50 protein-coding genes (1 of these 50 running past the window's edge) are annotated in these 57,671 nt (G+C 67.5%); 28 read left to right on the forward strand and 22 right to left on the reverse strand.

All coding sequences use genetic code 11. The annotated features are described in order from the left end of the window. Positions 1-752: 752 nt before the first annotated feature. Genes dnaQ through F816_RS0110285 form a run of 3 tightly spaced genes read right to left on the reverse strand, consistent with a single transcriptional unit; the run spans position 753 to position 2,693 of the window. A complete protein-coding gene (dnaQ, locus tag F816_RS0110275) occupies positions 753-1,466 on the reverse strand; it encodes a DNA polymerase III subunit epsilon (RefSeq protein ID WP_019594658.1) in 714 nt (237 codons plus the stop codon). A gap of 11 nt (positions 1,467-1,477) precedes the next feature. After that, positions 1,478-1,939 carry a ribonuclease HI gene (gene rnhA, locus F816_RS0110280; RefSeq protein ID WP_018145389.1) on the reverse strand — a complete coding sequence of 154 codons (462 nt, stop codon included), beginning with the start codon at positions 1,937-1,939 and terminating at the stop codon, positions 1,478-1,480. Next, positions 1,932-2,693, reverse strand: coding sequence for a hypothetical protein (locus F816_RS0110285; RefSeq protein WP_026333226.1), 762 nt, complete (start codon positions 2,691-2,693; stop codon positions 1,932-1,934). Before F816_RS0110285 ends, rnhA begins: the two co-directional genes overlap by 8 nt. Between F816_RS0110285 and F816_RS0110290 the strand changes: the two genes are divergently transcribed. Beyond that, complete coding sequence (locus F816_RS0110290) at positions 2,692-4,272, forward strand: LysM peptidoglycan-binding domain-containing protein (protein WP_019594660.1); 1,581 nt, start codon at positions 2,692-2,694, stop codon at positions 4,270-4,272. The genes F816_RS0110285 and F816_RS0110290 overlap by 2 nt on opposite strands. 82 nt (positions 4,273-4,354) lie before the next feature. Here F816_RS0110290 and hflX read toward each other — a convergent pair whose 3' ends face one another. From hflX to F816_RS0110325, 7 genes are all read right to left on the reverse strand, one after another. Continuing rightward, positions 4,355-5,695, reverse strand: coding sequence for a ribosome rescue GTPase HflX (gene hflX / locus F816_RS0110295; RefSeq protein ID WP_019594661.1), 1,341 nt, complete (start codon positions 5,693-5,695; stop codon positions 4,355-4,357). 24 nt (positions 5,696-5,719) lie between these two features. Continuing rightward, a complete protein-coding gene (gene hfq / locus F816_RS0110300; RefSeq protein ID WP_018141991.1) occupies positions 5,720-5,974 on the reverse strand; it encodes an RNA chaperone Hfq in 255 nt (84 codons plus the stop codon). Positions 5,975-6,102: 128 nt separating this feature from the next. Further along, a complete protein-coding gene (gene miaA, locus F816_RS0110305) occupies positions 6,103-7,071 on the reverse strand; it encodes a tRNA (adenosine(37)-N6)-dimethylallyltransferase MiaA (protein WP_019594662.1) in 969 nt (322 codons plus the stop codon). Then, complete coding sequence (gene mutL / locus F816_RS0110310) at positions 7,071-8,948, reverse strand: DNA mismatch repair endonuclease MutL (RefSeq protein ID WP_019594663.1); 1,878 nt, start codon at positions 8,946-8,948, stop codon at positions 7,071-7,073. Before mutL ends, miaA begins: the two co-directional genes overlap by 1 nt. A 120-nt stretch (positions 8,949-9,068) precedes the next feature. Continuing rightward, on the reverse strand, positions 9,069-10,373 hold the full coding sequence (locus F816_RS0110315) for an N-acetylmuramoyl-L-alanine amidase (protein WP_051080099.1): 1,305 nt from the start codon (positions 10,371-10,373) through the stop codon (positions 9,069-9,071). A gap of 191 nt (positions 10,374-10,564) precedes the next feature. Then, positions 10,565-11,050, reverse strand: coding sequence for a tRNA (adenosine(37)-N6)-threonylcarbamoyltransferase complex ATPase subunit type 1 TsaE (tsaE, locus tag F816_RS0110320; RefSeq protein WP_019594665.1), 486 nt, complete (start codon positions 11,048-11,050; stop codon positions 10,565-10,567). Then, positions 11,047-12,531, reverse strand: a complete 1,485-nt coding sequence (locus F816_RS0110325; protein WP_019594666.1) for a bifunctional ADP-dependent NAD(P)H-hydrate dehydratase/NAD(P)H-hydrate epimerase — start codon at positions 12,529-12,531, stop codon at positions 11,047-11,049. The genes tsaE and F816_RS0110325 overlap by 4 nt, the downstream gene beginning before the upstream one ends. Positions 12,532-12,549: 18 nt before the next feature. Between F816_RS0110325 and queG the strand changes: the two genes are divergently transcribed. The 3 genes from queG to F816_RS0110340 all read left to right on the forward strand — a co-directional run bounded on the left by queG (position 12,550) and on the right by F816_RS0110340 (position 17,219). Next, positions 12,550-13,719, forward strand: coding sequence for a tRNA epoxyqueuosine(34) reductase QueG (gene queG / locus F816_RS0110330; RefSeq protein WP_019594667.1), 1,170 nt, complete (start codon positions 12,550-12,552; stop codon positions 13,717-13,719). A 153-nt stretch (positions 13,720-13,872) separates the two neighbouring features. Next, the gene (locus F816_RS0110335) at positions 13,873-16,317 is read left to right on the forward strand and encodes an EAL domain-containing protein (RefSeq protein ID WP_019594668.1); all 2,445 of its coding nucleotides are present in this window, start codon (positions 13,873-13,875) and stop codon (positions 16,315-16,317) included. A 110-nt stretch (positions 16,318-16,427) separates the two neighbouring features. Further along, positions 16,428-17,219: a ferredoxin--NADP reductase gene (locus F816_RS0110340; protein WP_019594669.1), complete on the forward strand. Its 792-nt coding sequence runs from the start codon at positions 16,428-16,430 to the stop codon at positions 17,217-17,219. A gap of 3 nt (positions 17,220-17,222) precedes the next feature. Here F816_RS0110340 and F816_RS0110345 read toward each other — a convergent pair whose 3' ends face one another. Next, positions 17,223-17,828 carry a DNA-J related domain-containing protein gene (locus F816_RS0110345; protein WP_026333227.1) on the reverse strand — a complete coding sequence of 202 codons (606 nt, stop codon included), beginning with the start codon at positions 17,826-17,828 and terminating at the stop codon, positions 17,223-17,225. After that, positions 17,825-18,232: a YchJ family protein gene (locus F816_RS0110350; RefSeq protein ID WP_019594671.1), complete on the reverse strand. Its 408-nt coding sequence runs from the start codon at positions 18,230-18,232 to the stop codon at positions 17,825-17,827. Before F816_RS0110350 ends, F816_RS0110345 begins: the two co-directional genes overlap by 4 nt. Positions 18,233-18,362: 130 nt before the next feature. On the opposite strand from F816_RS0110350, the gene F816_RS0110355 reads away from it, so the two are divergent. The 4 genes from F816_RS0110355 to F816_RS0110375 all read left to right on the forward strand — a co-directional run bounded on the left by F816_RS0110355 (position 18,363) and on the right by F816_RS0110375 (position 25,792). Then, the gene (locus F816_RS0110355) at positions 18,363-19,208 is read left to right on the forward strand and encodes an SDR family oxidoreductase (protein WP_019594672.1); all 846 of its coding nucleotides are present in this window, start codon (positions 18,363-18,365) and stop codon (positions 19,206-19,208) included. A 141-nt stretch (positions 19,209-19,349) separates the two neighbouring features. Then, on the forward strand, positions 19,350-20,750 hold the full coding sequence (gene ppnN / locus F816_RS0110360) for a nucleotide 5'-monophosphate nucleosidase PpnN (protein WP_019594673.1): 1,401 nt from the start codon (positions 19,350-19,352) through the stop codon (positions 20,748-20,750). Positions 20,751-21,294: 544 nt separating this feature from the next. Further along, positions 21,295-22,677, forward strand: coding sequence for a hypothetical protein (locus F816_RS14900; RefSeq protein ID WP_155998558.1), 1,383 nt, complete (start codon positions 21,295-21,297; stop codon positions 22,675-22,677). 337 nt (positions 22,678-23,014) lie between these two features. Continuing rightward, positions 23,015-25,792 carry a valine--tRNA ligase gene (locus F816_RS0110375; protein WP_019594676.1) on the forward strand — a complete coding sequence of 926 codons (2,778 nt, stop codon included), beginning with the start codon at positions 23,015-23,017 and terminating at the stop codon, positions 25,790-25,792. A 307-nt stretch (positions 25,793-26,099) separates the two neighbouring features. On the opposite strand, the gene F816_RS0110385 is transcribed toward F816_RS0110375, so the two are convergent. Further along, positions 26,100-26,774, reverse strand: a complete 675-nt coding sequence (locus F816_RS0110385; protein ID WP_019594678.1) for a YdcF family protein — start codon at positions 26,772-26,774, stop codon at positions 26,100-26,102. Positions 26,775-26,784: 10 nt separating this feature from the next. Continuing rightward, positions 26,785-28,098: an NAD(P)/FAD-dependent oxidoreductase gene (locus F816_RS0110390; RefSeq protein ID WP_026333228.1), complete on the reverse strand. Its 1,314-nt coding sequence runs from the start codon at positions 28,096-28,098 to the stop codon at positions 26,785-26,787. Positions 28,099-28,318: 220 nt separating this feature from the next. On the opposite strand from F816_RS0110390, the gene F816_RS0110395 reads away from it, so the two are divergent. The 13 genes from F816_RS0110395 (at position 28,319) to F816_RS0110455 (ending at position 39,229) form a co-directional block, all read left to right on the forward strand. Beyond that, complete coding sequence (locus F816_RS0110395) at positions 28,319-28,591, forward strand: phosphopantetheine-binding protein (protein ID WP_026182088.1); 273 nt, start codon at positions 28,319-28,321, stop codon at positions 28,589-28,591. Further along, the gene (locus F816_RS0110400) at positions 28,588-29,202 is read left to right on the forward strand and encodes a hypothetical protein (protein ID WP_018937219.1); all 615 of its coding nucleotides are present in this window, start codon (positions 28,588-28,590) and stop codon (positions 29,200-29,202) included. The genes F816_RS0110395 and F816_RS0110400 overlap by 4 nt, the downstream gene beginning before the upstream one ends. Further along, complete coding sequence (locus F816_RS0110405) at positions 29,199-30,548, forward strand: AMP-binding protein (RefSeq protein ID WP_019594680.1); 1,350 nt, start codon at positions 29,199-29,201, stop codon at positions 30,546-30,548. Before F816_RS0110400 ends, F816_RS0110405 begins: the two co-directional genes overlap by 4 nt. A gap of 12 nt (positions 30,549-30,560) precedes the next feature. Further along, positions 30,561-30,893: a hypothetical protein gene (locus tag F816_RS0110410; protein WP_019594681.1), complete on the forward strand. Its 333-nt coding sequence runs from the start codon at positions 30,561-30,563 to the stop codon at positions 30,891-30,893. Continuing rightward, positions 30,890-31,789 (forward strand): lipid A biosynthesis acyltransferase, encoded by a 900-nt coding sequence (locus F816_RS0110415; protein ID WP_019594682.1) that lies wholly within the window; start codon positions 30,890-30,892, stop codon positions 31,787-31,789. Before F816_RS0110410 ends, F816_RS0110415 begins: the two co-directional genes overlap by 4 nt. 58 nt (positions 31,790-31,847) lie before the next feature. After that, positions 31,848-32,393: a LolA-related protein gene (locus F816_RS0110420; RefSeq protein ID WP_026333229.1), complete on the forward strand. Its 546-nt coding sequence runs from the start codon at positions 31,848-31,850 to the stop codon at positions 32,391-32,393. A gap of 3 nt (positions 32,394-32,396) precedes the next feature. Continuing rightward, positions 32,397-34,802 carry an MMPL family transporter gene (locus F816_RS0110425; protein ID WP_019594684.1) on the forward strand — a complete coding sequence of 802 codons (2,406 nt, stop codon included), beginning with the start codon at positions 32,397-32,399 and terminating at the stop codon, positions 34,800-34,802. 67 nt (positions 34,803-34,869) lie between these two features. Then, positions 34,870-36,021, forward strand: coding sequence for a beta-ketoacyl-ACP synthase (locus F816_RS0110430; protein ID WP_019594685.1), 1,152 nt, complete (start codon positions 34,870-34,872; stop codon positions 36,019-36,021). Continuing rightward, positions 36,018-36,797 carry a beta-ketoacyl synthase chain length factor gene (locus tag F816_RS0110435; protein WP_019594686.1) on the forward strand — a complete coding sequence of 260 codons (780 nt, stop codon included), beginning with the start codon at positions 36,018-36,020 and terminating at the stop codon, positions 36,795-36,797. The genes F816_RS0110430 and F816_RS0110435 overlap by 4 nt, the downstream gene beginning before the upstream one ends. Positions 36,798-36,827: 30 nt before the next feature. After that, on the forward strand, positions 36,828-37,289 hold the full coding sequence (locus tag F816_RS0110440; protein ID WP_019594687.1) for a hypothetical protein: 462 nt from the start codon (positions 36,828-36,830) through the stop codon (positions 37,287-37,289). After that, on the forward strand, positions 37,286-38,008 hold the full coding sequence (fabG, locus tag F816_RS0110445) for a 3-oxoacyl-ACP reductase FabG (RefSeq protein ID WP_019594688.1): 723 nt from the start codon (positions 37,286-37,288) through the stop codon (positions 38,006-38,008). Before F816_RS0110440 ends, fabG begins: the two co-directional genes overlap by 4 nt. A 7-nt stretch (positions 38,009-38,015) precedes the next feature. Beyond that, on the forward strand, positions 38,016-38,741 hold the full coding sequence (locus tag F816_RS0110450) for a glycosyltransferase family 2 protein (protein WP_019594689.1): 726 nt from the start codon (positions 38,016-38,018) through the stop codon (positions 38,739-38,741). A 92-nt stretch (positions 38,742-38,833) separates the two neighbouring features. Further along, a complete protein-coding gene (locus tag F816_RS0110455; RefSeq protein ID WP_018145355.1) occupies positions 38,834-39,229 on the forward strand; it encodes a hypothetical protein in 396 nt (131 codons plus the stop codon). Between the two features lie 245 nt (positions 39,230-39,474). Here F816_RS0110455 and F816_RS0110460 read toward each other — a convergent pair whose 3' ends face one another. Then, complete coding sequence (locus tag F816_RS0110460) at positions 39,475-39,948, reverse strand: YhcB family protein (protein ID WP_018145354.1); 474 nt, start codon at positions 39,946-39,948, stop codon at positions 39,475-39,477. Positions 39,949-40,107: 159 nt separating this feature from the next. Between F816_RS0110460 and F816_RS0110465 the strand changes: the two genes are divergently transcribed. Beyond that, positions 40,108-40,659, forward strand: a complete 552-nt coding sequence (locus F816_RS0110465; RefSeq protein ID WP_019594690.1) for a hypothetical protein — start codon at positions 40,108-40,110, stop codon at positions 40,657-40,659. 67 nt (positions 40,660-40,726) lie between these two features. Then, positions 40,727-41,296, forward strand: coding sequence for a hypothetical protein (locus F816_RS0110470; RefSeq protein ID WP_019594691.1), 570 nt, complete (start codon positions 40,727-40,729; stop codon positions 41,294-41,296). A gap of 77 nt (positions 41,297-41,373) precedes the next feature. Here the strand turns inward: F816_RS0110470 and dacB are convergent, their stop codons facing one another. The 3 genes from dacB to efp form a co-directional block, all read right to left on the reverse strand. Further along, positions 41,374-42,774, reverse strand: coding sequence for a D-alanyl-D-alanine carboxypeptidase/D-alanyl-D-alanine-endopeptidase (dacB, locus tag F816_RS0110475; RefSeq protein ID WP_019594692.1), 1,401 nt, complete (start codon positions 42,772-42,774; stop codon positions 41,374-41,376). Positions 42,775-42,949: 175 nt separating this feature from the next. After that, positions 42,950-43,909, reverse strand: a complete 960-nt coding sequence (gene epmA / locus F816_RS0110480; RefSeq protein WP_019594693.1) for an EF-P lysine aminoacylase EpmA — start codon at positions 43,907-43,909, stop codon at positions 42,950-42,952. A 25-nt stretch (positions 43,910-43,934) separates the two neighbouring features. Then, on the reverse strand, positions 43,935-44,498 hold the full coding sequence (gene efp, locus F816_RS0110485) for an elongation factor P (RefSeq protein ID WP_026182087.1): 564 nt from the start codon (positions 44,496-44,498) through the stop codon (positions 43,935-43,937). A gap of 77 nt (positions 44,499-44,575) precedes the next feature. Here efp and epmB point away from each other — a divergent pair, with 77 nt between their 5' ends. The 3 genes from epmB to F816_RS0110500 all read left to right on the forward strand — a co-directional run bounded on the left by epmB (position 44,576) and on the right by F816_RS0110500 (position 49,669). Next, a complete protein-coding gene (epmB, locus tag F816_RS0110490; RefSeq protein WP_019594694.1) occupies positions 44,576-45,619 on the forward strand; it encodes an EF-P beta-lysylation protein EpmB in 1,044 nt (347 codons plus the stop codon). A gap of 89 nt (positions 45,620-45,708) precedes the next feature. Continuing rightward, positions 45,709-47,592 (forward strand): hypothetical protein, encoded by a 1,884-nt coding sequence (locus F816_RS0110495; RefSeq protein ID WP_019594695.1) that lies wholly within the window; start codon positions 45,709-45,711, stop codon positions 47,590-47,592. A gap of 4 nt (positions 47,593-47,596) precedes the next feature. After that, positions 47,597-49,669: an EAL domain-containing protein gene (locus F816_RS0110500; protein ID WP_018175852.1), complete on the forward strand. Its 2,073-nt coding sequence runs from the start codon at positions 47,597-47,599 to the stop codon at positions 49,667-49,669. A gap of 293 nt (positions 49,670-49,962) precedes the next feature. Here the strand turns inward: F816_RS0110500 and dnaJ are convergent, their stop codons facing one another. The 4 genes from dnaJ to hrcA form a co-directional block, all read right to left on the reverse strand. After that, positions 49,963-51,111 carry a molecular chaperone DnaJ gene (dnaJ, locus tag F816_RS0110505; RefSeq protein WP_018145345.1) on the reverse strand — a complete coding sequence of 383 codons (1,149 nt, stop codon included), beginning with the start codon at positions 51,109-51,111 and terminating at the stop codon, positions 49,963-49,965. A gap of 408 nt (positions 51,112-51,519) precedes the next feature. Then, complete coding sequence (gene dnaK / locus F816_RS0110510) at positions 51,520-53,451, reverse strand: molecular chaperone DnaK (protein WP_019567672.1); 1,932 nt, start codon at positions 53,449-53,451, stop codon at positions 51,520-51,522. Positions 53,452-53,591: 140 nt separating this feature from the next. After that, complete coding sequence (gene grpE / locus F816_RS0110515) at positions 53,592-54,158, reverse strand: nucleotide exchange factor GrpE (protein WP_019594696.1); 567 nt, start codon at positions 54,156-54,158, stop codon at positions 53,592-53,594. A gap of 118 nt (positions 54,159-54,276) precedes the next feature. Next, on the reverse strand, positions 54,277-55,335 hold the full coding sequence (hrcA, locus tag F816_RS0110520) for a heat-inducible transcriptional repressor HrcA (RefSeq protein ID WP_018145342.1): 1,059 nt from the start codon (positions 55,333-55,335) through the stop codon (positions 54,277-54,279). A 115-nt stretch (positions 55,336-55,450) separates the two neighbouring features. On the opposite strand from hrcA, the gene F816_RS0110525 reads away from it, so the two are divergent. Next, complete coding sequence (locus F816_RS0110525; protein WP_018169154.1) at positions 55,451-56,329, forward strand: NAD(+) kinase; 879 nt, start codon at positions 55,451-55,453, stop codon at positions 56,327-56,329. A gap of 4 nt (positions 56,330-56,333) precedes the next feature. Continuing rightward, positions 56,334-57,671: the 5' portion of a DNA repair protein RecN gene (gene recN / locus F816_RS0110530; RefSeq protein ID WP_019594697.1), read on the forward strand. The gene runs 324 nt beyond the window's last position; 1,338 of the gene's 1,662 nt are visible here — the first part of the coding sequence; its start codon is at positions 56,334-56,336; its stop codon lies off the right edge, out of view.

The raw sequence follows: 57,671 nt of genomic DNA on the forward strand, positions 1-57,671 counted from the left end.
ACCTTGCTCCAGGGCCCTCGGGCCGGCGGCGCTGAACTCGCTGCGCCTGCGGCTACGCTCAGACATCCAGCGCCCCGTATCTATTGTTAACTGGCCGGCCCGAGAACCCTTCCGCAAGGGGCTCCATACGGGAGGGGAAGGTCAAGACAGACGCTATCCCGACATTCCTGCCAGCCCGTGCCCCGTAGGGTGCGGTTGAGCGTAGCGAAACGCACCGTCCCCACGCCGTGCGAGACCCTGATGCGATTCGCTACGCTCATCACATCCTACGCCCCCCGGCGCCCGCATTGCGGGCGCAGCACGCAACGGCCCAACGGCCGAGCGTGCCCAAGATGCCGGAAGACCTAGCCTTCATCCATGAGCAACATGGTCGGGACAGCCGTTGTCTTGACCTTCCCCCGTTGTCGTCGCGCCGAGTGGAGAGACTTTTCGCGGGACGATTCTAAATAGACAGGAGGCGATGGATGCCTGAGCGAAGCGCAGCGTAGCGAGTTCAGCGCCGCCCGCGAAAAGCCTCGGAGCGAGGGAAACCCCGGCCCGCGCAGCGGGCCGGGGTCGCGGCAGGCGGGCGTGTTTCTTGGGTGCTTCTTTGCACGAGCAAAGAAGCCAGTTGTTGATCAAAAACGGGCGCGGTGCGCTGGCGAGTCAGCGCTCGGCAGTATGTGGACCGGAGGCACCGTAAACACCGGATGTCGAACCGTGCCCAGCCAACCGTGGCAGGCGGCCGTACGAGGTCTGCGCGGATGGGGAGGTTAGGCGTTGGTGCGCCAGCGGCAGGGGGCGTCTGCCGCATCATCGAGTATCTGCAGCAGCGTCTCGTGGGCCGCCTGCTCCTCCGGCGTCGGCTCGATGACGGGCAATGGCTTTCCGGAACGCCGCGCCTGGACGGGGCCACCGGCCGCAGCGTCCCCCTCCCCTCCGGAATCCAGGGTCAGCGCCACCTGCCCGCCGGTCATCGCCAAATAGACATCCGCGAGCAGCTCAGCATCGAGCAGCGCCCCGTGCAGGGTGCGCCCGGAGCCGTCCACCTCGTAGCGCTTGCACAGGGCATCCAGGGAATTGCGCGCCCCCGGGTGCATACGCCGCGCCATCACCAGCGAATCCAGCACGGTGCTGACCTCGGCCACCTCGGACGCCGGCGCCACATCGCCCAACAAGCGCAACTCGTTGTTGATGAAACCGACATCGAAGGGCGCGTTGTGAATGATCAGCTCCGCCCCGCGGATGAAATCGACAAAGTCATCGACGACATCGGAAAATCGAGGCTTGTCGGCCAGAAACTCGTTGGTGATCCCATGCACCGCGATCGCGCCGGCGTCGATCTCGCGATCCGGTTGCAGAAACTCGTGCAGCTTGCGCCCGGTGGGGCGGCGGTTGTCCAGCTCCAGGCAGCCGATCTCGATGATGCGGTGGCCGTCGGAGGGGTCCAGGCCCGTGGTCTCGGTATCCAGCACGATCTGACGCATCGTGGTTTCCTTCAGTTCTCGATCGGTTCGCCGGCCAGCAGAGCGTCAATGCCTGCATTGGCCAGTTCGTCGGCGCGCTCGTTCTCCGGGTGACCGCTGTGACCCCGTACCCAGTACCACTCGATGTCGTGGCGCTGGGCCTGTGCGTCCAGCTCCTCCCAGAGGTCGCGGTTCTTCACCGGCGAGCCGCTGGCGGACTTCCAGTTGCGCCGCTTCCAGCCGGGCATCCACTCGGTGACGCCCTGCTTCACGTACTTGGAATCCGTGACCAGCTCCACCTTGCAGGGACGCTTCAGGGTCTCCAGCGCGCGGATCGCGGCGGTCATCTCCATGCGGTTGTTGGTGGTCTCGGCCTCGGCCCCGTAGAGCTCGCGCTCGCGCCCGTCGAAGCGCAGGATCGCACCCCAGCCGCCCGGCCCGGGGTTTCCACGGCAGGCCCCGTCGGTATAGATGTACACGCGTTCGTCAGCCATGCGTTCGGCGGGCTCCAGAATGAGAGGAGCGCGAGGATACCAGCCCCGGACGCATCGCGGGGTTGGGCATGGCGAAGCAGAAACGCGGCTCCGGACGCAGGGGCATGTTCACTCGCTTATGGGCCACGGTCAGGATCATGCTGGCCAGCGGCGGCAGGCCGCGCAGAGTCCAGGCATCCATGGTGGCCAGGCGTTTCTGCCAGGCGGCGGGCAGCCCCGGTGGGAGCAGGCTGAGGCTCCACTGATCCAGCACCTCGAGATCCGCCGCCTCCAGTAACTCGCGATATTGGCGCCGCCGCAGGCCTTCGGGCAGAGGCGAGGCGCGCACCCCGTTGCGCCCACCGCGCTGCAGGCGGTTGCCTTCCAGCAGAAACACCCGTCCCTCGGGCTCCAGCACCCGGGCTGCCTCGGCCACCACCGCCGCCGGTTTCTCGCTCTGGGCGCAGGGATGGGCGAGCACGATGCGCCCGGCACAGGCGGACTCCAGCGGCCAGGCCTCGGGGTCCATGCGCAGCGCCGGGCGCGCCGAGGCGATCCGGATCAGCGGGGCCTGCAGGGCATCGCTGTCCTCCAGGATCGGCACCGGCGCCAGCTCCACCGCCAGCCCCCCGGGGCCCGGATCGCCATAGCGCCGAATGCGTTCCAGAAAGCGCTCGCGCACCCTCCGCCCCTGCGGCTGGGCATACCAGTGCGCCAACCAAGTCAGGAATGGGTCTTGGTGATCCCCCATCTCTGGTTTATCCTCCAGCGCCATGACACCACGCCTCCGCACACGACTGACCACCGCCCTGATTTTCGGCCTGACGGCGATCTTCGCCTCTGCCTGTAGCCTACACGACTCCGAGCGCACGCTGGACACCTCGGCGGCGGATCGGCCGATCGTGGAACCGCGCACGACCGAGGACGTGCAGGCCGCGATGGAACGCCAGCAGCGCGACGCCGCGCAACGTGCCGCCGAGACCGACGACCTGTGGGAGCGCGCGCGCCTGGGCTTCGGCTTCAACGACGCACTGGACCACGAGCGCGTGGGTCGCTATATCAGGCATTACCGTGACCATCCACGAATCATCGAGTACAGCACCCGGCGCGCGGAGCCGTTCGCCTACTTCATCCTGTCCGAGATCGAGGCGCGCGACATGCCCGCCGAGCTCCTGCTGCTGCCGATCGTGGAGAGCGGCTTCGTCGCCCAGGCGACCTCGCGCAGCCGCGCGGCGGGGATCTGGCAGTTCATGCCGGCCACCGGCGACTATTTCGATCTGTCGCGCGATCACTGGTACGACGGCCGCCGCGACGTCTACAAATCCACCCTCGCCGCGCTGGACTACCTCCAGGCGCTGCATCGACGCTTCGACGACTGGTACCTGGCCCTGGCTGCTTACAACTACGGCCAGGGCAACATCCAGCGCGCCATCGACCGCAATGCCGCCCGCGGCGAGCCTACCGACTACTGGAGCCTGGACCTGCCATCCGAGCCGACCGCGTACATCCCGCGACTTCTGGCCCTGCGCCATTTGTTCCTGGACCCCGATGCCCACAACATCGCCATCGCGCCCATCGCCAACGAACCGGCGCTGGAGATGATCGAACCCGGCCGGCAGGCGGACTTCTCGCTAATCGCGGAGCTCGCCGACCTGGATACCGAGACCCTCAAACAGCTCAACCCCGGCTACCACCGCCATGCCACCCACCCCGGCGGCGCCCAGCACCTGTTCGTCCCGCGCGAGGCGCTGCCCACCCTCGAGGCGGCACTGGAGACCCGCAACGATGAACCGCTGCTCCGGTTCCGCGAATACACCGTGCGCTCGGGCGACAATCTCGGCCAGATTGCCCAGCGCGCCGGCACCCGCGTCGCCGTGCTGCGCGACATGAACAACCTCGACGACGACATGATCCGCGCCGGTCAGACCCTGCGCCTGCCGGCCTCCGCCCCGAGCGAAGAGGCTCCGCCGCAGGTGGCCGGCGACAACGGCCAGTTAGCGGAGGACTATCAAGTGCAGGCTGGCGACAGCCTGTGGCACATCAGCCAGCGCACCGGCATGTCCATCGGCGCGCTGCGCGCCGCCAACGACCTGGACCCGGACGCGATCCTCCGCCCGGGCGACACCCTGAAGGTGGTGCGCGCCGATCCCGACCGTGGGCCCGACGGCCAGCGCGTCGAGTACGAGGTCCGCCCCGGCGACTCGCTGTCGACCATCGCTCGCCGCCACCAGGTCAGCATCGGCGACCTGCGGCGCTGGAACGGGCTGAACGGCGACGGCATCCGAGCCGGAGAGACCCTAACCCTGTACCTGGCCCGCGCCGACGGAGAGGCGATCGCCCATAGCGACGCCTGAACCGCGACGACATCGACGCCACGAAAAAGGCCCCGGTTACCCGGGGCCTTTTTCGTGCGCAAGCGAGCCGCCGCGGCCGGCTTCAGTGGTCGGCGGCCGCCGCCCCCGGTGCTTCCGATTGCAGGCGGACGGTTTCGGGGTCCAGCCCGGCCGCGCGGAAGAGCTGCTCGAAACGCCGCTTCGGCACATGCAGGCGCAAATGGATCGACCCGTCCGGCGTGGTCTGCTCGGCCTCCACGGCCTTCTCCTCGTAGAGCTGGGCGCGCAGGCGCCCGGCCGAGGCCGGGAGCTCGACCCATCCCTGGGTCATGGACTCGGTGAAGGTCTCGGCCAGGCGCTGCTCCAGGCGCTCCACACCCTCACCGGTGTGCGCCGACAGCCAGAAGGCATCGTCCGCCATGCCGAAACGGTCGTCCGGGTCCTCCGCCGGGTTCTCCAGCTGGTCGATCTTGTTGTACACCCGCCAACAGGGGACGTCCTCGGCGCCAATCTCCTCGAGCACCTCCTCGACTTGCCGGATGCGCGCCTCGCGCTCCGGGTCGGCGGCGTCGATCACGTGCAGCAGCAGCGCCGCCTCGCGGGTCTCGGTCAGGGTCGCCTTGAACGCGGCGACCAGCTCATGCGGCAGATCGCGCACGAAGCCGACGGTGTCGGCCAGAATCAGCGACTGGTGCGGGGCCAGGTCCAGACGGCGCAGGGTCGGGTCCAGGGTCGCGAACAGCTGATCCGCCTGGTAGACGTCGGAATGCGTGAGGCGATTGAACAGGGTCGACTTGCCGGCGTTGGTGTAGCCTACTAGCGACACCGTGGGGATCTCGTTGCGCAGGCGCGCCTGACGGCCCTGTTCGCGGGTGCGTTCGACCTTCTCCAGACGCCGCTCGATGTGCTTGATACGCCCGGCCAGCAGGCGGCGGTCGGTCTCCAGCTGAGTTTCCCCCGGACCGCGCAGGCCGATCCCGCCCTTTTGCCGCTCGAGGTGGGTCCAGCCACGCACCAGGCGCGTGGACATATGGCGCAACTGGGCCAGCTCCACCTGCAGCTTGCCCTCGTGGGAGCGGGCGCGCTGGGCGAAGATATCGAGGATCAAGCCGGAACGATCCAGCACCCGGGCCTTCAGGTGGGCCTCGAGGTTGCGTTCCTGGCTGGGCGACAGGGCGTGGTTGAAGATCACCACGTCGGCCCCGGAGGCCTCGACCGCATCGCGGATCTCGTCGGCCTTGCCGGCGCCGACGAACAGCTTGGGGTGCGGCCGGTCGCGCGAGCCGCGCACCACCGCCATGATCTCGGCCCCGGCGGAGCGCACGAGTTCGTCGAATTCCTGGACCTGGGCCTCGATATCGGGGTTGTCCCCGACATTCAGCGCGACCAGGACCGCACCATTGCCGACGCGCTCGTCGCCGGCACTCTCCGGACGCTCAAACAAGCTGGATGAGACCTCCACTCATGTTCAGGACTCGGCCTCGGCGGAGGCCGCCGCCTCGCCCTCGAGATTCATGTTCACCTGGCGGGCCGGCACGATCGTGGAGATGGCGTGCTTGTACACCATCTGCGAGACCGTACTGCGCAGCAGCACCACGAACTGGTCGAAGGATTCGATCTGCCCCTGCAGCTTGATCCCGTTCACCAGGTAGATGGAGACCGGGATCCGGTCCCGACGCAGCGCATTCAGGAAGGGTTCCTGCAACATTTGCCCTTTGGCCATCGGTGCGTTCCTTGATCGTTATTATTGGTTCGCGACCCGCGCCGGCGGCTCGAGGTCGGCCCGCCGCACGGTCAGGTTGAAGCGTAGCATACCGGCTTCGCGGCGCCGTTCCAGGCGTACACCGGGCGTTATTCGGACATCGCCGCTGCCGGGGCCGCCATCCGTGCAGCCTGGATAGCCCGCAGAGCCTGCGACAAATCCGCGTCCTCGGCGTTCAACCGGGCATGCAGGGGGAAGCGCCGCAGCCCGGTGAGCTGGCGTTTTGCGAGCTGGCGGGTCGCGGCGATGGCCCGCTCGCGAAAGGTCGCAAAGTCACATTCGCCCGCCAGCCACTGCCAGCCCTGGCGATACCCCACCGCCCGCTGCGACGGGTGCTCCGCGGTCAGGCCGCGGCGACGGGTCAGGGTCATCAGTTCGTCGACGAAGCCGGCCTCCAGCATCGCATCGAAGCGGTCGGCGATGCGCGCACGCAGGCGCTCGCGATCCGCCGGCCACAGGGCCAGCGACACCCAGCCCGCCGGGACCGTCGCGGCCGCGCCACTCTGGAAGCCCGACAATGGCTGGCCACTGGCCGCGTACACCTCCAGGGCGCGCAGGATGCGTTGCGGGTCGTTCGGGTGGATGCGCGCGGCGGCCTCCGGGTCCACAGTGGCCAGCTCGGCATGGAGGGCCACGGCGCCCTCGTGTTCCAGACGGGCACGCACGGACTCGCGGACCGCATCCGGGACCGGCGGGATCGGATCGAAGCCGTCCAGCAGGGCGCGCAGGTAGAGCAGCGTGCCGCCCGCCAGCAGGGCGACCCGGCCGCGGGCATGAATGGCATCGATCGCGGCGCGGGCATCGCGGGCAAAGTCGGAGGCGTTGTAGGTGTCCTCCGGGTCGCGGATATCCAGCAGGTGATGCGGGGCGCGGGCACGCTCGGCGGCGTCCGGCTTGGCGGTGCCGATATCCATGCCGCGATAGACCAGCGCGGAATCCACGCTGACGATCTCCGCGTCCAGGGCCGCGGCCAGCGCCAGCGACAGCGCGGTCTTGCCGCTCGCGGTGGGACCGGCCAGCAGGATGACCGGCGGCCGGTCCCGATCCAGTCCGGCCATCAGCGTCCTCGCAGGAACAGCCGGTCCAGCGCCGAGTGGTCCAGCTCCACCCAGGTCGGGCGCCCGTGGTTGCACTGGCCGGAACGTTCGGTGGCCTCCATGTCGCGCAGCAACTGGTTCATCTCGGGCAGGGTCAGGCGCCGCCCCGAACGCACGGAACCGTGGCAGGCGATCGTTCCCAGTACCGCGTTCATCGCCCCCTCTGCCCGATGGCTGTAGCCATCGGCCGCGAGGTCCGCCAGGACATCGCGCACGAGCTGCGCGGTGTCCTGGCCGCGCAGCAGCGCGGGCGCCGCGCGCAGGGTCAGGGTCTCGGGGCCGGCACGGTCGAGCTCGAAGCCGAGTTCCCCAAGCAGGCCCGCGCGTTCCTCGGCCAGTTCGGCCTCGGCCGGGGTGACGTCCAGGGTCTCCGGCACCAGCAGGGGCTGCGAGGTCACCCGTGCCCCCTCCCATTCACGCTTGAGACGTTCATAGGTGATGCGCTCGTGGGCCGCGTGCATGTCCACCACGATCAGGCCGCGGGGGCTCTCGGCCAGGATGAAGGTCTCGGCTACCTGCCCCAGGGCAAACCCCAGGGGCGGCATGCCGTCCGGGTCCGCTGCGGGCGCACCGGACGTGGCGGATGGCATCGGGGTGTCATACGCAGCGGGCCGCGCCTCGGCCACCGCAGACGTCCCGCGGAACTCGGCCCAGGCCGCACCAAAGCCTGGATCGCGCCCGACCGGCTCAAGTCGCGGTTCGCGAGGGGGCGCGTACCCACCGCCCGCACCCGGCACACCCAGCCCGGACAGCGGGCGATCCGCCTGCGCCGGCATGGGCATGGGGCGACCGGAGGGGGCCGGCACACCCATGTCGGGCACCGCCGCGGCATGCCCGGAATCCCCCGGACGCAACGCGGCAAGCGCCTTGTGCAGGCTGTGGAAGATGAAGTCGTGAACCATGCGCGACTCGCGAAAGCGCACCTCCTGCTTGGTCGGATGCGCGTTCACATCCACCTGGGTCGGATCCAGCTCCAGGTCCAGCACGAACATCGGATGCCGCCCGTGATAGAGCACGTCCTGATAGGCCTTGCGCACCGCTGCGGCCAGCACGCGGTCGCGGATCGCGCGGCCGTTGACGAAGAAGAACTGCTGATCGGGCTGGGCGCGCGACTGGGTCGGCGAACCCAGCCAGCCGGACAGCGCCAGACCGGCGCGCTGTTCGTCCACCGGGGTCGCATGCTCCAGGAAGGCATCGCCCAACAGCGCCCGCACCCGCTCGCCGGGGTCGTCGGCCGCCGGCAGGTCCAGGGTGACGCGGTCATTGTGGCGCAGGCTGAAGGCGACCTCGGGACAGGCGGCCGCCTGAGTGCGGATCACGTTCTCGCAGTGGTTGTATTCGGTGCGCTCGGTACGCACGAACTTGCGCCGCGCCGGGACGTTGAAGAACAGGTCGCGGACCTCGACGGTCGTGCCCACCGGATGCGACGCCGGAGCGGCCTCGCGGAAGATATCGGAGCCATCCCCGGTCAGCCGCCAGCCGTTGCGCTCGTCCGCCACCATGGAGGTCAGCGACAGCCGCGAGACGGAGGCGATCGAGGGCAGGGCCTCGCCACGGAAGCCCAGGGTATGCAGGGCCTCGAGATCGTCCATGCAGGCGATCTTGCTGGTGGCGTGGCGCGACAGGGCCAGCGGCATCTCGTCGCGATAGATCCCGCTGCCGTTGTCGCTGATCTGGATCAGTCGAATGCCACCCTGCTCCAGGCGCACATCCACCCGCGTCGCCCCGGCATCCAGGGCGTTCTCCAGCAGTTCCTTGACCACCGAGGCCGGACGCTCGATCACCTCGCCGGCGGCGATCTGATTGATCAGTTGTTCGGAGAGCTTTGCGATCGCCACGCGCGACACCTGGGAGAGACGAGAACCGGGTGCCTAGCCTAACCGGGGCAGCGCCGGAGTGCCTAGCCGGCGGCCGAACAACGCCTGCAAGACGTGACGGGCTGCCCGGAGGTGCCGGGCTCAGGAGTCGCGGGGGATACGCAGGACCTGTCCGGCGTAAATGCGGTCGTCGCGGACATCGTTGGCCGAACGCAGGTCCGCCAGCGACAGGCGATAGCGATCGGCAATCCCGGAGAGGGTCTCGCCCGGGCGGATAATGTGCTGGTCGGGCTGGCCGTCGGCGATCAGCGTGCCCGGACGGGCATGGGTGGAGAAGTACGACCGCAGCCCGGTCAGCAGGGCATCCGCCAGCGAGTTCTGGAAGCTGGTGCTGCGCAGCTTGCGCTCCTCGGAGGGATTGGAGATGAAGGCCGCCTCGACCAGGACCGACGGCACGTCCGGCGAGCGCAGGACCGCAAAGTTCGCACGCTCCACCTCCGGCTTGCGCACCTTGCCCACCCGGTGGAGCTCCGCGATCATCCGCTCGGCCAGGGTGTTGCTGGCCTCCAGGCTCCCGCTCTGGGCCAGATCCAGCAGCACGTTGGTCAGGGAATCGTCCTTGCCGTTGATCGGCACCCCGCCCAGGCTCAGATCCGCCTGGTTCTCGCGCTGGGCCAGGAACCGCGCCGCCTCGCTGGAGGCCCCGCGCTCGGACAGCATGTACACCGAAGAACCCTGGACATTGCGGTTGGCGATCGCATCGGCGTGGATGGACACGAAGATATCGGCGTCCGCCTTGCGCGCCCGCTCGATGCGCTCGCGCAGGGGCAGGAAATAGTCTCCACTGCGGGTCATCACGGCCTTCATGCCGTGCTCGCTGTTCACACGTTCGGCCAGACGCTTCGAGATCTGCAGGACCACGTCCTTCTCGCGGGTGCCGGCGGGGCCGATGGCACCCGGATCATGCCCACCATGACCGGCATCGATGGCGACCACGACATCGCGCAGGTCCTCCTGCGAACGCCCACGGCGGGAGCCGTTGTTCTCCGCCGAGCGCGGCGCGGCGGGTGCCTCGCCGCTGGTCAGATCCAGGACCAGGCGGTGCGGCGCACCCTGTGCCGGCATCAGCACGAAACTGCTCGGCTCCACCGGCTTGCGCAGGTCGAACACCACACGCAGATCGGAGCCATTGCGTGCGGCATGGCGCACGGCCTTGATCGCCGAGCGCGGATTATCGCTGATGGTCAGGTCTTCCACGGCCCGCGCGTTCTCCAGATCCACCACCAGGCGGTCAGGAGACTGCAGGTGAAACATGGAGTATTCCGCCTCGCCGTCCATGTCGAAGACCAGACGGGTGGTTCCGCCATCCACGGACATGCGCACGCGCCGGACGTCCGTGCGAGCCAGGGCCGGCAAAGGCATCCCGACCAGCCCGAGGGCAGTCATGGCGCGCAGCAGCTGGCGGCGGCGCAGATCCGGCGATGTTGATTGGCCCACGGCGTTTCCCTTTGTAATCAGGGGTTCTGACTACATTGTGGACGCTTTTTCTGGAAAAGCAATAGCAATTTTCTTTCTTTATGAGCGAGATATCGCGCATTGTGCGCGTGGCGGGCCAACTGCGAGCCAGCCCCGGCGTGTCACCCTGTCACGATCTCCTGGTCCCGAAGCACCCGGTGGTAGGCCGCCGCCAGCGGCCCCTCCAGCCACAGCTCCCGGCCTTCGGCTGTGCCCTCGCGATGCGCCAGGCGCACCACCAGATCCGGCGCCGGCAGCCAGCCCGCACCGCGCTCCGGCCACTCCACCAGCCACAGGACATCGCCCCCGAAGGCCTCGCGCACCCCCAGGTACTCGAATTCTTCGGGATCACCCAGGCGGTAAAGGTCGAAGTGCAGGACCTCGCGCCCCGCCAGCGCATACGGCTCCACCAGGGTGTAGGTCGGACTGCGGACCGCGCCTTCATGCCCGAGCCGGCGCAGCAGACCCCGAACCCAGGTGGTCTTGCCGACACCCAAATCACCCTCCAGGAACACGATATGCGGGGCGTCGAGCGCCGCCAGCGCGGCCCCGGCCGCCTCGGTCGACTCCAGGTGCGGGAGGATCAAAGGGGCCGCTGCCACCATCATGCCCCACCCCCAGCCGCGGCCGGCAGGGCTTCGGCCAGATCCCCGGCCAGCATCCCGCGTGCCCCGCCCAGGCGATCACGCGCGATGCAGGCTGCGGCGCAGTGCCAGGCGGCCCCGATCTCCGCGGCACTGCGCGCATCCGCGCCCTGCCCGCGCAGCGCGGCGATGATGCCGGTCAGCACGTCGCCGCTGCCGGCGGTGGCCATGCCGGGGTGGCCGCCGGTGACACAGGCCAGCGGCTCCGCACCCGAACTGGCGACCAGCGTGCCCGCCCCCTTCAGCAACACCACTCCACCCAGGCGCTCGGCCAGCGCCCGCACCTGCCCGGGGCGATCGGCCTCGACGGTGGCCACATCCTGGCCCTGCAGACGGGCGGCCTCGCCTGGGTGCGGGGTCAGCACCCACTCCTCGCCCCGGCGCGGGGCCTCGGCCAGCAGGTTCAGGGCATCGGCATCCACCACCCGGGGCAGGTCGGCATCCGCCACCGCCAGCCACAGGCCGCGACCCCAGGCGTCCTGTCCCAGTCCCGGTCCCACCGCGACGACATCGACGCGACGCATCAGGGCCTGCAACTCGCTGGCGTCCGCCACGCCACGCACCATCAACTCGGGTCGTTCCAGATTCGCCCAGGCCGCGTGTTCGGGGTGCGTGGCCAGGGTCACGCGCCCGGCCCCGGCGCGCAGGGCGGCCGTCGCCGCCAGCCGCGCGGCCCCCGAGTAACCGGGCGCGCCGCCCACGATCAGCACATGCCCGCAGTCGCCCTTGTGCATCCCGGGAAGCCGCTCAGGCAGACGCCGACGCCAGTCCGCTGGCCCAACACGACGGGCGACCGGCGCGATGCCATGGGCCACCGAGGCAGGGAGATCGAGCGGGGCCACCTCCACCTGGCCAACCCAGTCGACTGCGGCCCCGGTATGCAGGCCCAGCTTGTCGGCGATCATGGTCAGGGTGTGATTGGCCCGGACCGCCACCCCCAGGACCCGGCCGCGATCGATATCCACGCCCGAGGGCACATCGGCCGCCAGCACCGGCCGCCCACTCGCGTTCAGCGACTCGATCACCGCGCCGTAGGCATCGGTCAGCGGCCGCTCCAGGCCGATCCCGAACAGGCAATCCACCCACAGGTCCGCGGCTGCCGGGTCGAAACTTTCCAGGGCATGGACCTCGCCGCCGCCCGCCTGCCAGCGCCGATGGGCCTGGCGACCATCGGACTCGGGGCGCGCCCGCGAAGGGCCGCCATGGACCCGGACCTCCAGCCCGGCCTCGGCGGCCCGCCGCGCGAGCACGTAGCCGTCTCCGCCGTTGTTGCCGGGCCCGCAAAGGATCCCGATGCGGCGGGCCTGCGGCCAGTCGCGGCGCACCACCGTCAACAGGGCCTGCCCGGCACGCTCCATCAGCTCGCCCGGAGCCATCCCCGGCAGGGCCAGGCCGGCGGCATCCAGGGCCCGCATGCCCGCGTTATCGAACAGTGCGCTGGTCAATGCTTGTGGGTCGGGTTCATGATTCACGCCATCACCTCCGTCGCGGAAGCCGAAATCGTGCCTCAGCGCCTCGATCCACGCCAATCTGCCGAGCTTGCCGAACGCATCCGCGACTGGGGTCGCGAGCTCGGCTTCCAGGCCGTGCGCATCGCCCCCGCCGAGGTGCCCGAGGCGGATCGCCGGCATTTGGACGACTGGCTGGCCCAGGGCTCGCACGGCGACATGGACTGGATGGCCGACCGCGCGCCCCTGCGCCACACCCCGGATGCCCTGGTGCCCGGCGTGCAGCGCATCATCAGCGTGCGCATGGACTACTTCCCGCCAGCCACCCGGCGCCCGGCGATCCAGCTGGCCGAACGCGATCACGCCTATGTCTCGCGCTATGCCCTGGGCCGCGACTACCACAAGCTGCTGCGCAAGCGCCTGACCACCCTCGCGCGCCGGATCGAGGCGGAGGTCGGGCCGTTCGGTTATCGCGCCTTCACCGATAGCGCGCCCATCCTGGAAAAGGCCCTGGCCGCCCGCGCCGGGCTGGGCTGGATCGGCAAGAACACCAATCTGCTGGCGCGCGAGAGCGGCTCCTGGTTCTTCCTCGGGGAGTTGTTTACCGACCTGCCACTGCCACTGGATGAACCCGTGGACGAGCACTGCGGCCAGTGCACCGCCTGTCTCGATGTCTGCCCGACCCGGGCCTTCCGCGGGCCGTACGACCTGGACGCCCGACGCTGCATCTCGTATCTGACCATCGAACTGAAGGGTGCGATCCCCGAGGACCTGCGCCCGCTGATCGGCAACCGCATCTACGGCTGCGACGACTGCCAGCTGGTCTGCCCCTGGAACCGCTTTGCCGAGGTCACGGCGGAACCCGACTTCATCGCCCGCCACGGTCTGGATAGCGCCAGCCTGGTCGAGCTGTTCGCCTGGGACGAGACAACCTTCCTTGCCCGCACCGAGGGCATGGCCATTCGCCGCATCGGGCATGTCCAGTGGCTGCGCAACCTCGCTGTGGCCCTCGGCAACGGTCCGGCCACACCCGAGGCGGACGCGGCCCTGGCCGCCCGCGCCGAGCACCCTTCCGAGCTGGTGCGCGACCACGTCGCCTGGGCGCGCGAACAACTGCGCAATCCCCCGCGCGCCGCTCCCCCGCCCCCGGAGACCCTGTCCCGGCTCACCCAAGCGCCCGGGTAAGCCGGGCAAGCAGAAACCGCCCCGGAAGAGGCAAATCCGCACCTCCCAAGGTTGCCTGTGCCAGCGCGACCGGCGACACTCAAGCCGACTCACGTTTCACTCACGCCCCGATGTGGGGGCCCCGGCCCGCCACGAAAGGTTCAGCCCGCCGCCATGCCCGATCACCCGGACACCACGCGCTACCAGCGGATCTTCGAACAGGCGCCCGAGGCCCATCTGGTCCTCAACCGCAAGGGCGGCATCGTCGCGGCCAATCACGCCGCCTGCGAACTGCTGGGCTATACCAGCGCCGAACTGACCGGCGGCCTGCACATCACTGACCTGGACCTGCAGGCCACTCAGGACGACGTGGACCAGGCCCACTCCAACCCCGAGAAACGCCTCCCCGCGCACTTCGAGAGCCGCTACCGGCGCCGTGACGGTGGCGAATTCCCGGCCGAGGTGCACATCAACGCGATCCGCACGGACAGCGAGCTCGAGGTCTTCGCGACCGTCCGCGACATCACCCGCGAGCGTCAGTCGGAGCAGGCGCTGAAGAGCCTGGAGACCCAGCTGGGCGCGACCATTCGCCACGCCCCACTGATCCTGTTCGCGCTGGACGCAGACGGCCGATTCACGCTATCCGAGGGGGCCGGGCTGCAGGCCCTGGGCCTGAACCCCGGCGAGGTGGTCGGGCGCAATTTCCGCGACGTCTATGCGGACCAGCCCGGCACACTGGAGGCCGCCGAACGCGCCCTCGCGGGCGATGCCTTCCAGTTCGAGGATACCGTCAACGGTACGCATCTCAGCGTCTCGTGGATCCCCATGAAAGACCCGGAAAAGGGTCCGGACGGGGTACTCGGCGTCGCCTGGGACGTCACCTCGCTGCGGGCCGCGGAGGCCGCCACGGGGGCCGAACGGGACCGCCTGCTAACCACGCTGCAATCGATCAGCGACGCGGTCATCACCGCAGACACCCACGGGCGCCTGACTTACCTGAACCCCGCCGCCCAGGTACTGCTCGGGCTGGATGCCACCAGCGCCCAGGGCCGCCTGGTGGACGAACTGCTGGACCTGGAAGACACCCGGACGGGGACCAGCGTGCTCCGCCCGGTGGAACAATGCCTGAACCTGGGCGGCACCGTGGAATCGCCCGAACGCATACTCCATCGCGCCGACGGCGAAACCCGCGTGGTGCGCATGCTGGCCTCGCCCCTGCAACGCCCGAACCGCGAGGCCCAGGGTGTGGTGGTCGTGCTGCACGACCACACCGAGCTGTGGCAGATGACCCAGCAGCTCAACCATCAGGCGACCCATGACGACCTCACCGGCCTGTGCAACCGCCGCGAATTCGAGCGGCGACTGGACCAGGCCCTGCACATTCAGGAGGAGGGCGAGACGCCGCATGCGGTGTTCTACATGGACCTCGACCAGTTCAAGATCATCAACGACACCTGCGGCCACCAGGCCGGCGACGAGCTCCTGCGGGAACTCTCCGAGCGCCTGCGGCACCTGATCCGCGAGAACGATACCCTGGCCCGGCTGGGTGGCGACGAATTCGGCGTGCTGCTGTGCCACTGCCCGCCCGAACGCGCCGAGGCGATTGCCCGGAAGATGCTGGAGACCGTGCAGTCCCTGCGCTTCGCATGGGAGGGCCGGCGTTTCGATGTCGGCGTCAGCATCGGTCTGGTGCCGGTCAGCGGCCCGGAACAGACCCTGCCCGAGATCCTCAGCCAGGCGGACTCCGCCTGCTACGCCGCCAAGGAAAACGGCCGCAACCAGGTCTACGTCTGGCAGCCCAGCGACCAGGCCCTGCGCCGCCGACGCGGGGAGATGGAATGGGTCGGCCGCATCCGCTCGGCGCTGGAGGAAGGGCGCTTCGCGCTGTTCGGCCAGGCCGTCCACCCGCTGGGTCCGGTCGCCCCGGACCTTGCCCATGTCGAGGTGTTGATGCGCCTGCGCGACGAGGATGGCCGGCTGATCCCGCCGGGCAGCTTCATCCCGGCCGCAGAGCGCTACCACCTGATGCCGGATATCGACCGCCACATCATCGACAACGCCTTCGCCATGCTCGCCCGGCATCGTGCGCCGCGCGAGAACCCATCCCACTGCGACCCCACCCTGGCGATCAACCTGTCGGGCCAGTCGCTGGCGCAAGAGAGCATGCTGGAATTCGTAACCGAGCGCCTGCAGCACTACGCCATCCCGCCGCGCTGCATCATCTTCGAGATCACCGAGACCGCGGCCATCAGCCACCACGAACGCGCCCAGAGCCTGATCCGCACCCTGCGCTACATGGGTTGTCGTTTCTCCCTGGACGACTTCGGCAGCGGTCTGTCGTCATTCGGGTACTTGAAGAACCTGCCGGTGGACTTCATCAAGATCGACGGCAGCTTCGTGCGCGATATTGCCCACAACGCGGTGGACTCGGCCATGGTCACGGCCATTCACCGCGTGGGTCATGTCCTCGGCCTGCGCACCATCGCCGAATGTGTCGAATCAGCCGCGACCATGGACCGCCTGCGCGAGATCGGCCTGGACTTCGTGCAGGGCTTCTACCTGTCGGAACCGGCCCCGCTGGAGCAACACCTCACGCTCATCGACAGCAGCGCCCGCTGACGAGCGACACCCATTTCCGAGTGTTTTCCTTGGTTTTTGCCGGCGCTTTCGCTTCCGGTGCGGGGACTTGCTAGCGTAGGACCGAACAACAATCGGAAAACTACGCACTTATGCCGTATTCGGAACAACGCATCACCTCCACGCGCCGCTGGTCGGACAAGACCTTCAGCTTCACCACCACGCGACCGGAGGGTCTGGAATTCAAGAACGGGCAATTCGTGACCCTGGGGCTGCGTCCCGAGGGCAAGCTGATTCCGCGTGCGTATTCGATCGTCTCCGAACCCGAGGCCGAGGAACTGGAATTCCTGAGCATCCACGTGCCGGATGGCGCCCTGACCAGCCGCCTGGCCGAGGCTGGACCGGGTGATTCGATCTGGATCAACACCAAGGTCACCGGCTCGCTCACCTTCGACTACGTGCAGCCGGGCCGCACCCTGTACATGCTGGCCACCGGCACGGGGCTCGCCCCGTTCATCTCGTTGATCCGCAGCCCGGAGCTGTTCGAGCACTTCGACAACGCAGTGCTGGTGCACAGCGTGCGTACCGTCGAGGAACTGGCCTACCGCCAGGAGATCGAGTCGCGCATCAGCGCCCGCCTGCGCTACGTGCCGACCGTGACCCGCGAGAACCACGACTTCGCCTGCCCGATCGCGCAGCAGCCCTACGACAACAACCAGCGTGGCGCCGACATGTTCCGCTCCGGCGAGCTGAGCCAGATCCTCGATCTGCCGCCTGCGGATCCGGAACACGACCGCGTGATGCTGTGCGGCAACCCGGCCATGAACCGCGAGATGAGCGAGTGGCTGACCGAACACGGCTGGACCCAGACCAACTACAAGGGCGTGGGTACCTTCACCGTGGAACAGGCGTTCGTCACCACCATGTCGGACTCGGACGACTGAACCTCAGCCCCGGACCAGCAGGACCCAGCGGGCCGCGTTGATCCGCTGCAGTTTGGCCGTGTCGCCACCCCGGTCCGGGTGGTGGCGCTGCGCCATCCGGCGGTACTGTCGGCGGATCGTATCCGCATCCACCGGCTCCGCAAGCTCCAGCACCTCCAGCGCCTGCTCGCGTTGCTGGTCACGCCCCAGCCGCGACCAGAACTCACCCAGAAGCGCCTCCACCGCCGCCGCATCCATGGTTTCCAGCTGCGCCAGGTCAAGATAATAGGCGCGCAACGGATCGTGCATCGCCAGAAGCCCATCCACCGCGCCCCCCTCCCGCACCGGCTCGATCCCGATATCCAGGCAGTGGATACGCAAACCTTCGCCGCCCTCCGCAAGGCGGTCGCGCAGCCGGTACAGGCAGTGGAACAGCACAAAGTGCGCCTGAAACAGGCTCAAGGGCTCCTGCAGCCGCGCCCCGGCAAACGGCTCCACGCCCGCGTCGCGCAACTGCGTGATCAGGGCGTGCTCGGTCAGCCCGTCCGACTGCGTGCGCAGGCACTCCAGCACCCGTTCCAGCAATGCCGGATGGACCGGTGACGCGACCGCATCCGAAACGGCTGTCATGCGCCCGGGAACTCCCCGTCGACATACACCCAGCGCCCGTCTTCGCGGCGAAAACGGCTGCGCTCGTGCAGACGTACGCCCTGACCGCGCACCCGTGACCGGGCAATGAACTCGACCCAGCCTGCCTCGTCGTCCGGCCCACCCGCCTCGGTCGCGCGTATCGCGAGCCCCAGCCAGCGCTGTTCCGGGGCCAGCTCCACGGATGCCGGGCGTGTCGCGGCCGCCCAGGTCGCCAGCAGATAGTCCTCACGCCCTTCCACAAACGCGGCATAACGCGAGCGCATCAGCGCCTCCGCCGTGGGCGCCGAGGCCGTACCATCCAGATACGGCCCACAGCAGGCGGCACGGTCCTGCCCGGACCCGCAGGCGCACGTATCGACCTTCTTTCGGCTCGCCTTGCCCAAGCCCCATCTCCCGTTCATCTGCGTTCCAGCCAGCATGCCCAAGCTATCGCCCTCGGTCGAACCCTCACTTTGGTACTGGTCTTTCGCCAGCGAAATCGGTAGCGTGCGAATCACGACTCCGGAGGGAACAATGGCCAACATCCTGATCATGGGCTGCGGCGATCTCGGCTGTGCCGTTGGCCAGCAACTTGCCCACGGCGGACACTCCGTCTGGGGCCTGCGCCGCCGGCCGGAGCACATCCCCAAGCCGATCCAGCCCCTGGCCGGCGACTTCGGCGTCGCGAACGGCCTGCCGGAGCTGCCGCCGGCACTCGACACCGTTTATTTCATCGCCACCCCGGGCGAGTTCACCGAGCCCGCCTATCGTCGCGCCTATGTCGCCGGCCTGCGCAACACCCTGACCGCCCTGGAACGGGCCAGCCAGCAGCCGCGCCGCGTTGTCTTCGTCTCCAGCACCTCGGTCTACGGCGCCGACGACGGGCGCTGGGTCGACGAGACCAGCCCCACCGAACCCACCCGGTTCTCCGGGCGCGCCCTGCGGGAAGCCGAGCAGTTGCTGGCCGACAGTCCCTTTCCCGGCGTGGTCGTGCGCTTTGGCGGCATCTATGGCCCGGGCCGCGAGTACCACCTGCGCAAGGTGCGCGAGGGCGTGCGTGGTCAGCACGAAGCGCCGGTCTGGACCAACCGCATCCACCGCGATGACTGCGTGGGCCTGCTGACCCATTTGTTCAATCTGGATGACCCCGAACCGATTTATCTGGGCGTGGATGACGAGCCCGCCCTGCGCCACGAGCTACTCGCCTGGCTGGCACAGGCGATGGAGATCGACCCGCCCGGCACACCGCCGATGCCCGAGGGCGGAGTCTCCGGCAAGCGCTGCTGCAACAAGCGCCTGCATGCCAGTGGCTATCGCCTCCAGTATCCCGACTACCGCACCGGCTACCGCGCCCTGATCGACCAGATCGCCACAACCTGAGCCTACGGCGCCCCAGTTGCCGGGGACGAATGATCGCTGGACACCGGCATACAGCCCGCATCTGCTAGCTGTTTGTTTTCCAGCACAGAACCTGCGCTCAGAGTCTCGTGCCCCCGCACCGGATCGAAGATAATGCAGCCTATGGACGATCATACAAACGCAGGTACGCCCGTCTGCGGCGCCAAGATTTCGACCCGGGTCTATCCGTCCGGGACGTTGAACATGCTCTCGCGCGAGGAAGTCGCGCGCTTGTCGGATGCCACCGAAGAGGTTGGAGAAGTTCTGCGCCAGTGCGCGTTGGCCGTGCTCAACTCTGGCGCGCAGGGCGATGATGTCGAATCCATGCTGCGCGACTACGAGGACTTCCGCATCCAGGTCCACCAGGTCAATCGCGGCATGCGCATCGACCTGGAAAACGCGCCGGCCTGCGCCTTTGTCGAGGGCAAGATGATTCGTGGGATTCGCGAACTGCTGTCGGCCGTGGTCCGCGACATCGTCTACTTCCACACCGAGATCGGGCCCAACCCCTATTTTGATCTGGCCGAGCCGGAAGGCATCACCAACACCGTTTTCGAGATCCTGCGCAACGCCCGTCTGCTCGACGCCCAGCGCGAACCCAATGTGGTGGTCTGCTGGGGCGGGCACTCGATCAGCGGTGAGGAATACGACTACACCAAGGAAGTCGGCTACCAACTGGGTCTGCGCGGTCGCGACATCTGCACCGGCTGCGGACCCGGAGCGATGAAGGGCCCGATGAAAGGAGCGACCATCGGCCACGCCAAGCAGCGCACCCTGCCGGGCCACTATATCGGCGTCTCCGAGCCGGGGATCATTGCCGCCGAGGCACCCAACCCGATCGTCAACGAGCTGGTCATTCTGCCCGACATCGAAAAGCGCCTCGAGGCCTTTGTCCGCCTGGGCCACGGAATCGTCGTGTTCCCTGGCGGCGTGGGCACGGCCGAAGAGATCCTGTTCATACTCGGCATCTTGCTGAATCCAGCCAACCGCGAAGCACCGTTTCCGCTGATCTTCAGCGGCCCGGAGTCGGCACGCGACTACTTCGAGGAGATCGATCGATTCATCGGCCTGGCCCTGGGCGACCGGGCACGCGAACTCTACCGCATCGTCATCGATGATCCGGTCGCCGTGGCCCGAGAGATGACCCGCGGCATCGATCAGGTACGGGAGTGGCGTGTGCACGTCAACGACGCCTTTTATTTCAACTGGCTGCTCGAGGTCCAGCCGGACTTCCAGCAGCCCTTCGAGCCCAGCCATGCGGCCATGCGGTCCCTGGAAATCTCGCGCGAGCTGGAGCCGCACCATCTCGCCGCCAACCTGCGTCGGGCCTTCTCCGGCATCGTCTCGGGCAACGTCAAGCCCCAGGGCGTGCGCGCCATCCGTGAGCACGGCCCCTTCGAGATTCGCGGCGAACCCGACATCATGGAAGCCCTCGACCAGCTCCTGCGTCGATTCATCGCCCAGAACCGCATGAAACTCCCCGGCGGCGCGGCCTACGAGCCCTGTTATCGGATTATCAGCTAAAGCAATCCAACCGTCTTCGCCGCAATGCCCGCTTGTCCAACAGTACTTTCAAGACCCCGCTACCAGCCCATCAGCAGGGGTCGGCGGCACGAGACCGCCGGACCGTTTCTCTTCGGCCAGTCAATGACGGGCGTCGGGCACCGACGCGCTGTGTCACCGGACAGGAGGGGCCGCAGTCGGCCCGAAGCGGCCGGTGGAGCTTCCAAGCGAGCGTCTGCAATCCACTCCCATCGACCAGCTAGCTGACGCACAATACATGTGGATCCGCCTTACGGATTCTTTTCGCTCCGAGCTTTTCCAATCTGCGCTAGGCACGCACACGGGCGCATCGGCACTGCGCAAGGGGTCACGGGCGTTGCCCCAGAAGACCCGCCCGTCGCCGTTATTTTGGATTCTGCTTAATGGGCATTCCTATTAGAGCACACCGTTGAAATAAGCGACTAGTCTGAACGTTCGCTACACTCCGAATAATGCACGTCGATTTGATCTATTGGCGAACTCGGTCAATTGGGATGGAACACATAGAGGATATTTGAGGGAAAATATGGCTCGTCAAGAGAATCAGGCACGCCAATCAGCATGGATTATCAGCCGAGATGTCGCAACCGTAAAAGGTTTCCTCGAGTTCGCTCAGGAGATCAAGTCAAGTGGCTCAGGTAACACGTCACCGAATGTCACTGTAACATTAACGGGGGCTAAGGATGGAACCAACTTCACGGGCGACCCAGACGCGGTGGCCAACGAAATCTCGATAGACGAAAGCCCCAAATTCGTCAGCGTGAATGCGAAGCTCGTGTTCCCGGGTCATGGGAATGTCTCGGGCACTATCACGATTAATATGGCACGGCGTGAACTCACAATTAACTTACCGAAAGGGCCTGCTTCGCTCGCTCCAGACTTGTTCGACTTGGCGCTTTCCCGCTTTCCACCCGAAGATGGATTAGATGGAGACCAAGAGGAATCGCTTTCTCTACGTTTGTCACGATTAATCCGCGAGGCTGAAAGCGCCGCGGCCGCGGCAAAAGAGTCTAAGGACTCCGCGCACGAAGCTAACTCAGCGAAGGATCGGGCTAGCATCGCGGAGAAAGAGGTCCAGGAAACGCTTAAGGCTACAAATGCTGCAGCGGAACAATGTGCGAAGAATCAAGAGCAAAGTAGCGAGCATTCGGCTGAAATAGGGAACGCAAAGGCCCAGGCGAAAGCGGACCAAGAAGCCATCATGGCCGCAAGGGAACAAACTGGGCCACTAAAGGCGGATATCCGGAAGTTTCATGAAGAGATTGAGGCCAACCGCAAGCGCATCGTCGATGCAGAAAACAAAGCTGATCATGCGATTAAAACAAATCAAGAGGCTACCAACGGCCTGATAGAACAGAATGAAGCTCTTCAATCTGAAATTAAAGAGCACCTTCAAAAGGCAGTAGGCGCATCTCTTTTTGCAGCCTTCCAGAATCGTAAGGACCAGATTTCAGGATCAAAATGGATATGGGCTGCCTTGGTCGGATTGGCAATTGTCCTCCAAACAGCGATTTTGATATGGCTCGCTGGTGATGTCGGAGCATCGGAGTCTGACGCGCCGTTTTACGCACGGCCCGGGTTTGTGCTTCGAGCGCTTGCATCGATACCGATTATATTTTTCATTGGGTATGGAATTCGGCAGTATGCGAGAGAGCGAGATTACGAGGAGTTGTATGCATTCAAGTCTGCGCTGTCGTTCTCGCTGGCGCCATACCTCGACTTGGTGAAGACGCTTTCAGAGAAAGATCAGACACAAGATTATCGAGAGTTTGTAGTGAGTACAATTGGACAGATATTTGAAAACCCCCGCCAAGATGAGGCTGCCAAGGGTAATCCGGAGAAGGATTCCACTGCGGCACGTGAGCTTCTAGACCGAATGATTGATTTAATGGAAAAAGCAAAGAAATGAATTGGCCGAAAGGGTTAATTGTATGCCGACGGACGTCAGTGCGGGCATGCCGCATGGAGTGAGGTCAATCTTTAGGTTAAGCGAGTAAGCTCGAGCCGTGGGAGGTCGAAAGACCCTCGGAGGGCCGTCAGGAGCGGCTGCTTCGGGTCGACAGGTGCCACCGAGAACGGGCCGATAGTGAGGCAACCGGCCTTTCCGTAGCCCTCCGGCACCGGCTACGCAGGTGCCGTAACCGCCAGATGCCAAACTCGGGCCAGACAATCCTGCCAGGCGGCGGACGGGCCGCGCCGTTATAATGCGCGGCTTTCCCCATTCTGACCCGAGCGCTGGCGCGACCATGGACAAGAGCTTCGACCCGAAAAGCATCGAGCAGACCCAGTACGACCGCTGGGAGGCCGCGAACATCTTCGCGCCGCCGGCGACGGGCGAGGCCAACTACTGCATCCTGCTGCCGCCGCCGAATGTCACCGGCACCCTGCACATGGGACATGCCTTCCAGCACACCCTGATGGACACCCTAATCCGCTACCGCCGGATGCACGGCGACCGCACCCTGTGGCAGGGCGGCACCGACCACGCCGGGATCGCGACCCAGATGGTGGTCGAACGCCAGCTGGCAGCCGATGGCAAGGGGCGCCACGACCTCGGGCGCGAAAAATTCCTCGAGGCGGTGTGGGACTGGAAGGGTGAATCCGGCGGCACCATCACGCGCCAGATGCGCCGCCTGGGCGACTCCATGGACTGGTCGCGCGAGCGCTTCACCATGGACGAGGGCCTGTCCGCGGCGGTGCGCGAAGTCTTCGTACGCCTGCATGAGCAGGGGCTGATCTACCGCGGCAAGCGCCTGGTCAACTGGGACCCGGTGCTGCATACCGCGCTGTCCGATCTCGAAGTCCTGTCGGAAGAGGAAGCCGGCCACCTCTGGCACTTCCGCTATCCGCTGGCCGACGGCTCCGGCCACCTGACCGTCGCCACCACCCGCCCGGAGACCATGCTGGGCGACACCGCCGTCGCGGTGCATCCGGAGGACGAGCGCTACCAGCACCTGATCGGCAAGACCATCCGGCTGCCGCTGGTCGGGCGCGAGATCCCGATCATCGCCGACGACTACGTCGAGGCCGAGTTCGGCTCCGGCTGCGTGAAGATCACCCCGGCGCACGACTTCAACGACTACGCCATGGGCCAGCGCCACGACCTGCCGGTGATCAACATACTGACCATCGACGCCAGCCTGAACGACAACGTGCCGCAAGCCTATCGCGGGCTGGACCGCTACCAGGCCCGGCAGAAGGTTGTCGACGACCTGGATACGGAAGGACTGCTCGAAAAGATCGACGACCACAAGCTGATGGTCCCGCGCGGCGACCGCTCCGGCACCGTGGTCGAGCCCTACCTGACCGACCAGTGGTACGTGAAGGCCGGCCCGCTGGCCGAACCGGCAATCAAGGCGGTGGAAGACGGCCGCATCCGCTTCGTGCCGGAAAACTGGTCGAAGACCTACTTCGAGTGGATGCGCAACATCGAGGACTGGTGCATCTCGCGCCAGATCTGGTGGGGCCACCGCATCCCGGCCTGGTACGACACCGACGGCAACGTGTACGTGGGCCGCTCCGAGGACGAGGTGCGCGAGAAGCACGGCCTGGGCGCGGACGTAACACTGGAACAGGACGAGGACGTGCTGGACACTTGGTTCAGCTCGGCGCTGTGGCCGTTCTCCACCCTCGGCTGGCCGGAGAATACGCAGGAGCTCAAGGACTTCTACCCGACCAGCGTGCTGGTCACCGGCTTCGACATCATCTTCTTCTGGGTCGCCCGCATGATCATGATGGGCGAGCATTTCATGGGGGATGTGCCCTTCCGCGAGGTGTACGTCACCGGCCTGATCCGTGACTCGGAAGGCCAGAAGATGTCCAAGTCCAAGGGCAACGTGATCGATCCGATTGATCTCATCGACGGCATCAGCGCCGACGACCTGGTCGCCAAGCGCACCCGCGGTCTGATGCAGCCGCAGATGGCGCAGAAGATCGAGAAGGCCACGCGCAAGGCCTTCCCCGACGGCTTCCCCGCCTTTGGCACCGATGCCCTGCGCTTCACCCTGGCGGCCCTGGCCACCACCGGGCGCGACATCAAGTTCGACCTCGGGCGCATCGAGGGCTACCGCAACTTCTGCAACAAGCTGTGGAACGCCTCGCGCTTTGTGCTGATGAACGTCGAGGGCCACGACTGCTCCGCCGCGGCCGATACCGCGGAACACCGCACGCTGGCCGATCGCTGGATCCTTGACCGCCTGGCCGTGACTGCCGCGACCGCCACGCAGCAGCTCGATGCCTACCGCTTCGACCTCGCCGCGCAGACGCTCTACGAGTTCACCTGGCACGACTACTGCGACTGGTACCTGGAGCTGACCAAGCCGGTGCTGAACGACGACGCCACGCCGGAGGCGGTCAAGCGCGCCACGCGCAATACCCTGGTCACCGTGCTGGAGGCCCTGCTGCGCCTGCTGCACCCGGTCACCCCGTTCATCACCGAGGCGATCTGGACCAATGTGAAGCCGCACGCCGGCATCAGCGACGACATCGAGTTCCTGGTGCAGCGTCCGTGGCCCGGCCAGGACGGCTTCCCGCGCGACGAGACTGCCACCGCCGAACTCGACTGGGTGAAGGACTTCATCACCGGGCTGCGCCGCATCCGGGCGGAGATGGACATCGCCCCCGCCAAACCGCTGCCGGTGCTGGTGAAGAACTGGACCGACGCCGACCAGGAGCGCTACACCCGCCACCGCGGCCTGCTGGAGTTCCTCGCCAAGCCCGAGAGCGTCACCTGGCTGGACACGGCCGACGAGGCCCCGGAATCGGCGATGGCCCTGGTCGACGACATGCAGCTGCTGATTCCGCTGGCCGGGCTGATCGACAAGGACGCCGAGCTCGCGCGCCTGGACAAGGAAATTGGCAAGCTCGACAAGAATCTCGAACAGAGCGAGCAGCGGCTTTCCAACGCGAGCTTCGTCGACCGCGCACCGGCCGACGTGGTGCAGAAGGAGCGCGACCGCGTCGCCGAGATGCACGCCACCCGCCACCAACTCGCCACGCAACGCGAACGTATCCGCACGATGTAAGGGCGCTTTTCACCACGAAGCACACGAAGGCACGAAGAAGGTCAAGGGCGAAAAACCTTTTCACCACAGAGGACACGGAGATCACAGAGTAGGCAAAGGCGCTTTGTAGGATGCGGTTGAGCGTAGCGAAACGCATCAATCCGGGGGCGACCGGGAAGCCCCGGGCCGTGACACGATGCGATTCGCTACGCTCATCACATCCTACCCTCGATTTTCTCCGTGGACTCTGTGCCCTCTGTGGTGAAAACGCCTTTGAATGTGCCCTTCACCTTCTTCGTGTCTTCGTGCGCTTCGCGCTTGAAGAACATCAACTGATCCGTTCGAGCATACCCCGGTGGCGGATCAGGCGCGCCAGGGTGCGGCCGGTGTGGTACCAGTGCAGCATCCAGCATTCGCGCGCCAGTCGCGCCGCCGATACGGTGGAGCCCGGCTCCGCCGGACAGGGGCAGACGCGCAATCCCATGCCACGCGCGATGGCAACCGCCCGGGCGAGATGAAAGCGACTGGTCACCAGCACCAGGGGCGCATCACCGGCCTCCGGCGTCCCCGTCAGCAGATCGCGCGCATTGCGCAGATTCTCCAGCGTATGCCGCGAGGCGTCTTCGGTACGGATGCGCGTCGCCGCAATCCCGTGGTGTTGCAGAAAGGCAGCGCCCGCGGCGGCCTCGCTGGGAGCCCCGACGGAGGTCTGCCCGCCCAGCACCAGGATCCGGGCATCGGGGTTCCGGCGCGCCAGACGCACGGCACGCAGCAGGCGCAGGCGGTAGCCCGGACCGGGCGCGCCCGACTCCAGCTGCTGCCCCAGCACCAGGATGCAGTCCCCGCGCCCGGGGCAGCGCCGCCGCCGCGACCAATGCAGGGTGTAGAGCCACAGCGCCAGCCAGGACAGGCCGCCGGTCGCCAGGATGATCAGATTCGACAGCGCAAAGGTCACCAGGCCATCCGGGCCGATGCGACCCAGTCCGACACGCACCTCGCCCACGGGAGCCGTCTCAGGCCTCATCTTCGGGCGTGGTACCGCCGGTAAAGTGCAGCCGCGCGTTGCGCCGACGACGCGCCCAGAAAGCCAGTGCCCGCGGCAGATTCAGCGCCATCTGCACGTAATACACCGTCTTGAAGGCGCGCAGCGACCACTGCACACGGGTATTGCGGTAGACATCGCCGGCCAGCAGCGAGATCACCGCCTGCTCCATCCCGAAGGTATTGCGCGGCCCCATGAACAGCTTGCGCATCACCGGGCTGTTGAAACGATAGATCAACCAGGAGAAACGGCGGACACCCCGGCGCACGTCGCGCTCAAAAGCACGCAGATAGCGTGCGGAGAGCGCCGGACGCTCCAGGCAGCGATCCACCGCATCGGCGGCGCGGAAGCCCCCCGACATGGCGATATAAACCCCGCTGGAGAACACCGGGTCGACAAAGGTGAACGCATCGCCGACCAGCAGATAACCCGGGCCGTGGGCCTGACTGGAGCGGTAGGAGAAATTGCCGGTGGCGTTGACCGGGCCGGCCAGCTCCGCGCCCTGCATGCGTTCGAAGGCCGGCGGGCAGAGCTTCAGCGTGTCCCACAGGAACGTCTCGGGCTTGGTCTTGCGCGTCTTCAGGTATTCGGGAAAACAGACCGCACCCACGCTCATCGCCCCGTCGCGCAACGGGATCATCCAGATCCAGCCGTGCTGGAACCAGTAGATACTGATGTTGCCGGCATCGCGCCCGGGACGCCGCGGCACGTTGTTGAAGTGCCCGAAGATCGCAGCGCTGTTGTGTTCCGGGTTGCGCGCCTTCAGGTCCAGACGGCGCGCCAGGAAGGTATCGCGACCCGAGGCGTCGACCACGAAATCGGCCTCGAACTCCAGCGTGTTGCCGGATGCATCGCGCGCGGTGACCCGCTGGGTCCCGCCCTTGGCGGGATCGGCCAGGGCGACATCGAATACGGTGACCTCTTCCAGCACCCGCACACCCAGGCGGGCGCTGTTTTCCAGCAACAGGTGGTCGAACTCCGAACGCCGCACCTCGCATGCCGACGCGGGTGTGTCGTCGTTCAGGGCACGCTCGAAGTAATAGGTTCGCGGCGCGTCGGGCGCCTCGGGGATGGTGAACTCAGCCCCGTGCTTGGGGATGCCGATTGCCGCGATGGCCTCGGCCACGCCCAGTTCCTCGAACAACGGCATATTCATCGGCAGCAGGGATTCGCCGATGTGGAAGCGCGGATGCCGGGCCTTTTCCAGCAGCACCACGTCGCGCCCCTTCTGCGCCAGTCGGGAGGCCACCGTGGATCCGGCGGGGCCTCCTCCGATCACCACCACCTGGCAGCGCCCGTCGGTTACGGCTTCCTGTCCCGGTTGTATCAAATCACGTCTCCGCTTGCCCGCCCGCAACCCCAGAAAGGCGACCCGGTCTGGTCGCGAGGGTACCACGACCCCTCGGGTGTGGGTATCATCGGCGCCCACAGCAGGGTGACCCTCGCGCGAACGGCAAGTTCGGAGGCGATCACAAAATGCGCACATCACTGCACCGGGGGAACACGTGCCATCACAAACAGCGTTCGAACAGGAAGTCGCCCAACTGATCGTGGACAGCCTTAACCTGGAGGAGGTCGCGCCGGAGGAAATCGAGCCGGAAGATGCGTTGTTCCGTGAAGGACTGGGGCTGGATTCCATCGATGCCCTGGAGTTGGCCCTGGCCATCTCCCGCGCCTACGGCGTCCAGATCCGGTCGGACGACGAAAACAACCGCGAGATCTTCGCGTCCTTGCGTGCGCTGAGCGCCCATATCGAGGCCAACCGAGCCACGTCGTGAACACCCCACTCGCCGCCTGCGTGGCCCTGAGTTATCCGGTCGCGGTCGTCCTCGGCGTGACCTTCGAGATCCCGCTGGTGCCGCTGGCGGTCCTGGCCAGCCTGATCCTGGTGGCTGCATGGGCCTCGCTGGCCGCCACCGGACGTGGCGTGCTGGCCGCGAGCCTGGCCGTGGGCATAAGCCTGTTGCTCCTCGGCGGGATGGCCACCTGGCTGCTGTACGCATTGCCGGTGCTGATCATGGGGCTCTTGTCGCTTCTGTTCGCGCGTTCGCTGCGCAGCGACTCCACCCCGCTGATCACGCGCTATGCCCTGGCCATGGGGGCCTCCGACACCCCCGCGGTGCACCGCTACACGCGCAACCTCACCATTACCTGGGCCCTACTGTGTGCCGGACTGGCAATCGTGTCCGCCTGGCTGGCACTGTTCGCCACCGCCACCACCTGGGCCCTGTTTGCCAACGGGATCAACTACCTTTTGCTGGCCGGCCTGTTTCTGCTGGAGTATCCGCTGCGCCGCTGGCTCCTGCGCGACGAGCCGCACAACGGCTTCCTGGCCTATCTGATGGAGCTGGCGCGGGTCGATCACCACCGGATGCTGAGGCACCCGTGACAGCTACCCCGCAGGTCACTCGACCACTGATCACCGACACGCCCGCCCCGCTGGCGCGCATCGGCGATCGGGCGATCTCGCGCGCCGCCTTCCTCGCCGACGCGCAGGCGCTGGCCGCACGCCTGCCGCAGGCGCAGGCGGCCTTCAACCTGTGCCAGGACCGCTACCACTTCGCGGTCGCCTTTGCCGCCATTCTGCTGCGCGGCCAGGTTAATCTGCTGCCCCCGAACCGCGGGAGCACTACCCTGGCCGAGATCGCCAGCCAATACCCGGACGCGCCTGCCTTGGTCGACGGCCCGGATGCCGAGATCGCAATCCCGATCCTGCGGGTGTCCGCCCGCGGCGAAGCGGGCGAGGCCACCGGGGCGATCCCCGAGATCCCCGCCGACCAGACCGCCGTTCTGGCCTTCTCCTCCGGCAGCACCGGCACCCCCACGGCCCATGCGCGGAGCTGGGAGGCCCTGCATGCTGTCACCTGGCAGGCGCTGGAATGCTTCGATCTGGTGGATGGCTCCGGACCGACCCTGATCGGCACGGTCCCGCCGCAGCACATGTACGGCCTGGAATCCACGCTCCTGTACGCCTTGCTGGGGCACGCCACCCTGCTCGCCGGACGCCCGTTCTACCCAGAGGACATCCGTGCCGCACTGGCGGACTGCACCCCGGCCGTCCTGGTAACCACACCTTTTCATCTGAGCGCCTGCCTGCGTGCGGGGCTGGAGTGGCCGACCCCGGAACGCATCCTCTGCGCAACCGCGCCCCTGGACCCGGAAACGGCCGGCCAGGCCGAACGGGTGTTCGGCTGCCGGCTCGACGAGATCTACGGTTGCACCGAGGCCGGCGCCATTGCGACCCGCCGCACCACCCGCGAATCCGACTGGACGGCCTACCCCGGGGTGCAACTGCACCGCAATGACGACGGCCTCGCGCGCGTCCAGGGACCTCAGCACCCCGAAGCGGTCCCGCTTCCGGACCACATCGAGGTCCGGGACGTCAGCCACTTCCGCATGGAGGGGCGTCTCGCCGATCAACTGAACATCGCCGGAAAACGCGCCTCCCTGGCCGATCTCAACCGCCGGCTCAACGCAATCCCCGGGGTACTCGACGGGGTGTTCATTCCGCCGGGCACCGATCAGGAAGCGCACGGAGTGACCCGGCTGGCCGCCCTGGTGGTGGCACCGGATCGCAGCGCGGCCGAAATCCAGGCCGCACTGGCCGAGTGCATGGACCCGCTGTTCCTGCCGCGGCCGCTGGTCCGTGTCGACCACCTGCCACGCTCGGCGACCGGCAAGCTGCCGCGCCAGGTCCTGCTGGACCTGCTCGCCCACCATGGTCAGTGCGCCTGAGCTGCCGGCCTCATGCACACCTCCATCCAGTCCGCCATCCGCCGCATCGGGGCCGATCACCCCGCCCTGCCGGGGCACTTCCCCGGTCACCCGGTCGTGCCCGGTGTGGTCATCCTCGACCAGGTGGCCGCAGTGGCGCGTGCGCACGGTCTCGGCCCCGTCGAGGCCCTCCCCCAGGTCAAGTTCCTCGCGCCTCTGGGGCCCGACACCGAGTTCCGGGTCGAGATCGATCCACCCGGGCGCGGCGGCCGCCAGGCGTTCCGCGTGGTCGCGGCCAGCGCCGAACCCCCCGTTACCTTCTGTACCGGCCAACTGATCACGATCCACGACGCCCCGGACCCATGAGTCGCGGCTGGTTCCACCAGGCCGAACGGGGCTCGCCACTGGCCCTGCGCATCATCCTGTGGGTGGCACTGAACCTGGGCCGCCGCGCCAGCCGTGCCCTGCTCTACCCGATCACCGCCTACTTCCTGCTGTTCGCCCCGCAGTCGCGGCGCCACAGCCGCAACTATCTGCGGCGCGCACTGGGGCGCGAGCCGCGTCTGATGGACCTGGCCCGGCATCTGCACTGCTTCGCCGCAGTCATCCTGGATCGGGTCTTCCTGCTCGCCGGCAAGGACGACTGCCTGGACATTCGGGTGCACAACCGCGAGACCTTCCTGGAGCACGTCGACAGCGGCCACGGCGCCATCCTGCTGGGCGCGCACCTGGGCAGCTTCGAGGCCCTGCGCGCACTGGCCGTCGGCAAGTACGACTTTCCCGTGCGCGTCCTGATGTACAACGACCACAACCAGAACATCACCCAGTTCCTGGAGGCCCTGAACCCCGAGGTCGCTGCTTCGGTGATTCCGCTGGGGCGCACCGAGACCCTGATCCAGGCTCGCGAGTGCCTGGATCGCGGCGAGCTGATCGCGACGCTGGGCGACCGCGTGGCCGAGAGCGACAAAATGGTCGCCTGCGAATTCCTCGGCGACACCGCGCTGTTCCCGCAAGGTCCACTGCTGCTGGCCGCGGTGCTCAAGGTCCCGGTGATCCTGTGCTTCGGGCTCTATCGCGGGGGCAACCGCTACGATATCTTCTTCGAACCCTTCGCCGAGACCATCGACGCCCCACGCGGACAACGCGACGAGGCCCTGGCGCAATGGGTGCAACGCTACGCCGACCGCCTCGAGGCGCGGGTGCGCGAGGCCCCCTACAACTGGTTCAATTTCTATGACTTCTGGGACGATGCATCCAAATAGGCGAGGCCACGGCTTTGGCCCGCGTATCCGCCAGTCCGGCATCACGCTGATCCTGGCCTTGGGTCTTCTCGTCCCTGTATCGGCTCTGGCCAACGACACCCTCGGTGCATTGCTCGAAGCCCTGACCACCGAGCGGGCAGCGACCCTCGCGTTCGAGGAACGCCGCGACGACCCGATGCTGGAGTTTCCGGAAACCCGCTCGGGCTCGCTGGCCTTCGAGCCCCCCGACACCCTTACCCGCCAGGTCGACGGCCCGCGTGGCGAGGCCGTACACATCGAGGGTGACACCCTCACCCTGGAACGCCGCGGCTCCAGCCGCGAGATCGACCTCAGTGAACAACCCGCCCTGGCCACCCTGGCCGGGTTATTCCGCGCCCTGCTGACCGGCGACCGCGAGACCCTGGAGGCCGACTTCGAGATCGACGTCACGGGGGACATCGACGCCTGGACCCTCGAGCTGGTCCCGCAGGATCGCGCCCTGCGCCGCATGGTCCCCGAACTGAACCTGAGCGGCGCCGGCGGCGAACTGCGCGAACTGGTCACCATCGAGGCTGGCGGCCACCACAGTCGCATGCGCTTCGAACCCCCGCAGTACACGGACTAGTTCTTGCTGCGCCGGCACCCCTCCCGCGTTGCCCTGACGCTCTGGCTGGCCGCCCTGCTCCTGGCCACGCTGACGCTGACCCTGCGCGGCGAACTGGTCACCGACCTCCAGGGCTTTGCCCCGGACCCGGTCAGCGCGGACGGGATCGCCCTGGACCCCGGGGCCGGCCCCGCCGGACGCATGCTGCTGCTGGCCATCGCCGGTGGCGAGGCCCGCGAGCGGGCGGCAGCCAGCGATGCACTGGTCGCCGCCCTGGAAGATGCCCCCGATGTTGCCGGCATCCACAACGGCCGCCTCGACCCCGACGACCCGGCGCTGGATTTTCTGATCGAGCATCGCTACCTGCTAAGCGCCCGGGTCGATGCCGCACACTTTAGCCAGGACCGCCTGAGCGAACACCTGGAGGCCCGCCGCGACGACCTCGCCAGCGCCGTCCCGGAACTGCCGCGGGAACTGATCCCGCGTGACCCCACCGCAGAGGCCCGGGTCGTCCTGGAGCAGCTCGCCGCCAGCGGTGGCCAGGCGACGACCGGCGCCGAAGGCGTCTGGGTCACCCCCGACCGGGGACGGGCCCTGCTGGTGCTGCGCAGCGCGGCCGACGGTATGGACCTGGATGCCCAGGCTGCCCTGATCGAACGCACGCATGTGGCCTTCGCCGACCTCGACAAACCGGACCTGCGTCTGCAGACCGCCGGCCCGGCGGTGATCGCGGTGGACTCCCGTGCCACCATCCGCGGCGAGGTGACCTGGATCACCGTCGGCGCCAGCGTCGCACTGGCGCTCCTGCTGCTGGCGGTGTTCCGCCATCCGCACCCGGTCTGGCTGGCGGCCGTGCCACTGGCCAGCGGCATCCTGATCGCCGCGGCCGTGGTTACGCTGGTCTTCGGACACCTGCACGGGATCGCTCTGGCCTTCGGCATCACCGTTCTGGGCATTGCCCTCGACTATCCGCTGCACCTGTTCGCCCATGCGCAACGAGGCGATGATGAACCGTCCGGCGACGGACGGGCCGATGGCGGGCGCCTCCCGCAGGTCGCGCGCGAGCTGTGGCCCGCCATTGCCCTGGGGGCCGGCAGCACGGTACTGGTGTATGCCCTGATGGCGATGACCGGGTTCTCCGGCATGGCCCAGCTCGGGCTGTTCGTATTGACCGGTGTGGCCGTGGCCGCCGTGGTCACCCGCTGGGTCCTGCCCACGCTGGTCCCCGCCCGCTTGCAGCGCGAGGGCCTGCCGCCGCTGCGCCTGCCCCTGCCGACGGGTCTCGCCCAGCCTCCCGCCATCGCGCGCTGGGGCCTGGCCCTGCTGGCTCTGGCCGCGGTCATCGTGGTCGCGAGTGCCGATCCCTTCCCCTGGGAGGATCGCCTGTCCGCCCTGCACCCGGTACCGGAGGACCAGGTTGCGCTCGACCAGGACCTGCGCAGCGCCCTGGGGCTGCCGGACGTCCGCCATGCCTTGCTGATCAGCGGCGACACGCCGGAGCAAGCCCTGCGCGGCAGCGAGGCCCTGACGCCGGGCCTGGAAGCCCTGCGCGAGACTGGGGCCCTGGACGGGTTTGGCCATGCCGCGAACGTCCTGCCCAGCCGCGCACTGCAGCGCGAGCGCCAGGCCGCGTTGCCGGAACCCAATACCCTGCGCGAACGCCTGGCGGTGGCGAGCGCAGGGCTGGGGTTTCGCGGCGGGGCCTTCGAGCCCTTCGTGAACGACATCCAGACGGCCCGTCAGCAAAACCTGCTGGAACCCGAGGGCCTCCCCGACGGGCCTTTGCGCAATGCGCTGGAACCCCTGCTCCAGCCCCGCGATGACGGCACTGGCTGGATCGCCTGGGTGCGCCTGCAGGGCGTCCATGACCCCGATGCCCTGACCCGCTGGGCCGAAGACGCGCCTCTGGCCAGCGTGCCGGAACTGGACGGGGTGGATATCCGCCACATCGACTTCTTCCGCGCCTCCGAAGAACTGGTGATCGGCTTTCGCGTCGAGGCCCTGCAACGGCTCGCGCTGGGAATGGTCGCGGTGGCCCTCCTGCTGCTGGTCGTCACCCGGGCGCCGGGACGCAGCCTGCGTATCCTGACCGCGGTGGGCACCGGGTTGCTGCTGACCCTGGCCACACTGATCCTGCTGGGCATCCAGCTGTCACTGTTCCATCTGATCGCGATGCTACTGATCACCGGGCTGTGCCTGGATTACGCCGTGTTCTTCAGCCGCCCGCTGCGGGATGCCGCGGCGCGCCTGCGCAATCTGCGCTCGGTCAGCGTGTGCGCACTGTCCACGCTGGTGGTGTTCGGTCTGTTGGCCCTTTCCAGTCTTCCGGTCTTGCAGGCCATGGGCCTCACGGTGGTGCTGGGCGTGGTATTTTCCTTCCTCGCAGCGGCCCTGCTGGCCCCCGAGGCCAGCCGCCGGCAAACTGCCTGACACAACGCCGAATTGGCCCAATCCACCCGGAACCCCCTCCGGCCACAACCCGCAGATACGCCCGTCCATGGACCCCCTGGCCATCACTGCCCATACCCTGACGAGTGCCGCCGGCACCGGGATCGCCGCCAACGCCGAAGCCCTGCGCAACGGCACCAGCGGACTGCGTGCCTGCGACCTGGAGCGCGTCAACCTGGACACCTACGTCGGCCGCGTGCCGGGTGTGGAAGCCATCGCCCTCGAGGGCGCCCTGGCCCCGTTCCAGTGCCGCAACAACCAGCTCGCCGAACTGGGGCTGCGCCAGGACGGCTTCGTCGATGCGGTGGCGGCTGCAGTGGAGCGCCACGGGGCCGATCGGGTGGCCGTACTGCTGGGCACCAGCACCTCCGGGATCGCCGCCACCGAGGCCGCGTACCACCGGCGTGACCCGCAGACCGGGGCCCTGCCACCGGACTACGACTACCAGCACACCCAGAACATGTTCTCGCTGGCCGACTTTGTTGCCACCCGCCTCGGCCTGTCCGGCCCCGCCCTGGTGGTCTCCACTGCCTGCTCGTCCAGCGCCAAGGTCTTTGCCGATGCCCGGCGCTACATCGCGGCGGGACTGTGCGGCATGACGCTGTACGGCTTCAACGCCCTGCAGCTGGTCGCCGCGCAGCCCTGCACCCCACTGGATCGCGACCGCACCGGGATCTCCATCGGCGAGGCCGCCGGCTTCTTCCTGCTGGAGCGCCCCTCCGCGGATGCCCGCGGCCCCCTCCTGATCGGTTACGGCGAATCCAGCGATGCCCACCACATGTCCGCCCCGCACCCGGAAGGCCTGGGGGCCGCGACGGCACTACAGCAAGCCCTGGACCGTGCGGGGCGGCAAGGCGACGAGATCGACTATGTGCTGATGCATGCCACCGCGACCCCGGCCAACGACCGTTCCGAGGCCCGCGCCCTGATCCACCGCCTGGGCCTCAACCCGCGCGCGGTGGGCAGCAAGGGCCTGACCGGACATACCCTCGGGGCCGCCGGCGCGGTGGGGGTCGCGCAGGTACTGGCCAGCCTGGCCGGCGGCTTCGTGCCGGCGACCGCCGGGCTGCGACACCCGGACCCGGAACTGGGCCTGGATGCACGGGCAGAGACCGAGGACCGCCCGGTTCGGCGGGTCCTGGTCAACGCCTTCGGGTTCGGCGGAAACAACTGCAGCCTGCTGCTGGAGGCACCGCAATGAACGCCATCGGTCTGCATGCGGTCGGACTGCTGGGCCCGGGACTGGACGACTTCGAGACCGCCCGCGCCATCCTCGCCGGCACGGCGCCTCTGGCGGGCGACGCGATCAACATCCCGCCGGTGCGGCTGCTCCCCGCCAACGAGCGTCGACGCACCACAACCACGATCCGCCTGGCCCTGAAGGTGGCGGAAGAGGCCACGACCGACAGCGATCGCAGCCAACTGCGCAGCGTGTTCGCCTCGTCCTCCGGCGACATGGACATCATCGATCGCATCTGCGACGCGCTCACCCAACCGGAGCCGGTGGTCTCACCGGTCCAGTTCCACAATTCGGTGCACAACGCCCCGGCCGGTAACTGGTCGATCGCCACCCGCAATCCGGCCCCGGCGACCGCCGTATCCGGCTACAACGCCACGGTGGCCGCCGGCTTGCTGGAGGCCGCGACGCTGCAACAGTGCGAGGGTGGCGAGGTGCTGCTCACCTGCTACGACGTTCCGTCGATGGACACCTTCATCCGCGTGCGTCCGATCCCCCATGCGTTCGCGGTCGCCCTGCGCCTGGGGCCGGTGGAGGGCGCCACCTGGCGGCTGCAGATGGACCTCAAGGGACCCGCCACCGCCGATCGCTGCGTGGCTGACGAGCTGGAGGCCCTGCGCAAGAGCAACCCGGCGGCACGCGCCCTGCCCCTGCTGGAGCAACTGGCCCGGGGCACGGCCGGCCATGTTACGCTTGACGCCCCGTTGGGCCGGTCGCTGAGCATCCGCATCGAGCCCTGAACAATCGCCCGGATCAGGAAGATCCCGCGCATGCCATCGCGACCCGAAACCCTGGATCACGACGCCATCTGCCGGCTGCTGCCGCACGCCGGGGCGATGTGCCTGCTGGATTCGGTCGAGGCTTGGTCCGACGACGCCATCCACTGCCGTGCCGACAGCCACCGGGATCCGGCCAACCCACTGCGTGGGGAAGGCGGCCTGCACGCCCTGGCGGCACTGGAATTCGGCGCCCAGGGCATGGCCGTGCACGGGGCGCTGCTGGCGGATGCCGGCCCGCCCCGGGCCGGCTACCTGGCGGCCGTGCGCAACCTGCAACTGCGGGTCCAACGTCTCGACGACCTCGACGACCCGCTCGAGATCCACGCCGAACGCATCCTGTCGGATACCCACAGCTCGATCTACGACCTGCGGGTCACCGCCGGTGACCAGCCGGTGCTGAGCGGCCGCGCAACGGTGATCCTGCAACCCACCGACGAGGAAAAGACCCCGTGACTGCACGCGCCCTGATTACCGGAGCCAGCGGTGCCATCGGCGCCGCCATTGCACAAGCCCTGGCCGCGGCTGGCCATGAGGTGATCCTGCACGCCCATCGCAATGCCGCCGCGGCCGAAGCCACAGCCGCGGCCATCCGCGCCGACGGCGGCCAGGCCCAAGTGCGGGTGTTCGACATCACCGACGAGGGGGCCTGCCGCGAGACCCTGGAGCCCCTGGCGGCCGAACAACCGGTGCAGATCCTGGTGCATAATGCGGGCCTCCACGACGATGCACCCCTGGCCGGAATGCGCCGCGAGCAGTGGGACCGACCGATCGACGTCGGACTGAACGGCTTCTACAACGTCACCCAGCCACTGCTGCTGCCGATGATCACCACCCGCTGGGGTCGGGTCGTGGCGATCTCCTCCGTCGCCGGGCAGATCGGCAATCGCGGCCAGACCAACTATGCGGCGGCCAAGGCCGGGCTCCATGGTGCCATTCGCTCGCTGGCCCAGGAGGTCGCCTCGCGCGGGATTACCGCCAACGCGGTCGCCCCCGGGATCATCGAAAGCCCGATGAGCGATTCAAGCTTCGATGCCGACCGTATCCGCACCGTCGTACCCATGCGCCGCGCCGGCCAGCCCGCGGAGGTCGCGAGTGTGGTCGGCTTCCTCGCCAGCGAGGCCGCCAGCTACGTGTCCGGTCAGGTGATCGGCGTCAACGGCGCCCTCGCCTGACCCCGCCATGAGCCACGTCGTTGCCTTGATCCCGGCCCACAACGAGGCCGCCACCATCGAAGACGTCGTCGCCGGCGCCCGCGCCCACGTGGACCGGGTGATCGTGGTGGACGACGGCTCCGAGGATGCGACCGCAAGCCTGATCGGGGACCAGGCGGAGGTCCTTCGGCAGCCCGAGAATGGCGGCAAGGCGGCCGCGTTGTGGGCCGGGATGCAGCATGCCCTGGCCACCGGGGCCGACGCCGTGGTGACCCTGGACGCCGACGGCCAGCACGACACCACGGAGATCCCGGCCCTCATCGCCGCCTGGCGCGAGACCCCCGAGCGGCTAATCCTGGGGGCCCGACTCAAGGGCCGCGAACATACCCCGCCGCTGCGCCTGTTCGGCAACCGCATGGCGGACTTCTGGATTGCGTGGGCCTCGAGCCAACCGCTGCAGGATTCGCAGTCGGGGTTCCGCCTGTATCCCGCGGCGCTGTTGCGGCGCCTCGAGCTGCGTCATCACCGGGCGCGCGGCTTCGTGTTCGAAAGCGAGGCCCTGATCGTCGCCGAGCGGCTGGGATTTCCAGTGCGGGTGGTCCCGGTACGCTGTATCTACCCGGAGAACCACCGCCCCAGCCATTACCGCGCGACCGCGGACACCCTGCGCATCATCGCCATGGTCGCCGGCCACCTGCTGCGCCGGGGGATGCGCCCGCTGGGGCTGTTGCGCTCGCGGGGCCTGTTGCGCTGAAGGCCCCGGCGTGCCGCTCCCGGCCACGCCCTTGGAAACCACCGACACGCGTGTCTACACTCTCGACGCACCCATCCCAGAAGGAAAACGCCATGAATACCAGGACGTTGCTGGTCATCCTGTTTGCCAGCCTGATCGCGCTGGCCGGCTGCCGCGGCACGGTCCCCGTGCACAACGTCAGCGATACCACGGTCACCGATGTTGCAGGTGAACGCCCCAGCGCCGAACAGATGGAACGCGCCATCCGCACCGCCGGAACGGCGCTGGGCTGGCGCATGGAAGAAGTGGAACCGGGGCTGCTCGAAGGGCGACTTGCGCTGCGCGACCACGTCGCCGAAGTGGAGATCCCCTATGCGGCGGGTGAATACAGCATTCGCTACAAGGACAGCACCAACCTGAACTACGCGGACGGCAATATCCACCCGAACTACAACAACTGGATCCAGAATCTGGACAACCAGATCCGGGCGCAGATCTCCGCCCTCTGAGCCCACCCCGCACCGCGTCGGCCCACACCCCGGCGCGGTGCGCACGCCCCAGGGCAAAGGGCCTTTCACCACGCAGCGCACGAAGGCGGGGAGATCGGAAGGAATGCAGTGACGGAAGCGTCTTGCGCCTCCGTTGCGGTCTTGCCCACCACCCAGTCTTTACACCTACCTGGTGATACTTTTCAGGCTTTCTTCGTCCCTTCCTGTGCGGCGTGGTGATCCCAAACCGACTCCGCGGTCACGGGTCAGTCGGGGCGCGGGCGTTCGTCCGGCTTGCGTGCCTCGCCCTCGGAACTCTTGGGGGTCGGCTCGTCGTCCTGGGCGTCCGATTCGTTGGCGCCGCCGGCCGCCTCGCCGGGACCGGCACCGTAGTCACGGCGCGTCATGTGCGACAGCAACTGCCCGGCCCGGTCCTCGAGGCGATCACGGGTCGGCTTGTCCGCCAGTTCCTCCGCGCTCTGCGCCAGGTGGTGGTAAAGGTCGCGGTAAGAACCCGCCATGGTCGCGAACAGCGTGGCCGTGCGATCGAAATGGTCGTTGACCTGGCTGCGGTAGCGGGTCAGTTCCTGCATGCGCCGGTCGAGTTCCTCTTCCAGCTCGCGGATCAGCTTGCGCTCGTCACTGGTGACGCGGCCCACCCAGAAACCCACGAGGGCGGCAACCACAATGGCCAGGATCCCGAGGGCCACCCACAGCCCCACTGCTGTCTGTTCTTCCACCACGACATCCTCTGCAAATGGAGCCGCCATTGTGCCGCAGGCCCTCGCCGAACGCACTGCCGGGCATGCTAACCTCGCCACAACCGAGACACCGGAACAACGCAGGAAGGCCCCCGGAAGCCGTTTCAATCCGCCGCACAACCAAGAGTCAGACCCACCATGATCGAACCGCAACATGCCCAGCAGATCCGCCAGGCCCAGGCCGGCCTGATCAACCTGGTGGTGCAGGCCACCCAGAACCCGGAGACCCGCCGCGAACTGGAGCCAGTGCTGAACCAGGCCCACGAGGCCGGCTGGGGCGAGCTGATCCTGCGCATCCGCCGCGTGCTCGAAGGCGAACGCGACACGTCCCTGCTGCAGGGGCTGGACGACGAGGACTCGGTGATCCTGACGGCGATCCTGGCCGGCCTGCAGGATCCCTCCACCCTGCCGGACCCCGAGCAAAGCGGCGATCCGGCGCAGGCCGCACCGGGGCTGGCCCAGATGATCCACGGCGCGGCCCACGGAGACGCCCAGTCGCTGCACTGGCTGTCGCAGATGGCCGAACAGATGAGCCGGGCCGGGGGCGACATGGCGCGCCTCGGTGGCATCACCAAGCGCCTGGTGGACGGCGAGCGTGACCCGGATGTGCTGTGCCGCGGCATGGACGCCCAGGGCGAGTCGCTGGTGCTCTCGATCCTCTCGGAGCTGGGCAAGCTCGAGCACCACTGACCAACCCGTGCGCCAGTCCAGCATTTGCAGGCCGCGCGGCCGAGGCACGTTCCGCCTCGAGCATCTGATGCTGGCCGTAATCGCCCTGTGGCTCCTGCAAGGCTGCGCCGCAGTCACCCTGCAGCCGCCGGCCGAACCGGAAGACCCGGTCACCGTGGCACTCCTGGACCACGGCCATCACTCCAGTCTGGTCCTGCCGACCGCGGCCCCGGACGCCTGGCTGCGCTATTCCTACGGCGACTGGTCGTTTTACGTCGAGCGGCGAATCAACCCCCTGCAGGGGCTGGCAGGGCTGTTCCTGCCCACACGGGCGGGCCTCGGCCGGCAATCTCTGACCGGCTCCGACCTGGAGGACGCGACGGCGACCCAGTTGCGCGTGCCGCTGGAGGAACTGCATCTGCTGACGGTCCCCGGGGCCAGGGTCACGGCACTGCGCGAGGCGCTGGAGGGCATCTGGCAGGCGGGCCACGATGACCGCGAGGTATCGACAGAATGGGACATGGCCTTTGTCGAACACCCCGAGGCTTACACCCTGCGCAACAACTCCAACCGCATGGTCGCGCACTGGCTGACGGCCCTGGAGGTCGATGTCTCGCGCCTCCCGATCATGTCCAACTGGAAGCTCGACTCACCCTGAGGTCAACCAGGGCCCTCTGACCACGAAGCGCGCGAACATAACCCTTCGTGCGCTTCGTGGTGGATAAACGCCGGGCGTCAAAGGCGGTGGGCCCACTCCAGGACGGCATCCTGCAGGTTGCGGCCGAGGCCCTGATGCGCGCGGGGGTCGTTGACCAGCACCACCACGGCCAGGTCGTCCCCGCCTTGCGTGCGCACGTAGCCGGCGACCGCAGAGACCTCGTTGAGGTGCCCCGTCTTCAGGTGCATCTGCCCGCGCAGGTCGCGCTGGCTGCCGTTGCGGAAGCGATTGCGCAGGGTCCCGTCCAGCCCGGCCAGGGCCAGGGAGGACTGGAATTCCGGACGGTGAGAGTGCTGCCATCCGCCCTCGAGGAGCTGGCCCAGCTGGCGCGCGGTCATGCGGGTCTCGCGGCTGAGCCCCGACCCGTTGTCGACCACCATGCCACCCACCTCGACCCCCAACCCGCGCAGCGACTCCAGCAGGGCCTGCTGCCCCTTCTCCAGCGTGGCCGGCGGGGTGAAGTGACGCGCCCCCAGGGTCAGCAGCAGGTGGCGGGTCATCACGTTGGAGCTCCACTTGTTGGAGACCCGGATCAGATCCGCCAGCGGCCGCGAGGTATGGCGCAGGATCGGTTCGTCGTACAACACCGGCAGCACACCGGGGCGAATGTCGCCGGTCAGCTCGCCGCCCCACTGCGACCAGTGCAGACGGAACATCTCGGCGTGATTGGCCTCCGGCGTCAGGACCGTCCGCAGCAGTTCGTAGTCCCCGCAGTTAACCGGGTACTCGCCGGACAGGGTCACGCGTTGTGCCTCGGGGTCGGCGTCAAAGCGAATCCCCCGCTGCCAGGCCCCGCAGCTGCCACGCGACGGCTGCAGGCGATTCTCGATCGTCAGCCCCGGCAGCGGCGGATCCACGGTCACGTCAATCCCGTTCCCATGCCGCTCCGGCCGCACACGGAAGCGCTGGGCGTTGGCGTTTACGTGCAGGGCATAGGGCAGCTGGTTGTAGGCCCGCAGCGGCTGGTCATTGAATGCGGCCGGATGGCCCGGAGGCAGTTCGAAATGCGAGGCGTCGAGAATGACGTTGCCCTCGATGCGCCGCAGCCCGGTCTGACGCAACTGCCCCAGCATGCGCCAGTGCTCCTCGCTGACCATGCCGGGGTCCCCGGTCCCGCGGATCACCAGATCGCCGCGCAATACACCGTCGCGCACCGGACGCGTGGCCCACACCTCGGTGGTCCAGGTGTACTCCGGCCCCAACTCGTGCAGGGCCGCCAGCGAGGTGGCCAGCTTGATGGTGGAGGCTGGGTTGTACGGCTGATCGGCATTCAGGCGCGCGAGGACCGCGCCATCGGACATCCTCTGCACCCACAGGCCCACATTTGCCGCCGGCAGACGCTGACTCTCGATCGCCCGCTGCAGCGGTCCCGGGAGATGCTCGAACTGAGCCTGTGCGGCCAGCGGTGCCAGCCACAACAACAGGATCAGAGCGACCGATACGAAACACCAAGAAGGTCCGGACCGGGGCCCGGGGCGACGCGAAAAACGACAAGGGGACATTGAGACCAGCCATCCTGCATGAGAGCCTTCGGCAACGGCCCCTATAGTGTGCCGCCATCCCGGCCGCGACAAGCCCTCCGGGTGGGCTTCGTCACGCCCAGGGGAAATCGATCACCTGATCGATACGCGACACCCCCAACAGACACATCAACAGCCGGTCCACGCCCAGGGCCACGCCCGCGCAGTCCGGCAGACCTGACTCCAGCGCCGCCTCCAGGTGATCGTCCACGGGCGGAAGGGGCTGGCCGCGCGCGCGGCGCTGAGCGATGTCCCGCTCGCGGCGCTGGCGAAACACTGCGGGGTCGGTCAGTTCGTGATAGCCGTTGGCCAGTTCCAGGTCGCCCCAGTAGAGCTCGAAACGGGCGGCATAGCCCGGCCGGTCCGCGCAAGGGCGCGCGAGCACGGCCTGGCTCTCGGGGTAGTCGAACAGGATTGTCAGCCGGTCCGGCGGGAAACCCGGCGCGATCACCAAGCTGATCAGGGCATCCAGCCAGCCATCCCGATCGAGCCCGCCGCGGATGACCAGCCCGTGGTCCCCCGCGACCCGTTCCAGCTCCGCGGCATTCGTCTCCGCCGGGTCCACCCCCAAAGTCGAGCGAAACAGATCGGCATAGGCGATCGCCTCACAACCCCGGGGCGCGTGCCAAACGGGAGACTGCGCGGCCTGGTCCGCGATCAGGGCCACCACCTCGCGCGCCAGTGCGTGGTGGTCCAGGGCCAGGCGATACCACTCCAACAGAGTGAATTCAGGGTTGTGCCGCGGGCCGGATTCACCGCCGCGGAACACCCGTGCGATCTGGTAGATATCCGGGGCGCCGTCCGCCAGCAGGCGCTTCATCGGGTATTCCGGCGAGGTCTGCAGGTAGCCGCGCTCGCCGCCGGGGGCCTGCGCCTCCCAGCTCTCCAGCATTGGATCTTGCGGCGCGCCCCGGCTCAGGATCGGGGTCTCGACCTCGAGCACCCCGCGGGCCGCGAAGAACGCCCGCAGCCCGGCCAGGAGGCGGGCGCGCGCCGCGCGGGCCGGCGCCGCACCCGGACGCCAGTCGGTCATGTCGCAGGGCCAGCCGGGGTTCGGCTCACACGCGCGAGACGTACTCGCCGTTGCGGGTATCCACCTTCACCGTCTCGCCCTCTTCGACGAACAACGGAACCTTGACCACCGCGCCGCTCTCCAGCGTGGCCGGCTTGGTGCCGCCCTGCGCGGTGTCACCACGCAGGCCCGGATCGCACTGGGTAATCTTCAGCTCGGTGAAGGACGGCGGCACCACCGAGAGCGGCTCGCCGTTCCACAGGGTCACCGTGCAAATATCCTGCTCCTTCAGCCACTGCCCGGAATCACCCAGTGCGGCCTCGCCGACGGCATACTGCTCGAAGGTGTCCGGCACCATGAAGTGCCAGAACTCGCCATCGTTGTAGAGATACTGCATCTCGGTATCCATCACGTCGGCGGCCTCCACCGACTCGCCGGACTTGAAGGTCTTCTCCAGCACCCGACCGGTACGCAGATTGCGCAGCTTGACCCGGCTGAAGGCCTGGCCCTTGCCCGGCTTGACGAACTCGTTCTCCACGATGGCCTGCGGGTCACCATCCAGCAGGAGCTTGAGACCGGCCTTGAATTCGTTGGTACTGTAGGTTGCCATTACGCGCTGTCCCTCGATGATGCGTGGCGCGGACATGCCGCCCCATCCGGAAACGATTCATGCCCACAAAGCCCGTCATGATAACGCGCGAGCCGCGCGGAACCCAGCCACCCGAACCGGCATCCACACCGGCCTGGCAGCAGGCACTGGCGCGCGCGATCGCCGATCCCGAGACCCTGGCCGCACGCCTGGGACTGCTGCCCGAGTCCCTGCCGGGCATGCAGGCCGGGCACCGGCTGTTTCGCACCCGCATCCCGGAGAGCTACCTGGCCCGCATCCGCCCCGGCGACCCACGGGATCCCCTGCTGTTGCAGGCCCTGCCGGACGCGCGCGAGGCCATCGAGTCGCCGGGGTTCGTCAGTGACCCGGTCGGCGATCACGACGCGCTGGCCGCCCCCGGCGTGGTACACAAGTACCACGGCCGCGCCCTGCTGCTGACCACCGGGGCCTGCGCCATCCACTGCCGTTACTGCTTCCGCCGTGAGTTCGACTATGCCGACCACAATCCGGCCCGGGACGACTGGGAGCCCGCGCTGAACTACATTGCCGCGCATCCGGACATCCGCGAGGTTATCCTCAGCGGCGGCGACCCGCTGAGCCTGTCGGATACCCGCCTGGAACGGCTGACGGACCGGCTCGGAAACATCCCGCACCTCGAGCGCCTGCGCATCCATACACGCCTGCCGGTGGTGCTGCCGGAACGGGTCGACGACCGCCTGCTGGCCTGGCTCGGCAAGGGCCGTCTGCAGCACATCCTGGTGCTGCACGCGAATCACCCGAGCGAGTTCGCCGCACCGGCCGATGCAGCGATCGATCGCCTGCGCACCGCCGGGGTCACGCTGCTCAACCAGGCGGTACTGCTGGCCGGCATCAACGACGACACCGAGACCCTGACTGAACTCCAGGAGGCCGGCTTCCGCCTGGGCGTGCTGCCCTACTACCTGCACCAGCTCGACCGCACCCGCGGCACAGCCCACTTCGAGGTACCGGACGCCCGCGCGCGCGAACTCTACCGCGCCCTGCACGCCCGCCTGCCGGGCTACCTGGTCCCGCGACTGGCGCGCGAGATCGCCGGAGAACCCGGCAAGACCCTGCAGACACCGTTTCCTGCGCATAAATGAGCCCCACCGGCACCCACACCGATTGCGCGGTTTGCTGCTAAAGTAGCGCCAGAATCCTGCAACCGGCCCAGCAACCACTGGACACGCCCATGCTGCAAGCCCTGCCCGAGCTGCCCACCCAACCGGCCGGTCCCGACAGCTTCCCCCACCAGACCCCGCAAGCACTGGACACCTGGTGTGCGGAGCTGCCCGGCAGCGAGCCGGAGCTCGGCATCCAGCGCATCCGCGAGGCCCTCGACGGGCTGAACGCGATCGTACTTCGCCCCGGAACCCGAGCCACGCTGGTCGCAATACTGGAAGATCATCTCCTGCCGCTACTCCCGGCCGTGGAGCGACTGCTGCGCCAGCGGCCCCTGCCGCTGGGGAACCGCAGCCGCAAGCGTGCCGATGTTTACAGCGCCGCCGTGCGCGCCCTCCTCACCGCGGAGCTGCTGGTGGTCCGCGAACGCGCGGACCCGCACGACAACCGTCATGCGGAACGCCTGACGGCACCCCTGCAGGCCGCAGTCGCACTGCTTGGGACCCTGAGCATGCACCACTGGCGGCTGTACCAGTCCGTGCCGCCGGGCCACTGGCAGCGGCTGTTCGATGTGCTGCGCCTGGCGCGTGAGCAGGGAATCGCCGACGAGCGGCCCGCCACCGACAAGCGCTTCGGCCCGCTGGAGGTGGACCGCATCGAAGCCATGAGCGCACGGCTGATGATACTGGGCAGCACCGACCCCAATGCGATGAAGATGGGCGAAATGGACTTGCTGGCTCGCTGGGCCAACACCCTGCGCCTTGCCTGCACCCCCGCCCCCGACCCGGAACAGCACCCCGATCTTCCCGTACTGCGCTGTGATCTCGACCGCGACCACGCCCCGGGCCTGGCCCTGCGCGGGACGCCGGCGACCGAACCCGCCTGCTTCATTGAACTGACGCCGGCGCTGGACGCCCTTCGTGAACGCCCCGACGACCTGGAACCGCGCGGCCGCGGCGAGGGACAGCCGCTGGCCGAACATTTGTTGCGCCTGTGGTCGAACCTGCCGACCCGCCGTCACAGTCGCGAGAGCGCCAGCGACCTGCAGCGGATCTGCGTGATGGGCCTGGAACGTATCCATGATTTCCTGCTGATGGAGATGAGCAGCCGGCGTGGGTCCGAGACCGAGACCACCGGGGCAGCGGAAGCGCCGGAGACCGGCCTGAAATCCCTGCACGAACGCGACCGCGGCGTCAGCGTGTTCGAAATGTCGAAGGCCGCGCTGCGCGGTTCGGATCTCGCCCTGGTAGACAGCCCGCACCGTTCCGTCCGCGAGCGCGACCTGAAGCCACTTGCGGACGACTCGCCGAATACCGCCGCGACCGCCTGGGAGGATGTCGGGCGCGGGCTCGAGATCGCCGCCCGCGATGAACCCACGGGACCGATCACCAAGCGTCACCCCCCGGAACACTGGCAGGTGGACGACATCGGCGCCGGCGGCGTGCGTCTGCGCCTGGACAGCCCCCAACAGCCCTTGCTGATCGGGGACCTCGTCGGCTTGCGTGCCGTGGATGGTCATCGCTGGACCATCGGGGTCCTGCGCTGGATTCGCTTCGACGACCAGGCCGGCAGTCTGATCAGCATCGGTGTGGAATTTCTCGCCGATCGCTGCCTGCCCATGCAGATTCAGGATTTCCGCAATGGCATGGCGGCGGGGGTCCCGCAATCAGGACTGTTCGCCCCGCAGCGCACCGATGCCGATGGCGCGGTACTGTTCCTGCCGGCGCAGGTGTTCGATCATGAACAACGTGTCGTCTGCTGGCTGAACAAGCGCGCCCGTGTTCTGGAACTGGACAGCGAGCGCACGGGCACTACGCTGTTTACCGAGGTCGGGTGCCGCATGACCGCCCTGGAGGTCCGCCAACCGGCTGGCGAGACGCCCGACATCGCCAACGGACCGGCCATCGTGGATGACGACGGACCGCCATTCACCACCCGCAACCGCGACGACTAGCCCCATGAACGAAACGATTCGCACGCTCTTCGTAACCAGCAACCCGAACCGGGCTGAAGAGGTCATCAGCAGTATCCGGACCCGCGGCAGCGCGATCCGGCCGGAGCAGGTATCCGGTAGCGACGCCCTGGCCGAGGCGCTGGAGGGCCGGCGCTTCGACGTGATCGTCCTGATCGAACCCGGCCTGGCCCTGACCCGGGAACACGTCGACGCGGCACTGCACGCATCCGGTCGACGTACCCCGCTGGTCATCATGACCGAGCGCCCTGAACCCGCGCGCATAGACGACTACGAGGCCGGCGCCTATGCAGTCGTCGATCACGAACTGCACGAGCTGGCCGGCATCCTTGCGGTGCGCGCTGCCGAGCAGTTCCAGCTGCGCCAGCGGATGGGACGCATGGACGCATCGCTGCAGGAGTCCGAACGCCGCTGCCAACTGTTGCTGGACAACTCGCGCGACGCTATCGCCTACGTGCACGAGGGCATGCACATCTATGCCAACGCGTCCTGGCGCGAGCGCTTCGGGATTGCCGATCCGGAGGAAGTGGAAGGCCTGCCGCTGATGGACCTGATCGCCCCGGAGAGCCGCGACGAACTGAAGGGCCTGCTGCGCCGCTTCCAGAGTGGCGAGGAAGGTGACCAGACCCATCAGGCCTTCCAGCTGCAGGCGTTTGACGGCACGCCGTTCGAGGCCAACCTGCGTCTGTCCACCGCCAGCGTCGAGGGGGAGGCTTGCACCCAGGTGCTGCTGGACTCGGCCCAGGAGGATCCGGAGCTGGCCGAGAAGATCGACTACCTCTCGCAGCGTGACCTGGTCACCGGGCTCTACAACCGCCAGCACTTCTCCGGGATGATCGAGACCGCACAGAGCCAGGCCGCGCAATCGGAAAAGCCCTTCGCCCTGGTCACCCTCGCGGTGGACCGTTTCCCCGAGATCCGGGCCAACGTCGGCATGTCCGCCAGCGATCTTCTGCTTGCCGATATCGGCAAGCTGATCGAGGACCACTTTCCCGACCCGGCCATCGCCGCACGCCTGGAGGCCGAGCACTTCGGGATCGTGGTCCCCGACACCCGGCGCAACGAGGTGGAGGCCCGCATCCACGGTCTGATGGAAGCGGTCACCGGACGTGTCTTCGAGCTCGGCAACGCCTCGACCAACTGCAGCCTGTCGGCCGGCATCGTGATCGCCGACGAGACGGCGGTGGATACCGAAGAACTGCTGACCCACGCCGACCGCGCCCTGCAAGAGGCCGTGGAGGCCGGGGGCGGAAACCACCGCTTCTTCCGTCCGGCAGAGGGCGAGATGACCCAGGCGCAGAACGACCAGCAGTGGAAGCTGCGCATTCAGGACGCCCTGGAACACGACCGCCTGGAACTGCTGTATCAGCCGATCGTGAACCTGCACGGTGCCGATCGCCCGCGCTACTCGGTCTTCGTGCGCCTGCGTGACGCCGAGGGACATATCCACGAGCCGGATGCCTTCCTGCCCAGTGCCGAGCGCACCGAGATGGCGGCACCCATCGACCGCTGGGTCCTGAAGACTGCGCTGCAGATGCTGACGGAACAGCTGAAGAAAGACCCGACCACCCAGTTCTTCCTCAAACTGACCAACGGCTCCCTGGGCGACCCCTCCGTGGTCAGCTGGCTGCACGACGACCTGCACGGCATGCGCATCCCCGCCGACAACGTGGTCGTCGAGCTGAAGGAACCCACCGTGGTTACCCACCTGAAGCCGGCGATCCACGTCGCCCGCGGGCTGCAGGAAATGCACGGCCATCTGTGCATCGACGACTTCGGCAGCGGGCTGAACCCGTTCCAGCTCCTGCAGCACCTGGAGGCGGATCACATCAAGCTGGACCCGTCCTACGTGAAGAACCTGGCCGAGAGCGAGGAAAACCAGCAGTTGATCCGCGAGCATACCGATGCCGCGCATGCCAAGGGCAAGCAGGTCATCGTGCCCTATGTCGAGGACGCCAGCGTGCTCGCCGTGCTCTACAGCCTGAACGTGAACCTCGTTCAGGGCTACTTCCTGCAGGCACCGATGCCCGCCCCCACCTTCGATTTCACCTCGACCTGAGCCCCCATCTCGCGGACTCCGGCTTCTCCCACAGAACGCGCAGAGGACACGGGGCACCGGGCAGGTCAAGGGCGCTTCACAGCTAGACCCAGGGGTGTGAGGAACCGGCGGCGCTTATGCGGTCGCCCATCCCGTCTTCCTGCACAGCGTTTTCCTCCGTAACCCCGTGTCGTCTGGCACGAAAATCGAGTCCGCAGAGCAAGGGGCTTCATGGAGGGCTGAGCACGCCCCCAACGCAACCGGCCCCGGTGAAAACCGGGGCCGGTGCGAACCATCGTCCTTGCCCTGCGGGACTACTTGGACCAGAAGTTCAGGTCCTCGAAGAACCCCTTGACGCCGTCCAGCCAGGAGTGTGCCTGCGGGCTGTGCTTGGTACCGCCGGCCTGGGTGGATTCCTCGAACTGGCGCAGGAGCTGCTTCTGCTCCTTGGTCAGGTTGATCGGCGTCTCCACCACCACGCGGCAGATCAGGTCACCGACCCCGCCGCCATGCACGGACTTCACGCCCTTGCCACCGACCCGGAACTGCTTGCCGGTCTGGGTCTCCGCGGGGACCTTCAGCTTGACCCGGCCATCCAGCGACGGCACTTCCAAATCGCCGCCCAGAGCGGCCGTGGCGAACGACACCGGCACCTCGCAGTGCAGATCCGAGCCCTCGCGCCGGAACAACTTGTGCGGCTTGACCCGTACCTGCACGTACAGATCACCCGGCGGGCCGCCGTTCATGCCGGCCTCGCCCTGGCCTCCCAGGCGGATGCGGTCACCGCTGTCCACCCCGGCCGGGATCTTCACGTCCAGGGTGTTCTGCTCCTGCACTCGACCCTTGCCGTGGCAGGACTTGCAGGGGCTGGAGACGACCTTGCCCGCGCCCTCGCAGCGCGGGCAGGTCTGCTGCACCGAGAAGAAGCCCTGCTGGATACGCACCTGGCCGACCCCATTACAGGTCGGGCAGGTCTCCGGCGAGGTCCCCGGCTCGGCGCCCGAGCCATCACAGGCCTCGCAGCTGACGGTGGTCGGGATACGGACCTTCACCTCGGTGCCGAACACGGCCTCTTCCAGGGTCAGGTCCAGGTTGTACTGCAGGTCGGAGCCACGATAGGCCCGCTGCCCGCGGCCGCCCCCGCCACCTCCGAAGATATCGCCAAAGATGTCCTCGAAGATGTCACTGAAGTTGGAAGCCCCGGCGCCCCCGCCAAAGCCCCCGGCCGAGCCATCCACGCCGGCATGGCCGTAGCGATCGTAGGCGGCGCGCTTCTGGTCGTCGCTGAGGACGTCATAGGCGGCGCGCGCCTCCTTGAACTTGGCCTCGGCCTCCGCATCCCCGGGGTTACGGTCGGGGTGGTGCTTCATCGCCAGGCGGCGAAAGGCCTTCTTGATATCGGCGGCCGAGGCGTCCTTGGAGACGCCCAGCACCTCGTAATAGTCGCGTTGTGACATGGTCATTCCCTGCTGATTCGTGCGCGCAAACGCGGAATGCCTTCACGCAAACGCCCGGAGTCACCAGGGAAACACTGATTAATGTACACGCTCGCGCTCGAGTCGCTTTTGCGTGCGAACAAGGCGCGGTGACTGCCGTGCAGTCATTCTGCACAAGGGAGCCGCAACGCCGTGCGCGCGCAAAAGCGGCCGAGCCCCTGCTTTTCAATGGATTGTGGGGTTGGTACCCCAGGTTCCCCGATCCTGCGTTGCGCCGCTAGCGGGTAGAACCACTACCCGCTGCACGACGCGCCTTGTCTCGGAAAACCTGGGGTACCAACGCGAGCGTGTACATTAATCAGTGTTTCCCTAATACCCCGGGCGCGGCGTTCAAACAGTTCCGGCGGGACGCCAAGCGTCCCGCCGGCTGTGGCATCAGCCCTGCTTTTTCTGGTCGTCGTCGACTTCCTCGAACTCGGCGTCCACGACATCGTCGCCCTGCGGGCCACCTTCGGCCTGCTCGGCCCCGGCCTCGCCCGCGGCGTCCGCACCCTGGGCATAGGCCTTCTCGGCCAGCTTGCCGGAGACCTCGGCCAGCTTCTGCGCGGCCTGCTCGATCGCCTCGGGGTCATCGCCTTCCATCGCGGTCTTGGTCTCGGCCACCGCCGACTCGATCGCGGTGCGCTCGTCGTCGGAGACCTGGTCTGCCAGATCCTTCAGGGACTTCTCGGCCGAATGCACCAGGCCGTCGGCCTGGTTGCGCGCCTGGACCAGCTGCTGGAACTTCTTGTCGTCCTCGGCGTGGGCCTCGGCGTCCTTGACCATCTGTTCGACTTCCTCGTCGGACAGGCCGGAGGAGGCCTTGATGACGATCTTGTTCTCCTTGCCGGTCGCCTTGTCCTTGGCCGAGACGTTCAGGATGCCGTTGGAGTCGATGTCGAAGGTGACCTCGATCTGCGGCACACCACGCGGCGCGGCCGGGATGTCCTGCAGGTCGAAGCGACCCAGCGACTTGTTGGCGCTGGCCATGTCGCGCTCGCCCTGCAGCACGTGCACGGTCACCGCGGTCTGGTTGTCCTCGGCGGTGGAGAACACCTGATTGGCCCGGGTCGGGATCGTGGTGTTCTTCTCGATCAGCTTGGTCATCACGCCGCCCATCGTCTCGATCCCGAGCGACAGCGGGGTCACGTCCAGCAGCAGCACGTCCTTGACGTCGCCACCCAGCACGCCGGCCTGCACCGCGGCACCGACCGCAACGGCCTCGTCCGGGTTCACGTCCTTGCGCGGCTCCTTGCCGAAGAACGCCTGCACCGCTTCCTGCACCTTGGGCATGCGGGTCTGGCCACCGACCAGGATCACGTCGTCCACCTCGGAGGCGGACAGGCCGGCATCCTTCAGCGCGACCTTGCACGGCTCGATGGAGCGCTTGACCAGGTCATCGACCAGGCTTTCCAGCTTGGCGCGGGTGATCTTCAGCGCCAGGTGCTTGGGCCCGGTGTTGTCGGCGGTGATGTACGGCAGGTTCACCTCGGTCTGCTGGCTGGAGGACAGCTCGATCTTGGCCTTCTCGGCGGCCTCCTTCACGCGCTGCATCGCCAGCGGATCGCCCTTGATATCGATGCCCTGGTCCTTCTTGAACTCGTCGACCAGGTAGTCGATCAGGCGGTTGTCGAAGTCCTCGCCACCGAGGAAGGTGTCCCCGTTGGTCGCCAGTACCTCGAACTGGTGCTCGCCATCCACCTCGGCGATCTCGATGATCGAGACGTCGAAGGTACCGCCACCCAGGTCGTACACGGCGATCTTGCGATCCCCGCGCTGCTTGTCCATGCCATAGGCGAGCGCGGCCGCGGTCGGCTCGTTAATGATGCGCTTGACCTCGAGCCCGGCGATCTTGCCGGCGTCCTTGGTTGCCTGACGCTGGGAGTCGTTGAAGTACGCCGGGACGGTGATGACGGCCTCGGTGACCTCTTCGCCGAGATAGTCCTCGGCGGTCTTCTTCATCTTCTGCAGCACGCGCGCGGAGATCTCCGGCGGGGCCATCTTCTTGCCCTGCACCTCGATCCAGGCGTCACCGTTGTCGGCTTTCACGATGTTGTAGGAGACGAGCTTGATGTCCTTCTGGACCTCGTCTTCCTGGAACTTGCGACCGATCAGGCGCTTGGAAGCGAACACGGTGTTCTGGGGGTTGGTGACCGCCTGGCGCTTCGCGGACTGGCCAACCAGCACCTCGCCGTCGTCACTGAACGCGACGATGGACGGGGTGGTGCGGGTGCCTTCCGCGTTCTCGATGACCTTGGCCTGGTCGCCTTCCATTACGGCGACGCAGGAGTTGGTGGTCCCGAGGTCAATACCAATGATCTTGCCCATGACTGAAATCTCCTGATGCGAAAAATTTTGCGCTGCAGAGCGTGTTTCTCTGCCAACTTGTACGGGAATCTGGGGCCCCGGGCCGGGTTTTCAAGGGGCCGCGTGTCCGATACCCCGAAAACCGGCCCGAAAAGACGGCGTCAGGCGCTTTCGTCGATGTTCGGCGAGGTCGGCGCCTTGGAGACCACCACCATCGCCGGGCGCAGCACGCGGTCCTGCAACCGGTACCCCTTCTGCATGGTGGCCACCACGGTGTTCGGCGGGTTCTCCGGGTCTTCCTGCATGGACATCGCCTGGTGACGCTCCGGATCGAAGCGCTGCCCGGTCGGGTCCTCGGACTGGATGCCGAACTTCTCGAACACCCGGGTCAGGTTTTTCAGGGTCAGCTCGGCGCCCTCGATGATGCGCTCGACATCCTTGGACTCGCGCGCCGCCTGCAGCCCCAGTTCCAGCGAGTCGCCCACCTCCAGCATTTCGGCAGCGAACTTCTCCATTGCGTACTTGTGCGCGTTCTCCAGCTCGCGCTCGAAGCGGCGGCGCTGGTTCTCCAGCTCGGCCTGGGCCCGCAGGGCCTGGTCGCGGCGCTCTTCGGCCAGGGCCTCGAGCTCCTGCAGCCGATCATCCGTGCCACCCTCGGCCTCGGGGGCCTCCTCGTTCCGGGTCTCGAGTTCTTCCGGCTGTTCCTGGGGTTCCCGCTGTTCGGACATGCTGGCCTCGCAAATCAATGAAAAACAAAATCGCCCGCCGCGCCGATCACCGGCGGACAGGGTGGATTGGGTTGTCTATCTGGATGCTGGGGGCATTCCCCCCGGTTTCAAGGGGCCGCTACTTGGAATCATCCACCGGGTGATCGCCCAGCGCCGAGCCCAGCAGGCGGGCCGTCACGTCCACAATCGGGATCACCCGGTCGTAGGACATCCGCGTGGGACCGATCACCCCGAGCACGCCTACCACCTCGCCGTCGACACTGTAGGGCGCAGTCACCACCGAACAGTTCTCGAACCAGTCGAGCCCCGATTCGCGGCCGATGAAGATCTGCACCCGGTCGCCGCGGATGCACTGGTCGAGAATACCGAGGATCTCCTGCTTCTCGTTGAAGGCCTCCAGCAACTGACGCAGGCGGGCCATATCCGCCAGCTCCTCGTAGCCGAGCAGGTGGGTCTGGCCGGCCACGACCACATCGTCCGGGTCCTCGTCGCCCACCGCCTTCTCGCCCAGGTCGATCGCCGCCAGCATCATTGCGTCCAGATCGTCGCGCACGTCACGCATCTCGCGTAACAGCTCGGCGCGCACCGCATGCAGGCTCTTGCCGGCCAGATGGGCATTCAGGTAGTTCGCCATGCGCTGCAGTTCGTCCTGGCTGAAGTCACGGTCCAGTTCCAGTACCCGGTTCTGCACCTCCTTGCCGTCGATCACCAGGATCGCAAGGATGCGGCCCTCGCCCAGGCGCAGGAACTCGATCTGACTGAGCGCCACGTTGCGATGCCGCGGCAGGCGCACCATCCCGGCCATGCGCGTGACCCGCGACAGCAGGTTGCTGGTGGCGTCCATCAGGTCCTGGGTGCTGGCACTCGGATCGAACCCCGACTGGATCGCACGGATATCCTCCGGCGAGGGATTGCGCACCTCCAGCAGGCTGTCGACGAACAGCCGGTAACCGGCCGGGGTCGGTATGCGCCCGGCCGAGGTATGCGGCGAATGGATCAGCCCCATATCCTCGAGATCCGCCATCACGTTGCGCACGGTGGCCGCGCTCACGCTGAGGCCCGAGGTCCGGGCCAGGGTGCGCGAACCGACGGGCTGGCCATCCCGGATATAGCTCTCGATCAGGGTCCGCAACAGGGTGCGGGCCCTGGCGTCCAGATTGATCGTTGCGTTTTCCATGGATCGTCAGCGCTCCACTCGGTCGAGTGCTTAAAGGGTTCAGTCTTGGATCGTGCGGGAATCAGGTCAAGAAACCCCGGGTGCAGTCGCGGTCCCTTTTCCGGATAATGCCGGCATGATGCCAGACTTCAACAAGGTCGGACTGGTCGGCAAGTCCAGCGACTCGCGTACCGCACCCCTGGTCGCGACCCTGGTGGGTCTGCTGCAGGAGCGCGGCCGCCAGGTCTTCATGGAACAGGAGATCGACGGCTTCGAGCGGCCGGACAGCGTCGGGCTCCTGCCGCTGGACGAGCTGGCCCACGCGGTAGACCTTCTCATCGTGATCGGCGGCGACGGGACACTGCTGGCCACGGCCCGCGTCACCGCGGATGCCGACACCCCGCTGTTGGGGATCAACCTCGGCCGGCTCGGCTTCCTGGTGGATGTCTCCCCCGACACCGCCCCGGAGGAACTGGGCGAGGTCCTGGATGGCGCCTTCGAGCGCGAACCCCGGGCCATGCTCGAGGCCGAGCTGATCCGCGACGGCGTCACCATCCACCGCGGGATCGCCCTGAATGACGTCGTCCTCCACGTGCTGAGCGTGGTGCGCATTATCGAATTCGACACCGCGATCGACGGCATGGATGTCGGACGCCTGCGGGCCGACGGCCTGGTGATCGCGACCCCCACCGGTTCCACCGCCTACGCGCTGTCCGCCGGCGGGCCGATCCTGACCCCGCAGCTGGACGCGATGGTGCTGGTGCCGGTCTGCCCGCACAGCCTGAATCACCGCCCGCTGGTCGTCAGCGGCCGCTCCACGATCGAGATCCGCCTGTCCAGCGGCAGCCGCTCCCCAGCCCAGGTCGCACTGGATGGCCAGGAGAACGTGGACTTCGCCCCCGGCGACCTGCTGCGCATCCATCGCCGCGAACAGGCCCTGACCCTGATCCACCCCCGCGAACACCACTTCCTGCGCGTGCTCCGCACCAAGCTGCGCTGGGGCGAGCAGCCCTGATCCCATGTTGCATCTGATCAGCATCCGCGACTTCGCGATCATCGACCGGCTGGAACTGGAGCTGGACACCGGCCTGAGCGCTCTGACCGGCGAGACCGGGGCCGGCAAGTCCATCCTGATCGACGTGATCGGCCAGCTACTGGGCGACCGCGCCGACGCCGGCATGGTGCGCGAGGGTGCCGAACAGGCCGATCTGTCGGCCGAGTTCGCCCTGCCCGCCAAGGGCCCGGCCAGCGCCTGGCTGGCCGAACAGGACCTGGCCGAGGCGGACGACGATCACGTGCTGCTGCGCCGCGTGCTGACCCGCCAGGGGAAGAGCCGCGCCTGGATCAACGGGCGCCCGGTCGCGGTGGGTCAGCTGCGCACCCTGGGCGAATGGCTGGTGGACATCCACGGCCAGCACGCGCATCAGCAGCTCCTACAGCGCGATACCCAGCGCCACTGGCTGGACGGCTTCCTCGACGGCAACCCGACGCGCGATGTCCGCGAGGCCTACCGCGCCTGGCGCGATGCGGCGAGCGCGCTGGACCAGGCACGCGAGGCCCAGGCCGACACCTCCGACCGCCTCGACCTGCTGCGCTTCCAGAGCGGAGAACTGGCCGAGCTGGCCCCGGTACAGGACGAATACCCCCGACTGTTGACCGAACAAAACCAGCTCGCCCACGGCACCGAGGTACTCACCGCCCTGCAGACCGCCAGCCAGCAGATCGAGGAGGACAGCGGGCTGGACACGCAGCTGGGCCAGGTCCTGCACGCCCTGCAGGACGCCGCGCAACACGACGAACGGGTCAGTCCGGCGGTCGAGCTGCTGGAATCCGCCCGCATCCAGGTCGATGAGGCCGGCGACCACCTGCGCCGCCTGGCCGACGGCATCGAGCTGGATCCGGAACGTCTCGCCGAGCTGGATACTCGCGTCAGCGAATACCTGCGCCTGGCGCGCAAGCACCGGATCGACCCCGAGGCCCTGCCGGGCCTGTTCGATGAACTGCACACGGAACTGGATGCCCTGGAAAACGGCGATCAGACCGTTGAGGCCCTGGAGGCCCGCGAGCAGCAGACCCGCGCGGCCTTCGATACCGCTGCCACGAAACTCACTCAGGCCCGCCGGAAGGCCGCCAGCCGCATCGGCCAGTCGGTCACCGAGACCATGCAGGAACTGGGCATGGCTGGCGGCCACTTCGAGATCGGGGTCGAGCCCGCCGAAAAGCCGCAGGCCCACGGCGTGGACCACATTGAATTTCGCGTGGCCGCGAACCCCGGTGCTGCGCCGCAGCCGATGGCCAAGGTCGCCTCTGGCGGCGAGCTCTCGCGCATCGGGCTGGCGCTACAGGTACTGGCCAGC

Origin of the sequence: Thioalkalivibrio sp. ALM2T (genome assembly GCF_000381505.1) — a bacterium.
Classification (GTDB): Bacteria; Pseudomonadota; Gammaproteobacteria; order Ectothiorhodospirales; family Ectothiorhodospiraceae; genus Thioalkalivibrio; species Thioalkalivibrio versutus.

Coding starts and splice junctions, on each gene's coding strand:
- dnaQ (WP_019594658.1), bottom strand. CDS start 1,466: ATGCGTCAGATCGTGCTGGATACCGAGACCACGGGCCTGGACCCCTCC.
- rnhA (WP_018145389.1), bottom strand. CDS start 1,939: ATGGCTGACGAACGCGTGTACATCTATACCGACGGGGCCTGCCGTGGA.
- F816_RS0110290 (WP_019594660.1), top strand. CDS start 2,692: ATGACACCACGCCTCCGCACACGACTGACCACCGCCCTGATTTTCGGC.
- F816_RS0110285 (WP_026333226.1), bottom strand. CDS start 2,693: ATGGCGCTGGAGGATAAACCAGAGATGGGGGATCACCAAGACCCATTC.
- hfq (WP_018141991.1), bottom strand. CDS start 5,974: ATGGCCAAAGGGCAAATGTTGCAGGAACCCTTCCTGAATGCGCTGCGT.
- miaA (WP_019594662.1), bottom strand. CDS start 7,071: ATGGCCGGACTGGATCGGGACCGGCCGCCGGTCATCCTGCTGGCCGGT.
- F816_RS0110315 (WP_051080099.1), bottom strand. CDS start 10,373: ATGACTGCCCTCGGGCTGGTCGGGATGCCTTTGCCGGCCCTGGCTCGC.
- tsaE (WP_019594665.1), bottom strand. CDS start 11,050: ATGATGGTGGCAGCGGCCCCTTTGATCCTCCCGCACCTGGAGTCGACC.
- queG (WP_019594667.1), top strand. CDS start 12,550: ATGATTCACGCCATCACCTCCGTCGCGGAAGCCGAAATCGTGCCTCAG.
- F816_RS0110335 (WP_019594668.1), top strand. CDS start 13,873: ATGCCCGATCACCCGGACACCACGCGCTACCAGCGGATCTTCGAACAG.
- F816_RS0110340 (WP_019594669.1), top strand. CDS start 16,428: ATGCCGTATTCGGAACAACGCATCACCTCCACGCGCCGCTGGTCGGAC.
- F816_RS0110345 (WP_026333227.1), bottom strand. CDS start 17,828: ATGACAGCCGTTTCGGATGCGGTCGCGTCACCGGTCCATCCGGCATTG.
- F816_RS0110355 (WP_019594672.1), top strand. CDS start 18,363: ATGGCCAACATCCTGATCATGGGCTGCGGCGATCTCGGCTGTGCCGTT.
- ppnN (WP_019594673.1), top strand. CDS start 19,350: ATGGACGATCATACAAACGCAGGTACGCCCGTCTGCGGCGCCAAGATT.
- F816_RS14900 (WP_155998558.1), top strand. CDS start 21,295: ATGGCTCGTCAAGAGAATCAGGCACGCCAATCAGCATGGATTATCAGC.
- F816_RS0110375 (WP_019594676.1), top strand. CDS start 23,015: ATGGACAAGAGCTTCGACCCGAAAAGCATCGAGCAGACCCAGTACGAC.
- F816_RS0110410 (WP_019594681.1), top strand. CDS start 30,561: ATGCACACCTCCATCCAGTCCGCCATCCGCCGCATCGGGGCCGATCAC.
- F816_RS0110415 (WP_019594682.1), top strand. CDS start 30,890: ATGAGTCGCGGCTGGTTCCACCAGGCCGAACGGGGCTCGCCACTGGCC.
- F816_RS0110430 (WP_019594685.1), top strand. CDS start 34,870: ATGGACCCCCTGGCCATCACTGCCCATACCCTGACGAGTGCCGCCGGC.
- F816_RS0110435 (WP_019594686.1), top strand. CDS start 36,018: ATGAACGCCATCGGTCTGCATGCGGTCGGACTGCTGGGCCCGGGACTG.
- F816_RS0110440 (WP_019594687.1), top strand. CDS start 36,828: ATGCCATCGCGACCCGAAACCCTGGATCACGACGCCATCTGCCGGCTG.
- F816_RS0110450 (WP_019594689.1), top strand. CDS start 38,016: ATGAGCCACGTCGTTGCCTTGATCCCGGCCCACAACGAGGCCGCCACC.
- F816_RS0110455 (WP_018145355.1), top strand. CDS start 38,834: ATGAATACCAGGACGTTGCTGGTCATCCTGTTTGCCAGCCTGATCGCG.
- F816_RS0110465 (WP_019594690.1), top strand. CDS start 40,108: ATGATCGAACCGCAACATGCCCAGCAGATCCGCCAGGCCCAGGCCGGC.
- F816_RS0110470 (WP_019594691.1), top strand. CDS start 40,727: ATGCTGGCCGTAATCGCCCTGTGGCTCCTGCAAGGCTGCGCCGCAGTC.
- epmA (WP_019594693.1), bottom strand. CDS start 43,909: ATGACCGACTGGCGTCCGGGTGCGGCGCCGGCCCGCGCGGCGCGCGCC.
- efp (WP_026182087.1), bottom strand. CDS start 44,498: ATGGCAACCTACAGTACCAACGAATTCAAGGCCGGTCTCAAGCTCCTG.
- epmB (WP_019594694.1), top strand. CDS start 44,576: ATGATAACGCGCGAGCCGCGCGGAACCCAGCCACCCGAACCGGCATCC.
- F816_RS0110495 (WP_019594695.1), top strand. CDS start 45,709: ATGCTGCAAGCCCTGCCCGAGCTGCCCACCCAACCGGCCGGTCCCGAC.
- F816_RS0110500 (WP_018175852.1), top strand. CDS start 47,597: ATGAACGAAACGATTCGCACGCTCTTCGTAACCAGCAACCCGAACCGG.
- dnaJ (WP_018145345.1), bottom strand. CDS start 51,111: ATGACCATGTCACAACGCGACTATTACGAGGTGCTGGGCGTCTCCAAG.
- dnaK (WP_019567672.1), bottom strand. CDS start 53,451: ATGGGCAAGATCATTGGTATTGACCTCGGGACCACCAACTCCTGCGTC.
- grpE (WP_019594696.1), bottom strand. CDS start 54,158: ATGTCCGAACAGCGGGAACCCCAGGAACAGCCGGAAGAACTCGAGACC.
- hrcA (WP_018145342.1), bottom strand. CDS start 55,335: ATGGAAAACGCAACGATCAATCTGGACGCCAGGGCCCGCACCCTGTTG.
- F816_RS0110525 (WP_018169154.1), top strand. CDS start 55,451: ATGATGCCAGACTTCAACAAGGTCGGACTGGTCGGCAAGTCCAGCGAC.